46 protein-coding genes and 1 pseudogene are annotated in these 48,831 nt (G+C 69.2%); 22 read left to right on the forward strand and 25 right to left on the reverse strand.

Annotated features, from left to right (window positions below):
• Window positions 1-205 (forward strand): annotated as a pseudogene (locus tag VN378_RS15875) (hypothetical protein); the annotation flags it as partial.
• A gap of 254 nt (window positions 206-459) precedes the next feature.
• On the opposite strand, the gene VN378_RS15880 reads toward VN378_RS15875, so the two are convergent.
• Window positions 460-888, reverse strand: a complete 429-nt coding sequence (locus VN378_RS15880; protein WP_325744530.1) for a hypothetical protein — start codon at window positions 886-888, stop codon at window positions 460-462.
• An 86-nt stretch (window positions 889-974) separates the two neighbouring features.
• Window positions 975-1,703 (reverse strand): glycosyltransferase family 2 protein, encoded by a 729-nt coding sequence (locus VN378_RS15885; protein WP_325744531.1) that lies wholly within the window; start codon window positions 1,701-1,703, stop codon window positions 975-977.
• 109 nt (window positions 1,704-1,812) lie between these two features.
• Here VN378_RS15885 and VN378_RS15890 point away from each other — a divergent pair, with 109 nt between their 5' ends.
• Both VN378_RS15890 and VN378_RS15895 read left to right on the forward strand, forming a co-directional pair.
• The gene (locus VN378_RS15890) at window positions 1,813-3,489 is read left to right on the forward strand and encodes a glycosyltransferase family 39 protein (protein WP_325744532.1); all 1,677 of its coding nucleotides are present in this window, start codon (window positions 1,813-1,815) and stop codon (window positions 3,487-3,489) included.
• On the forward strand, window positions 3,486-4,403 hold the full coding sequence (locus tag VN378_RS15895; protein WP_325744533.1) for a hydroxymethylglutaryl-CoA lyase: 918 nt from the start codon (window positions 3,486-3,488) through the stop codon (window positions 4,401-4,403). The genes VN378_RS15890 and VN378_RS15895 overlap by 4 nt, the downstream gene beginning before the upstream one ends.
• Before the next feature lie 8 nt (window positions 4,404-4,411).
• On the opposite strand, the gene VN378_RS15900 is transcribed toward VN378_RS15895, so the two are convergent.
• Window positions 4,412-5,029: a group 1 truncated hemoglobin gene (locus tag VN378_RS15900; protein WP_325744534.1), complete on the reverse strand. Its 618-nt coding sequence runs from the start codon at window positions 5,027-5,029 to the stop codon at window positions 4,412-4,414.
• Window positions 5,030-5,175: 146 nt separating this feature from the next.
• On the opposite strand from VN378_RS15900, the gene VN378_RS15905 reads away from it, so the two are divergent.
• The 3 genes from VN378_RS15905 (at window position 5,176) to VN378_RS15915 (ending at window position 7,674) form a co-directional block, all read left to right on the forward strand.
• Window positions 5,176-5,940 (forward strand): Crp/Fnr family transcriptional regulator, encoded by a 765-nt coding sequence (locus tag VN378_RS15905; RefSeq protein WP_325744535.1) that lies wholly within the window; start codon window positions 5,176-5,178, stop codon window positions 5,938-5,940.
• Window positions 5,941-6,039: 99 nt separating this feature from the next.
• Complete coding sequence (locus VN378_RS15910; protein WP_325744536.1) at window positions 6,040-6,330, forward strand: hypothetical protein; 291 nt, start codon at window positions 6,040-6,042, stop codon at window positions 6,328-6,330.
• Between the two features lie 72 nt (window positions 6,331-6,402).
• Window positions 6,403-7,674 (forward strand): hypothetical protein, encoded by a 1,272-nt coding sequence (locus tag VN378_RS15915; protein WP_325744537.1) that lies wholly within the window; start codon window positions 6,403-6,405, stop codon window positions 7,672-7,674.
• On the opposite strand, the gene putA is transcribed toward VN378_RS15915, so the two are convergent.
• The gene (gene putA, locus VN378_RS15920) at window positions 7,671-10,799 is read right to left on the reverse strand and encodes a bifunctional proline dehydrogenase/L-glutamate gamma-semialdehyde dehydrogenase PutA (RefSeq protein ID WP_325744538.1); all 3,129 of its coding nucleotides are present in this window, start codon (window positions 10,797-10,799) and stop codon (window positions 7,671-7,673) included. The genes VN378_RS15915 and putA overlap by 4 nt on opposite strands.
• 81 nt (window positions 10,800-10,880) lie before the next feature.
• On the opposite strand from putA, the gene VN378_RS15925 reads away from it, so the two are divergent.
• On the forward strand, window positions 10,881-11,165 hold the full coding sequence (locus VN378_RS15925) for a hypothetical protein (RefSeq protein ID WP_325744539.1): 285 nt from the start codon (window positions 10,881-10,883) through the stop codon (window positions 11,163-11,165).
• 76 nt (window positions 11,166-11,241) lie between these two features.
• Complete coding sequence (locus VN378_RS15930; protein ID WP_325744540.1) at window positions 11,242-12,327, forward strand: glycosyltransferase family 1 protein; 1,086 nt, start codon at window positions 11,242-11,244, stop codon at window positions 12,325-12,327.
• A 168-nt stretch (window positions 12,328-12,495) separates the two neighbouring features.
• On the opposite strand, the gene VN378_RS15935 is transcribed toward VN378_RS15930, so the two are convergent.
• The 7 genes from VN378_RS15935 to VN378_RS15965 form a co-directional block, all read right to left on the reverse strand.
• Entirely contained in the window at window positions 12,496-13,563 is a 1,068-nt protein-coding gene (locus VN378_RS15935; RefSeq protein ID WP_325744541.1) for a substrate-binding domain-containing protein, read from the reverse strand.
• A 68-nt stretch (window positions 13,564-13,631) separates the two neighbouring features.
• Complete coding sequence (locus VN378_RS15940) at window positions 13,632-14,144, reverse strand: hypothetical protein (protein WP_325744542.1); 513 nt, start codon at window positions 14,142-14,144, stop codon at window positions 13,632-13,634.
• Window positions 14,145-14,200: 56 nt separating this feature from the next.
• Window positions 14,201-15,598, reverse strand: a complete 1,398-nt coding sequence (gene lpdA, locus VN378_RS15945) for a dihydrolipoyl dehydrogenase (protein ID WP_325744543.1) — start codon at window positions 15,596-15,598, stop codon at window positions 14,201-14,203.
• Window positions 15,595-15,945 carry a hypothetical protein gene (locus VN378_RS15950; protein WP_325744544.1) on the reverse strand — a complete coding sequence of 117 codons (351 nt, stop codon included), beginning with the start codon at window positions 15,943-15,945 and terminating at the stop codon, window positions 15,595-15,597. Before VN378_RS15950 ends, lpdA begins: the two co-directional genes overlap by 4 nt.
• A gap of 131 nt (window positions 15,946-16,076) precedes the next feature.
• The gene (locus VN378_RS15955; protein WP_325744545.1) at window positions 16,077-17,768 is read right to left on the reverse strand and encodes a 2-oxo acid dehydrogenase subunit E2; all 1,692 of its coding nucleotides are present in this window, start codon (window positions 17,766-17,768) and stop codon (window positions 16,077-16,079) included.
• Window position 17,769: 1 nt separating this feature from the next.
• Window positions 17,770-18,837, reverse strand: coding sequence for an alpha-ketoacid dehydrogenase subunit beta (locus tag VN378_RS15960; RefSeq protein ID WP_349255510.1), 1,068 nt, complete (start codon window positions 18,835-18,837; stop codon window positions 17,770-17,772).
• Window positions 18,838-19,048: 211 nt separating this feature from the next.
• A complete protein-coding gene (locus VN378_RS15965) occupies window positions 19,049-20,284 on the reverse strand; it encodes a thiamine pyrophosphate-dependent enzyme (protein ID WP_325744547.1) in 1,236 nt (411 codons plus the stop codon).
• A 144-nt stretch (window positions 20,285-20,428) separates the two neighbouring features.
• Here VN378_RS15965 and VN378_RS15970 point away from each other — a divergent pair, with 144 nt between their 5' ends.
• Genes VN378_RS15970 through VN378_RS15980 form a run of 3 tightly spaced genes read left to right on the forward strand, consistent with a single transcriptional unit; the run spans window position 20,429 to window position 22,856 of the window.
• Window positions 20,429-20,917, forward strand: a complete 489-nt coding sequence (locus VN378_RS15970; protein WP_325744548.1) for an Lrp/AsnC family transcriptional regulator — start codon at window positions 20,429-20,431, stop codon at window positions 20,915-20,917.
• Between the two features lie 23 nt (window positions 20,918-20,940).
• On the forward strand, window positions 20,941-21,921 hold the full coding sequence (locus VN378_RS15975; RefSeq protein ID WP_325744549.1) for a hypothetical protein: 981 nt from the start codon (window positions 20,941-20,943) through the stop codon (window positions 21,919-21,921).
• On the forward strand, window positions 21,918-22,856 hold the full coding sequence (locus tag VN378_RS15980) for a pirin family protein (RefSeq protein WP_325744550.1): 939 nt from the start codon (window positions 21,918-21,920) through the stop codon (window positions 22,854-22,856). The genes VN378_RS15975 and VN378_RS15980 overlap by 4 nt, the downstream gene beginning before the upstream one ends.
• Before the next feature lie 2 nt (window positions 22,857-22,858).
• Here the strand turns inward: VN378_RS15980 and VN378_RS15985 are convergent, their stop codons facing one another.
• Entirely contained in the window at window positions 22,859-24,220 is a 1,362-nt protein-coding gene (locus VN378_RS15985) for an alpha/beta hydrolase family protein (protein ID WP_325744551.1), read from the reverse strand.
• A 98-nt stretch (window positions 24,221-24,318) separates the two neighbouring features.
• Between VN378_RS15985 and VN378_RS15990 the strand changes: the two genes are divergently transcribed.
• Window positions 24,319-25,305, forward strand: coding sequence for an LLM class flavin-dependent oxidoreductase (locus tag VN378_RS15990; protein WP_325744552.1), 987 nt, complete (start codon window positions 24,319-24,321; stop codon window positions 25,303-25,305).
• A gap of 166 nt (window positions 25,306-25,471) precedes the next feature.
• On the opposite strand, the gene VN378_RS15995 is transcribed toward VN378_RS15990, so the two are convergent.
• The 5 genes from VN378_RS15995 to rpmH form a co-directional block, all read right to left on the reverse strand.
• Window positions 25,472-26,431: an alpha/beta hydrolase gene (locus VN378_RS15995; RefSeq protein ID WP_325744553.1), complete on the reverse strand. Its 960-nt coding sequence runs from the start codon at window positions 26,429-26,431 to the stop codon at window positions 25,472-25,474.
• Between the two features lie 83 nt (window positions 26,432-26,514).
• Entirely contained in the window at window positions 26,515-27,156 is a 642-nt protein-coding gene (gene yihA, locus VN378_RS16000; RefSeq protein WP_325744554.1) for a ribosome biogenesis GTP-binding protein YihA/YsxC, read from the reverse strand.
• A gap of 1 nt (window position 27,157) precedes the next feature.
• Window positions 27,158-28,954, reverse strand: coding sequence for a membrane protein insertase YidC (gene yidC, locus VN378_RS16005; RefSeq protein WP_325744555.1), 1,797 nt, complete (start codon window positions 28,952-28,954; stop codon window positions 27,158-27,160).
• 5 nt (window positions 28,955-28,959) lie between these two features.
• Window positions 28,960-29,361, reverse strand: a complete 402-nt coding sequence (rnpA, locus tag VN378_RS16010) for a ribonuclease P protein component (RefSeq protein ID WP_325744556.1) — start codon at window positions 29,359-29,361, stop codon at window positions 28,960-28,962.
• A 26-nt stretch (window positions 29,362-29,387) separates the two neighbouring features.
• Complete coding sequence (rpmH, locus tag VN378_RS16015; protein WP_003164000.1) at window positions 29,388-29,522, reverse strand: 50S ribosomal protein L34; 135 nt, start codon at window positions 29,520-29,522, stop codon at window positions 29,388-29,390.
• 119 nt (window positions 29,523-29,641) lie between these two features.
• Between rpmH and VN378_RS16020 the strand changes: the two genes are divergently transcribed.
• The 5 genes from VN378_RS16020 (at window position 29,642) to VN378_RS16040 (ending at window position 34,104) form a co-directional block, all read left to right on the forward strand.
• Window positions 29,642-30,364 (forward strand): TVP38/TMEM64 family protein, encoded by a 723-nt coding sequence (locus tag VN378_RS16020; RefSeq protein WP_325744557.1) that lies wholly within the window; start codon window positions 29,642-29,644, stop codon window positions 30,362-30,364.
• Window positions 30,365-30,404: 40 nt separating this feature from the next.
• The gene (locus VN378_RS16025) at window positions 30,405-31,868 is read left to right on the forward strand and encodes a HAMP domain-containing sensor histidine kinase (protein ID WP_325744558.1); all 1,464 of its coding nucleotides are present in this window, start codon (window positions 30,405-30,407) and stop codon (window positions 31,866-31,868) included.
• 104 nt (window positions 31,869-31,972) lie between these two features.
• Window positions 31,973-32,452, forward strand: coding sequence for a hypothetical protein (locus tag VN378_RS16030; RefSeq protein WP_325744559.1), 480 nt, complete (start codon window positions 31,973-31,975; stop codon window positions 32,450-32,452).
• 72 nt (window positions 32,453-32,524) lie between these two features.
• Window positions 32,525-33,349, forward strand: a complete 825-nt coding sequence (locus VN378_RS16035; protein ID WP_325744560.1) for a cytochrome b/b6 domain-containing protein — start codon at window positions 32,525-32,527, stop codon at window positions 33,347-33,349.
• Window positions 33,346-34,104, forward strand: a complete 759-nt coding sequence (locus VN378_RS16040; RefSeq protein WP_325744561.1) for a molybdopterin-dependent oxidoreductase — start codon at window positions 33,346-33,348, stop codon at window positions 34,102-34,104. Before VN378_RS16035 ends, VN378_RS16040 begins: the two co-directional genes overlap by 4 nt.
• Here the strand turns inward: VN378_RS16040 and VN378_RS16045 are convergent.
• From VN378_RS16045 to VN378_RS16055, 3 genes are all read right to left on the reverse strand, one after another.
• Window positions 34,101-35,180 (reverse strand): oxidoreductase, encoded by a 1,080-nt coding sequence (locus VN378_RS16045; RefSeq protein WP_349255511.1) that lies wholly within the window; start codon window positions 35,178-35,180, stop codon window positions 34,101-34,103. The genes VN378_RS16040 and VN378_RS16045 overlap by 4 nt on opposite strands.
• The gene (locus VN378_RS16050) at window positions 35,126-36,169 is read right to left on the reverse strand and encodes a ribonucleotide-diphosphate reductase subunit beta (RefSeq protein WP_325744562.1); all 1,044 of its coding nucleotides are present in this window, start codon (window positions 36,167-36,169) and stop codon (window positions 35,126-35,128) included. Before VN378_RS16050 ends, VN378_RS16045 begins: the two co-directional genes overlap by 55 nt.
• 224 nt (window positions 36,170-36,393) lie before the next feature.
• Window positions 36,394-36,624, reverse strand: a complete 231-nt coding sequence (locus VN378_RS16055) for a hypothetical protein (protein WP_325744563.1) — start codon at window positions 36,622-36,624, stop codon at window positions 36,394-36,396.
• 484 nt (window positions 36,625-37,108) lie between these two features.
• On the opposite strand from VN378_RS16055, the gene VN378_RS16060 reads away from it, so the two are divergent.
• Window positions 37,109-37,759 carry a glutathione S-transferase family protein gene (locus VN378_RS16060; RefSeq protein ID WP_414642266.1) on the forward strand — a complete coding sequence of 217 codons (651 nt, stop codon included), beginning with the start codon at window positions 37,109-37,111 and terminating at the stop codon, window positions 37,757-37,759.
• Here VN378_RS16060 and VN378_RS16065 read toward each other — a convergent pair.
• Window positions 37,756-39,879 carry a hybrid sensor histidine kinase/response regulator gene (locus VN378_RS16065; RefSeq protein ID WP_325744564.1) on the reverse strand — a complete coding sequence of 708 codons (2,124 nt, stop codon included), beginning with the start codon at window positions 39,877-39,879 and terminating at the stop codon, window positions 37,756-37,758. The genes VN378_RS16060 and VN378_RS16065 overlap by 4 nt on opposite strands.
• A gap of 199 nt (window positions 39,880-40,078) precedes the next feature.
• Here VN378_RS16065 and VN378_RS16070 point away from each other — a divergent pair, with 199 nt between their 5' ends.
• Both VN378_RS16070 and VN378_RS16075 read left to right on the forward strand, forming a co-directional pair.
• Window positions 40,079-40,858, forward strand: a complete 780-nt coding sequence (locus VN378_RS16070; RefSeq protein ID WP_325744565.1) for a hypothetical protein — start codon at window positions 40,079-40,081, stop codon at window positions 40,856-40,858.
• Window positions 40,859-40,918: 60 nt separating this feature from the next.
• Window positions 40,919-41,686 (forward strand): metallophosphoesterase family protein, encoded by a 768-nt coding sequence (locus VN378_RS16075; protein WP_325744566.1) that lies wholly within the window; start codon window positions 40,919-40,921, stop codon window positions 41,684-41,686.
• Here VN378_RS16075 and VN378_RS16080 read toward each other — a convergent pair.
• The 3 genes from VN378_RS16080 to VN378_RS16090 form a co-directional block, all read right to left on the reverse strand.
• Window positions 41,665-42,030, reverse strand: a complete 366-nt coding sequence (locus tag VN378_RS16080; RefSeq protein WP_325744567.1) for a VanZ family protein — start codon at window positions 42,028-42,030, stop codon at window positions 41,665-41,667. The two genes, VN378_RS16075 and VN378_RS16080, sit on opposite strands and share 22 nt — an antisense overlap.
• A gap of 39 nt (window positions 42,031-42,069) precedes the next feature.
• The gene (locus VN378_RS16085) at window positions 42,070-42,636 is read right to left on the reverse strand and encodes a TMEM165/GDT1 family protein (RefSeq protein ID WP_325744568.1); all 567 of its coding nucleotides are present in this window, start codon (window positions 42,634-42,636) and stop codon (window positions 42,070-42,072) included.
• A 262-nt stretch (window positions 42,637-42,898) separates the two neighbouring features.
• The gene (locus VN378_RS16090; protein WP_325744569.1) at window positions 42,899-43,678 is read right to left on the reverse strand and encodes a phosphatase PAP2 family protein; all 780 of its coding nucleotides are present in this window, start codon (window positions 43,676-43,678) and stop codon (window positions 42,899-42,901) included.
• A 267-nt stretch (window positions 43,679-43,945) separates the two neighbouring features.
• On the opposite strand from VN378_RS16090, the gene VN378_RS16095 reads away from it, so the two are divergent.
• Both VN378_RS16095 and VN378_RS16100 read left to right on the forward strand, forming a co-directional pair.
• Window positions 43,946-45,829 (forward strand): ribonucleoside-diphosphate reductase subunit alpha, encoded by a 1,884-nt coding sequence (locus VN378_RS16095; protein WP_325744570.1) that lies wholly within the window; start codon window positions 43,946-43,948, stop codon window positions 45,827-45,829.
• Between the two features lie 139 nt (window positions 45,830-45,968).
• Window positions 45,969-46,835 carry a lipid A-modifier LpxR family protein gene (locus VN378_RS16100; protein ID WP_325744571.1) on the forward strand — a complete coding sequence of 289 codons (867 nt, stop codon included), beginning with the start codon at window positions 45,969-45,971 and terminating at the stop codon, window positions 46,833-46,835.
• 21 nt (window positions 46,836-46,856) lie between these two features.
• Here VN378_RS16100 and VN378_RS16105 read toward each other — a convergent pair whose 3' ends face one another.
• Window positions 46,857-48,620, reverse strand: a complete 1,764-nt coding sequence (locus tag VN378_RS16105) for a gamma-glutamyltransferase family protein (protein ID WP_325744572.1) — start codon at window positions 48,618-48,620, stop codon at window positions 46,857-46,859.
• Between the last annotated feature and the right edge of the window lie 211 nt (window positions 48,621-48,831).

The raw sequence follows: 48,831 nt of genomic DNA on the forward strand, positions 1-48,831 counted from the left end.
GGCAAGACCTGCCCCCGCGCCGGCGCCGGACGCCTCGGCGGCGGCCTTCGCCGCCCAGATGCTGGGCCAGACCGGCCAGAGGCGTGGTCTCAAGGGCGGCCCGCCGGTGCTGGACGCGGCCCGTTCCGCCTATCTCGGAACCGAACATTCCGGGGCCGCCGAGCGGCGGCCGCAGCCGGGCAAGGCGAAAGACACCGACGTCTGATCCCGCGGCACGGTCCTTGCTGAACGACAGGTCTTCAAGCCTCGTTCGGGACCGCCGCCATGCTGACCTTCATCGCCCGCACCGTCGACGTCGCCGTCGTCGCGCTGATTTTCGTGGCGTTTTCCTGAGCGCCCGCCCCGGGCCTGGCGCGTTTCTGACTGTCAAAGACCGGACGGGCTGAAGCCACTTTCGGCGTTTCCGCGGGAAAGTTCGGGGAGGGCGCGGGGATTCACGGAAAGGGGGCGCCTCGCCCCTCAGCCGCCGCCGCCGAAGTCCAGATCCTTGCGGGCCGAGATGATGGTGACGATGAACCCGGCCAGCACGTCCAGCATGACCATGGTCAGGATCAGGAAGAAGGTCGAGGTCGCAAAGCCCTTGAACAGCAGGAAGGCGACCAGGCAGAAGACGAACAGGATCATCGACAGGGCGTGGTTGACGATCGCCACCTTCTGGCTCGAGGTCGACTTCAGCAGCTCGAAGAACAGCAGGATCAGCGACAGGAACAGGATGATGTCGCCGGCGCCGACGTTCCAGCCGCTGCCCGACACCATCGGGATCGAGAACAGCGGGTCGCGGAGCGCCTGCTCGGCCGCGGCGACCCCGCCGGTCCCCACCACGCCCGACAGGATGACGATGGCGTAGAGAACCACCGGGACGAACAGCAGCGGGATGGCGATCAGCATGGCGGGCTCCATCGTCGGTCGGCGCGCTTAACGGCCGCGCTTGTTAACGATACATACCCCGGTTCGATCCGTTCAGCTACGCTTGCTCAGAACTCGGTGATCGCGCCCGGCCGCCGCGAACGCGTCTTCAGCCACATCACGCCCAGCAGGTCCGACAGGGAGGCCATCAGCCGTCCCCAGTTGGTGTATTTCGACTGTCCCGTCTCGCGGTGGCGGTGATCGACGTCGAGATAGCGGTTCTGGTAGCCCTCGCGGATCATCAGCGCCGGCAGATAGCGGTGGATGTGATCGAAATAGGGCAGGCGCAGGAAGACGTCGCGGCGAAAGGCTTTCAGCCCGCACCCCGTGTCATCGGCGTCGTCGCCCAGCAGCTTCCTGCGGATGCGGTTGGCCCACAGCGAGGCCTGGCGCTTGGCCTCGGAATCCTGACGTTTGGCCCGGCGGCCGCCGACCAGGGCCACCGAAGACGGCGACGAGGCCAGCAGATCGGCCAGTTTGGGCGCGTCCGCCGGCGGATTCTGGCCGTCGCCGTCCAGGGTCACCACGATCGGCGCCCGCGCGGCCAGCACGCCGGTGCGCACCGCCCGGCTCTGGCCGGCGTTCGACCCATGGCTGAGCACGCGCAGGGCCGGCAGTTCGGCCATCAGCCCCCGCAGCTCGGCCAGGGTGTTGTCCCGCGAGGCGTCGTCCACGAACACCATCTCGTAGGACCGTCCGGCGAAGGCCTCGGCGATCTCGCGCGCGAGGGGACCGGCGGCGCCCTCCTCGTTGTGGACCGGGACGACGACGGAGATGTCGGGGATGGCTTCGTTCATCCCCGCTCTCTAGCCGGTTTCGCGGACGGGCGGGAGACAGGTCCGCCTTCACCGACAGGGAGCGCTCAAACAATGTGACGGGCGGAAAGGCCGTGATAGGAAGTCGAACATGACGGGCAGTGACTTCGACCGATACATCGCCGGCTGGCGCGGGCCCCTGCTTGCGGCCCTGATCGCCCTGTTCGCGGGTCTGCCGGTGCTGATGCTGCTGCCGCCGCTGGACCGCGACGAGAGCCGTTACGCCCAGGCCACCTCGCAGATGCTCGAGAGCGGGGACTATATCGACATCCGCTATCAGGACGAGCCGCGCTGGAAGAAGCCGGTCGGCATCTACTGGATGCAGGCGGTCGCCGTGGCCGTGACCTCGAAGGTCGAGAACCGCGACATCGCCCCCTACCGCATCCCGTCGTTGCTGGGCGCCATGCTGGCCGCCGCCGCCTGCGCCTGGGCGGGCGCGGCCATGTTCGGCCAGAGGGCGGGGTTCCTGGCCGGGGCCATCCTCGGGGCCAGCTTCCTGCTGTCGACCGAGGCGGGGATCGCCAAGACCGACGCCATGCTGTGTGGAGCGGTGACCCTGGCCATGGCCGGGCTGGCGCGAATCTATCTGGCGGCGCGGGCCGGGGAGACGCCGCGAAGACCGTGGAAACTGGCCTTCTGGCTGGGCCTGGGTCTGTCCATCCTGATCAAGGGTCCGATCGGCCTGCTGGTCGTGGTTCCGGCCATGCTGGCCCTGTCGGTCTGGGATCGCGACGTCTCATGGCTGAAGCGACTCGGCTGGGGCTGGGGCCTGCCGCTGGTGGCCCTGATCGTCGGGCCGTGGGCCATCGCCATCACCATCGCCACCGACGGCGGCTTCTGGCGCGAGGCCATCGGGGGCGATCTGGCGCCCAAGGTGGCGGGCGGGGACGAGGGGCACGGCGTCCTGCCCGGCTTCTACCTGTTGATCGCGCCCCTGCTGTTCTTCCCCGCGACCCTGCTGCTGCCGGCCGCGCTCTCGACCGGCTGGAGCCGGCGGGCCGAGCCGGCGATCCGCTTCCTCGTCTGCTGGGTGGTTCCGGCCTGGCTGATCTTCGAACTGACGCCGACCAAACTGCCCCACTACACCCTGCCCACCTTCGCCGGCCTGGCCCTGCTGGCGGCGGCCGCCGTGACGCGGCCGGTGGGGCGGATATCGCGTTACGCCGGGGTCGGACTGACCCTGTTCGTGGGCGGCCTGCTGGCCGTGCTTTCGGTCTGGCTGCTGACCGAATACGGTCGGTCGACCGCCCAGACCTGGGCGACCCTGACCATCGTCTTCGCCATCCTGGCCAGCCTGATCGGCGCCTTCCTGATGCTGCACCGGGCGGCGGTGACGGCGGTGCTCGTCTCGCTGACCCTCGGCGTCGTCGCCCACGCCGCCCTGGCCGGGACATTGCGCCAGCTGCGTCCCCTGTCGGTGGCCCCGCAACTGGAGAAGGTGCTGGAGCGGGCCGACCTGCATCCGCGGCAGGGTCGCGCCGGTCCCGTGGCCATCACCAGCTTCCACGAACCCAGCTTCGTCTTCCTGACCGGCAAGGACACCGAACTGACCGACGCCGAAGGGGCCGCCCGCGCCCTGGCCGAGGGCCGTCCCGCCATCGTCGAGGAACACGACGCCGACGCCTTCCGCGACGCCGCCGCGCGCCTGGGGATCACAGGCCGCGCGGTGGGCGTGGTCAACGGGCACAACTATTCCAAGGGCGACGACGTCAGCCTGACGGTCTACGCCCCCCCCGGCATCACGCCTGTCGCCCGATCCGCCCGATGAGCCGGCCGATCACCATCGTCGAGGTCGGCCCGCGGGATGGACTGCAGAACGAGGCCGCGATCCTCGAGCCGGCCGTCCGCGCCGATCTGGTCCGGCGGCTGGAAGCGGCGGGGGCGCGGCGCATCGAGGCGGTCAGCTTCGTCCATCCCGAATATGTGCCGCAGATGGCCGGGGCCGAAGAGGTCATGGCCGCCCTGCCGCGCGAGGCGGGGCGCAGCCGGATCGGTCTGGTCCTGAACGGCAAGGGCTACGACCGGGCGCTGGGCACGGCGGTGGACGAGGTCAATGTCGCCATGTCCGTCACCGACGGCTTCGGCCTGAAGAACCAGGGCCTGACCGTCGACCGACAGGTTCAGATGCTGGCCGATATCGTGGCCGGGCGGGCCAACGCCGAGGGTCACCCGGGCGCGACGCCGTCGCTGTCGGCGACCCTGTCCTGCGTCTGGGGCTGTCCCTTCGACGGCGAGGTCGGGGTGGACCAGGTCGCCGATCTGGTGGGGCGGATCGCCGAACTGGGCGTCGGCGAGATCGCCCTGGCCGACACCATCGGCGTCGGCGATCCGTGGAGCGTCACCAGGAAGGTCGAGGCCGCCCGCAAGGCCGCGCCCGGGGCGACCCTGCGGCTGCATTTCCACGACACCCGCAACACCGGGCTGGCCAATGCCTATGCGGGCGTCGAGGCCGGCGTGGACGTGCTGGACGCCTCCGTCGGGGGCATCGGCGGCTGCCCGTTCGCGCCCGGCGCCACGGGCAACATCGCCACCGAGGACCTGGTCTATATGCTGGAACGGGCCGGCTATTCGACCGGCTACGATCTCGACGGCCTGATCGAAACCGCCCGCTGGATCGGCGAGAAGATCGGCCGCCCGGCGCCGAGCGCGCTGAGCCGCGCGGGCGGATGGCCGAGGGGCTGAGGCCGCTCCTAGCGCGCGGCCCGCGACCCTTGCGTGACCTCGGTCTTGTGCGCGGCGAAGGCCGCCAGCACTTCGGACTTCTCCCGTTCAGGCACGTCGAAATGATCGAGGGACCGGGACAGCACCCCGGCGACGGCGTCGAACTCCTCCGACGAGATCCTCAGGTTCCTGTGGGCCTCCTCAAGTCCGAGGTTGGTGCTTCCGGGCTTGGTGGGGGTGTATTCGTACGGACCGCCCGAGACGGCGGCGACCCAGAGGGTGCGCATGAATTTCAGGCCCGGCAGCCGGCCGAGCTGGGCCGTATGCCACTGGCGAAGCGCGGGGTTGCGCGATCGGGCCCCGGCGACGGGATCCTTGATGATCTCGTCGCTGAAATAGTCCACGACCCCGGCAATGGCGAAGATGCCGCCGAGGCGTTCGTAGAGCGAGGGGCCGGACGGGGCGGCGTCCTGCTTTTCCGGCATGGGCGCGGGGTCGTCGGCGCGGGCGCATCCCGCCGGAAGGGTCGCCGCGATCGCCGCCGCCGACAGGGTGAGCGCCCCCCGCGCGACCAGATCGCGCCTGTTCGCCGTCGGTTCGCCGGCGGTGGCGGGCTCCGTCCCGGGCTGGTCTTCCTGCGTGCTCATGGGATGCTCCTTCTTGCGGGGGGTTCGCCGGGGCGAACATTCCGCGATTTAGGCCGTGCAATCCCCCGCCTCGAATATCATTTGTTACGCGCAGACCGTTCTGCCGGAGCTTCACCAGGGGGCATCCGCGGGGCCGGAGAAGACCCATGGGCGCCTTTGCGGAGCGGGTAACGCGACGATTCAGAATTGACCGGTCGGAACTGGCCTTCATCAAACGGCTGGAGGAGACTCCGGTGGCGGTGAAGCGCGGCCAGACCATCGTCCAGGACGGGGACCCCGCCGATCGCGCCTTCGTGCTCCTGGCGGGCTGGGTGATGAGCAGCAGCCGCTTTCCGGACGGGTCGCAGCAGGTGAGGCGTCTGCACTTCCCCGGCGATCTGCTGGCGATGCCCAGCGTCCCGCTGCGCCATCACGCGGAATGGCTGGAGGCTCTGTCCGACGCGGTGATCGCGCCCTTCAGCAAGCTTCTGCTGGCGGAGCTGTTCACCATGCCGCGGCTGGCGGGGATCATGTACATGTTCGCACAGGCCGAGCGGGTCACCATCGGCGACCGGCTGGCGAGCCTGGGCCACGATTCCGCGAGGGGCCGTATCGCCTTTCTGCTGGTGGACATCCTGCACCGGCTTCGATCCGCCGACGCTTCGGTGGCGACCTCGTTCTTCCTGCATCTGACGCGGGAACAGGTCGCGCACGCCGTCGGGATCACGCCGGTCCACGCCAGCCGCATGTGGAGCGGCCTCATCGCCGACGGCCTGATCCGTTGCGAGGGACGGACGGTGACGATCGTCAACGAACAGGCGCTCGCCCACGTCGGCCACTATGCGGATCATGACAGCGATCTGGATTTCCGGTGGCTGCGCGCCGTCGAGGCGGCGACGGTCGCGGCGGCCGGCGACCGGGCGCGATCCTGAGGCCGCTTTTCAGCAACTGCTCACAATTCGCTCATGCCGCCCGGGGTTTGGCCGCCGCATTGTCCGGTCGTCGATGACGACGGGAGAGACGCGATGAATGTGACGAACGAAGACCTGGACCAGCTGTGGAAGGCCCTGCGCATGCTGGGCTGGGCGGCGGTGGCGCTGGTGATGACGGCCCCGGCGGTCGCCATGCAGTTCACCCGCGAGGTCAACTGGACCGCCAGCGACTTCATCTTCGCCGGGGTGCTGCTGATCGGCGGCGGGGCCGTGATCGAACTGGTGGCGTGGCGCGTGCGCAATCCGGTCATCCGGATCGGCTTCGGCCTGTTCGTCGTCGCCGTCGTCGGCCTGATCTGGGTCGAGGCGGCGGTGGGTATCTTCCATTAGGGCTCAACCTCCGGCGCCATCGTCCGGCCCGATTCAACGCATGATCTGCGATGGATCGGGGAGGATTCGAACATGTGGACGCGTCGGGGTTTCGGGCTGGCGGCCGGCTCGCTGGGGCTGGCGGTCGCGGCGCCGATCCGGGCGCAGTCGCGGGTAAACCTGGTCGAGCGGCTGCGGCTGGAAGGCCGCTATCTGCCCCAATACCTCGACCTGCAGGCGAAGACGGCGGCGGGCGAGGAGGCGGCGCGGTGGCAGCTGAGCCAGTACGCGGCCCTATTGGGCGACGAGGCGACGGCGCTGGGCGTCGTGGCCCAGGCCCGCCGACCAAACGCCCGTTCCCCGGACCTCGCCGGCGCGACCATGGTCAAGGCGTTGGATGCGATCGCCGAGGCCGCAGCCGATCGCCAGATCGTGATCCTGAATGAAGCGCACAATCATTCGCGGCATCGCGCCTTCGCGGCGCAGGTGCTGCGCCGGTTGCGGCCTCTCGGCTTCGAATGGTTCGCGGCCGAGGCCTTCATGTCGCGCCAGCCAGAGCCAGCGCCCATGATCGCCGAATACAAGGTCGGCGAGCCCTTCCTGCACGCCTACGGCTACTACACCCAGGATCCGGTCTTCGCCGAGACGGTGCGAGAGTCGGCCCGTCTCGGCTACAGGCTGATCGACTACGAATTCCGTCCGGACCAGCGCGCGCCCGAGGGTTCCGACATGGACCGGCAGATGGCCGACCGCGAAGAGGCGCAGGCGGAGAACCTGATCGCCAATGTCCTGGCCCGGAATCCGGACGCCCGAATCTTCGTCTATTGCGGCTACAGCCACGCCATGGAGTCGCCGACCGATCACGGGGAGTGGTTCGCGTCGCGGCTCAAGCGCAAGACCGGCATCGACCCGCTGACCATCGAACAGGCCTCGAACACGCCGGACCTGCGGCCGGAGGACGACGAGGCCCACGTCGCCGCCGTTCTGGCGGCGTTCGCGCCGACCGAGCCGGTGATCGTGCGACGCCCCGACGGAACGGTCGTGGGCATGCCGATGTACGAAGGTCAGATGGACCTGTCGGTCTTCCATCCCCGCCTCGACCCGGTGCGTGGCCGGCCGGGATGGCTGGCGGCTGACGCCGACCGTCGGTTGGTCGACATCGACGTCCCCGGGACGGAGGGCCCCGCCCTGTTGCAGGCGCTGTGGTCCAACGAAGGCGTCGCGGGCGTTCCCGCCGATCAGCTCCTGCTGGCCGAGGGTCAGCGGCGCGCGACCCTGACGCTGCGCCCGGGGCGCTATACGCTTCGGCTCGAAAAGCCGGATGGCTTCGATCCCGCCTATGGCCAGATCGCGGTTCCTGCCTAGAGGTTCAGCAGCGCCGGGTCGCCGCCCTGGGCGGAGATGTTGTTGCTGATGGCCTTCTCGGAGGCGTAGCGGATCAGGCTGTACGGACCGCCGGCCTTCGGGCCGGTGCCGCTGAGGCCCTCGCCGCCGAAGGGCTGGACGCCGACCACCGCGCCGATGATCGAACGGTTGATGTAGACGTTGCCGGCCGGGACCAGGCGGGTGACCTCCTCGGCGAAGGCCTCGATGCGGCTGTGGACGCCGAGGGTCAGGCCGTAGCCGCGCTGCGCCAGTTTCGACGCCGTCTCCTTCAGCTTCGACGGCTCGTAGCGGCAGACGTGCAGGATGGGGCCGAAGACCTCGCGCTCGAGATAGTCGGGGGTGGGGATCTCGGCGATGGTCGGGGCGAACAGCCAGCCCTTGTCGGCGCCGGCAGGCAGTTGGGCGCGGGCGACGATCTTCGCGTCTCCGCCGAGGCGTTCGAGGTGGGCGTCGAGCGCCGCCCTGGCGTCGGCGTCGATCACCGGACCGATGTCGGTGGCGGGGTCGGAGGGGTCGCCCACGACCTGGGCGGCGAGCGCGCCCTTGAGGCCCTCGATCAGGGCGTCGGCGGCGTCGTGCGGGACGTAGAGGAGGCGCAGGGCCGAGCAGCGCTGGCCCGAGGAGCCGAAGGCCGACAGGATGACGTCGTCGATGACCTGTTCCTTCAGCGCCGTGGTGTCGACGAACATGCCGTTCAGGCCGCCGGTCTCGGCGATGAAGGGGATGATGGCGCCCGGGCGGGCGGCCAGCGCCTTGTTGATCAGGGTCGCCGTGTCGGTGCCGCCGGTGAAGGCGACGCCGTCGATGCCCGGATGACTGACGAGGGCCGCGCCGACGGTCTCGCCGCGTCCGGGGACGAGGGCCAGCAGGTTCGGATCCAGGCCGGCCTTGTAGTAGAGGCGCACGGCCTCGGCGGCGATCAGCGGCGTCTGTTCGGCGGGCTTGGCCAGCACGGCGTTGCCGGCGGCCAGGGCCGCCACGATCTGGCCGGTGAAGATGGCGAGCGGGAAGTTCCACGGGCTGATGCAGGCGAAGACGCCGCGGCCGTGCAGGACCAGCTGGTTGATTTCGCCGACCGGGCCCTTGAGTTCGGTCGGGCCGCCGAAGTCGCGTTCGGCCAGCATGGCGTAGTAGCGGCAGAAGTCGGCGGCCTCGCGGATCTCGGCGACGGCGTCGTTGAGGGTCTTGCCGGCCTCGCGCGACAGCAGGGCGACCAGACGGTCCATGTCCGCTTCCAGCGCGTCGGCCATGGCGCGCAGGACGGGGGCGCGGCCCGCGCCGCCCTTGCGGTCCCAGGCGACCTGGGCCCTGGCGGCGGCGTCGGCGGCGGCGTCGATGTCGGCGGTGCTCGCTTCCGAGACGTGGCCGAGGACCTGGGTCGTGTCGAAGGGATTGGTCACGGGCTGGGGGTTGGTCCCCGCCTTCAGCTTGCCGCCGATGATCGGGCCCGAAGTCAGTTTTTCGGCGTCGACCTTTTCGAGGGCGGCGAGGTGCCGGTCGCGGTCGGCGGCTTGCGAATAGTCGCGGCCCAGCGAGTTCTGGCGGTCCATGTACATGTCCTTCGGGGTCGGGATCTTGGCGTGGCGGTCGGGGTGAGCCTCGACGGCGGAGATGGGGTCGGCGGCGACGGCTGAGGCGGGCACCCGCTCGTCCAGCAGGGCGTGGACGAACGACGAGTTGGCCCCGTTCTCGAGCAGTCGGCGCACCAGATAGGGCAGCAGGTCCTCGTGCCCGCCGACGGGGGCATAGGCGCGCACCGTCACCGGGCCGAAGGCGTCGCGGGCGGCGTCATACAGGGCCTCGCCCATGCCGTGCAGGCGCTGGAATTCGATCTTCACCTTCCGCTCGGAGGCCATCTGGTGGACGGCGGCGAGGGAGTGGGCGTTGTGGGTGGCGAACTGACTGTAGATGTGCGGCGCGGCCTCGATCATCAGGCGGGCGCAGGCGAGATAGTTGAGGTCGGTCGCGGCCTTGGTGGTGAAGACCGGATAGTCGGTGCGGCCGAACTGCTGGGCCCGTTTGATCTCGGTGTCCCAGTAGGCGCCCTTGACCAGACGGACCATCAGGCGGCGGCCCGAGGTCTTCGCCAGTTCGGCGACGCGGCGGATAACCTCGGGACAGCGTTTCTGATAGGCCTGAACGGCGAGGCCGAGACCGGTCCAGCCGCCGAGGTCGGGCTCGCGCGCCAGCCGGTCGAGCAGCTTGAGCGACAGGGCCAACCGGTCGGCTTCTTCCGCGTCCATGGTGAAGTTGATGTCGTGTTTCGCCGCGATGCGGGCGAGGCGGAGGATGCGGGGATAGAGCTCGTCCCAGACGCGGGCCTCGTGCGTGGCCTCATAGCGCGGCGACAGGGCCGACAGCTTGACCGAGACGCCGTGGCCGGCCTCGGGCCCCTGCCCTTTCGCCGTCCTGCCGACGGCCTCGATGGCGTCGGCGTAGATCTTCTCGTAGCGCTCGGCGTCGGCGGCGGTGCGGGCGCCCTCGCCCAGCATGTCGAAGGAGCAGAGCCAGCCTTCCCTGTTGGCGCGCTTCAGGGCGCCCCCGATGGTGCGGCCGACCACGAACTGTTCGCCCATGATGCGCACGGCGGCGGCGACGGCCTCGCGGATGACCGGTTCGCCCAGACGGCCGACGATGCGCTTGAGGAAGCCGGGCAGGTCGGTGCGGGCCTCTTCGTCGACATCGACCAGCTTGCCGGTCAGCATCAGGCCCCAGGTCGAGGCGTTGACGAACAGGCTGTCGGACTGGCCGAGGTGGGACGACCAGTCGGCCGAGCCGATCTTCTCGGCGATCAGACGGTCGCGGGTGTCCTCGTCGGGGGTGCGCAGCAGGGCCTCGGCGAGGCACATCAGGGCCAGGCCCTCGCGAGTGCCGAGCGAGAATTCCTGCAGGAAGCTTTCGACCACCCCCTGCTTCTTGACGCTGCGGCGAGCGTGTTCGACCAGGCCGACGGCGCCGGCCAGGACGGCGGCGCGCTCGGCGACGTCCAGCGGCATGTTGGCCAGCAGCGCCCGCACTGCGGCGGTCTCATCGGCGAACTTGCCCTGATCCAGCGTATCCCAGTCCTGGGAGAGGGCGACCGGCGGCGAGACGTGTGCGTTCATGGCGCGCGTCCTAGACGCTTTTGCGCCGGAACGGGAGGGGGCTGCGCTTGTGCGTCACGGCACTCGATGATCCATTGGCGTATGGATGCTCTGAAAGCCTTGAAGCGGTTCGGAAAGCCGGCGCGGCTCCAGATCAGGTTCCGTTCGGCTCCCGAGGCCCGCCTGATCTGGACATTCAGCGTGGGCAAACCGACGTGGGAGCTTCTGCTGGAGGGAAACGACGGGGAGGTGCTCAGCCTCCTGTCGCGCGACAGGAACTTCGAGGAGGCTCGGCGTCGGCTGGTGCTTGACGGCTGGGCCATCGAGGCCGCGGAAGACGCTGCGGTGACCATCCCCTGGGTCAGGCAGGAAGTGTCGACTGCTTGAAGGTGGTCAGTCTCGCCAACGCCCGTCGGAACCGCTAGACCGTTTCCCCGATCAACGGCGGAGCCACCCGGCCCACATGCGCATCGTTCTGGCCACCGACGCCTGGGAGCCCCAGGTCAACGGCGTCGTCCGCACCCTGACCCGCACCGTGGCGGAATGCCGGGGCATGGGGCATGAGGTCGACGTCATTGAGCCCAGCCAGTTCAAGACCATCCCCTGCCCCACCTATCCGGAGATCCGGCTGGCGCTGGGGGCCGAGGAAGAGATCCGCGAACGGCTGCGCGCCTTCGAGCCCGAGGCGGTCCACATCGCCACCGAAGGCCCGATCGGCATCGCCACGCGGCGCATCTGCGTGGAATGGAAGCTGCCGTTCACGACCAGCTATCACACCAAATTCCCGGAATACGTCTCGGCCCGGTTCCCGATCCCGGTCCAGGTCGGCTACGCCTATATGAAGTGGTTCCACAAGCCGTCCGGCCGGCTGATGGTGGCCACGCCGACGCTGCGCGACGAGCTGGTGGCGCACGGATTCAAGAACGTCTCGCCGTGGACGCGGGGCGTCGACACCGAGCAGTTCAACCCCGACCTCCCGCGCATCTATGACGAGCTGGGCGGCAAGGACTGGCCGCGGCCGTTCTGGCTCAACGTCGGCCGGGTGGCGGTCGAGAAGAACATCGAGGCCTTCCTCGAGACCGACCTGCCGGGCACGAAGATCGTCGTCGGCGACGGGCCGGCTCGGGCCGAGCTGGAAGAGAAATATCCGGAGGCGAAATTCCTCGGCGCCCGCTTCGGCGAAGAGCTGGCGCGGTGTTTCCGCGACGCCGACGTCTTCGTCTTCCCCAGCTGGACCGACACCTTCGGCCTGGTGATCCTGGAGGCCATGGCCACGGGCACGCCGGTGGCGGCCTATCCGGCGCACGGCCCCATCGACATCATCCCGGGCTCGAACGCCGGAGCCATCGACGCGGACCTGCGCACGGCCTGTCTGAAGGCGCTGGAATGCGACCGCGCCGCCGTGCGGGCCTATGCCGAGAAATTCAGCTGGCGCGCCTCGGCGGAGGAATTCGTCGAGAACCTGCAGCCCTATCCCGAGCCGGAACGCGGCCGCTTCTGGCGCCGTCTGCGCCGGATCGCGCGGTTGAGGCGGAAGGTGGCGGCGTAGGGAACCCACGTCTCCCTCCCCTTCGGGGGAGGGTGGTCGCGCAGCGACCGGGTGGGGACGGCTCGCCCACACGAACATCCGGCGTCCGCCTTTTCCGAAGCGCCCCCACCCCGTCGTCGCTTCGCGCCGACGCCCCTCCCCCGGAGGGGGAGGGAGAAGACCCGCGCCTTACTTCGCCGGGGCGGTCATCGGGGTCATGGCCGCGGCCACGGCGCGCTGGGCCGCCAGCTGGTCAGCCGGCAGCGGCACCAGGCCGCGGTCCTGCAGATAGCCGCCGCGGCCGGCCGAGGCCTCGGACATGAATTCCGCGACGAACTGCTCCAGCCCCGGCGTCACGCCGACGTGCTGCTTCTTCACATAGATGTAGAGGCTGCGGGCCAGCGGATAGGTGCCGTCGGCGATGGTGGCGGCGGTGGGGGCGACGCCGTCGATGGTCTCGGGTTTCACGGTGTCGAGGTTCTGCTCCAGGAAGGAGAAGCCGAACACGCCCAGCGAACCGGGGGTGCGGCTCAGGGTCTGGACGATGGCGTTGTCGTTCTCGCCCGAGTCCACCCAGGCGTTGTCCTCGCGCAGGGTGTGGGCCAGGGTCTCGAAGCGATCCTTGTCGGCGTCCTTGATCGCCTTCAGGGCCGGGATCAGGGCGGCGCCGGGGGCCATGCCCAGTTCGAGGAAGGCGTCGCGGGTGCCCGAGGTGGGCGGCGGGCCATAGACCTGGATGCGCTGGTTCGGCAGGGCGGGATTGACCTGGTTCCACGTCGTCGCCGGGTTGGCGACGAAGGCGCCGTTCGCGCCGGGAACCTCCTTGGCCAGGCCGGTGTAGAGGTCCTGGAGGCGGAAGTTGAAGCCGGCGCCCGTGCGGGCCGTGGCGATGACGATGCCGTCGAAGCCGATCTTGAGCTCGACGATGTCGGTCACGCCATTGGTGCGGCACAGCTCGAACTCGGAGGCCTTCATCGGCCGCGAGGCGTTGGCGATGTCAGGGGTGTTGGGGCCGACGCCCTGGCAGAAGGCCTGGATGCCGCCGCCGGTGCCCAGCGATTCGACGCGCGGCGCGGCGCCGCCCGAGGTGCGGGCGAAATTCTCGGCCACGCGGGTGGCGAAGGGGAAGACGGTCGACGAGCCGGCGGCCCAGATGCCCGCGCGGGCGGTCTGGTTGCCGGCCGGCTGGTTGTCGCCGCAGGCGCCGACGGCGAGAAGGGCGATCGCGGATGCGGCGGCGAGAAGGGTGCGGGTCATCGTCAGTCTCCGGACAAACGGGTGAGGTCGAGCGCTTGGACCACAGGTTTGTGACGCTCGGGTCGATGCTAACGTGACGGTTCGGCGACGGCGGAGGCGCGTGTCGGGGAGGCCGGACCGCTCGCGCCACGGTCGGGAATGCGCCAGTCGTCGACGACATAGCCCTCTTCCGCCAGACAGGCGGTCATGGCGGCCTTGATCTCGCGTTCCTTGTTGGCGCGCTGGATGTGGGACACGCCGACGATCGCCAGCGGGGCGAAGACCACCAGGCCGATGGCCAGGCCGGCTCCGGCCGCGCTGGCGGCCAGCATGCCGCCGCCGGACGCCGCCGAGGCTCCGGTGGCCAGGGCCGCCGCGCCGCCGATCGCCATGCCGCCCGCCGCCGAGCCGCCGCGGCCCGAGCGGAAACTGTCCCGGCGTCCCGCCGCCACCTCGGCGCTGCAGACGTTGAAGGCGGCCTCGAAGTCCGCCTGATCCGCCGGGGCGAGCGTCATCACGGGCGCGAAGCCGCGCGGGTGGGAGGCGCATCCGGCGAGGGACGCGGCCGCGATCAGTGCGACGGCGCGTGTGAAGGTCTTCATGGTTCGCCCCCCTGGTGTCGGGAGCCTACCCCGTTTCTCGGGGAAATCGAACCCGGTTATATGTGGATCGCGTGCCCCAGGGCCCGCAGCGAGGCTTCGTGGAAGGCTTCGCCCATCGTCGGGTGGACGTGGATGGTCCCGGCCACATCCTCCAGCACCGCCCCCATCTCCAGCATCTGGGCGAAGCTGTTGGACAGTTCGGAGACATGCTGGCCGACGGCCTGGAGCCCCAGCAGCCGGTGATCGGTCTTCGACGCCAGCACGCGGACGAAGCCGCCGTCGTCGCCGGCCTCCAGCGCCAGGGCGCGGCCGATGGCCATCAGCGGGAAGACGGCGGTGATGACGTCGTCGCGGCCCTCGACATCCAGCGGACCGAGGCCGGCGGAGACGATCTCGGGCTCGGTGAAGCAGACGGCGGCGATGGCGACAGGATCAAACCGGCGGTCGCGGCCGGCGATGATCTCGGCGACGATCTCGCCCTGGGCCGAGCCCTTGTGGGCCAGCATGGGTTCGCCGGTCAGGTCGCCGACGGCCCAGACGTTCTTCATCGAGGTGGCGCAGCGGTCGTCGGTCTTCACGAACGGCCCGGCCATGGCGACGCCCATGTTCTCCAGGCCCCAGCCCTGGGTGCGCGGGCGGCGGCCGACGGTGACGAGGACCTTGTCGGCCTTCAGCTTCAGAGCCTGACCGTCCCTCGTGGTGATGTTGAGCTGGCCCTTTTCGAACGACCCCGCCTTGGCGCCGAGATGCAGTTCGACGCCGTGCTTCTCCAGCCATTTGGCGACCGGATCGGTCAGGGCCTTGTCGTAGAGCGGCAGCAGGCGGTCGGCCATTTCGACGATGGCGACCTCGGCCCCCAGCTTGCGGAAGGCGATGCCGAGTTCGAGGCCGATATAGCCGCCGCCGACCACGACAAGCTTGCCGGGGACCTTGTCCAGCGACAGGGCCTCGGTCGAGGAGATGACGTCACCGCCGAACGGCAGGAAAGGCAGCTCGACCGGCTCGGAGCCGGTGGCGAGGATGACGTGTTCGGCGCTGACGACGATGTCGCCGTCGGCGGTCGTCACGGTGCAGGTCTTGGCGTCGGTGAAGTTCGCCCAGCCCTTGATGACCTTGACCTTGGACTTCTTCAGCAGGGCGGCGACGCCGGCGTTCAGTTTTTTGACGACGCCGTCCTTCCACGCCACCGTCTGCGACAGGTCGATGGCGGGCTGGGCGGCGGTAATGCCGAGGGTGCCGCCGGCGGCGGCTTTCGACACCGTCTCGAATTTCGAAGCCGCGTGAATGATGGCCTTGGAGGGGATGCAGCCGACGTTCAGGCAGGTGCCGCCCAGGCCGTCGCCGCCGTCGACCAGCACGGCATCCAGCCCCAGCTGGCCGCAGCGGATGCCGGCGACATAGCCGCCGGTGCCGGCGCCGATGATGAGGACTTTGGTGGTGAGGGTCTGGGTCATGGATGTCTCGTTAGAGGCTGGCCGGCTCTTACCGCGCGCCAGTCGCGCATGAAGATATCGGCGTCGCTGCCGCCGGCTCTCACGAGGAAGAGCCATCTATTGTCGGCAAGGCCTTTGGGATTCACCATCACAATGAGCCTCAACCCGTCACGGGGCGGTTCACCGGACTGGTCATCCATGAGGAAGAACCAATTGGTGCAAGCTCCCGCCTCAAAGGACAGGCGGTAGGTGGTGGGGGACACCGGACCCCAGATCGCAGCAGTGGGTCTAACTGTGAAATCGACCTTGTCGGCATAGGGGCCATATACGGCGACGTTTTCGATCTGCGCCTCATAGACGCTCGTCACCGCTCGCAGATCTCGTGTCCGCTCCGCCACCTGATCTGTGCCCGGAGCCGGACTACAGGCCAGTGCGGATGACACTGACAACGCCAAAACGGCCAATGTAGAGAGAACGACCGCGACCGACCTCATCACTCCTACCCCATCCACAGCGTCGCGGGGTGTTCCAGCAGGCCCTTGATGCGCTGGACGAACACGGCCGCGTCATGGCCGTCGACGATGCGGTGATCGAAGCTGGAGGACAGGTTCATCATCTTGCGCACGACCATCTGGCCGTCCTTGACCACCACGCGTTCGGCGATCTTGTTGGGGCCGACGATGGCGACCTCGGGGTGGTTGATGATCGGGGTGTGGATGACCCCGCCCAGCGTGCCCAGCGAGGTGATGGTGATGGTGGAGCCGGTCAGTTCGTCGCGTTTGGCCGAGCCGTCCTTGGCCGCGCCCGAGACGCGGGCGATCTCCAGCGCCGTGTCCCAGGGGTCGCGCGCCTCGGCGTGGCGGACCACCGGCACCATCAGGCCGTTCGGAGTCTGGGCGGCGATGCCGATGTGGACGGCGGCGTGGGTGGTCAGGACGCCGGCCTCGTCATCGTAGTGCGAGTTGATGGTCGGCTGGTCGCGCAGGGCCACGACCATGGCGCGGGCGATGAAGGGCAGGACGTTGAGTTTGGGCTGGTCCTTGGTCTTCCGCGCATTGAGATGGGCGCGGAGTTCCTCGAGGGCGGTGACGTCGATCTCCTCCACATAGGTGATGTGGGGGATGCGGCGGACGCTCTCGGCCATCTTCTCCGCGATCTTGCGGCGGACGCCGATGATGCGGGTTTCGGTGGTTCCCTCGTGGCGCTCGTAGGCGGAGGCGGTCGATGATCCGGACGCGGATGATCCGCGGCCGCCGGAAGCGACGTATGCGTCGAGGTCGCCGTGTTCGATGCGGCCGGCGGGGCCGGAGCCGGGGACGAACTGGAGCTCGATCCCGAGGTCGCGGGCGCGGTTGCGGACCGCGGGCGAGGCCAGCGGACGCTGACCGGCGGCGCGGGTGGTGAAGGCTTCGGCGAGGGGTTTTGTCGGGGCCGTCGTCGAAGTCTTCGAAGCCGTCTTCGGAATCTCTGGTTTCACAGCCGGAGGCGTATCCGAATTCTCCGCCGGTTTTGCGGGCGCCGCAGAGGCAGCGACGTTGCCCTTGCCCTCGACCTGGAAGCTGACCAGCGGGCCGCCGACGGCGATCTGCCGACCCGCGTCGCCGTGCAGGGCGACGACGGTTCCGGCGACGGGAGAGGTCAGTTCGACGGTGGCCTTGTCGGTCATCACGTCGGCGATGATCTGGTCCTCGGCGACCGTGTCGCCGACCTTGACGTGCCAGCCGACCAGCTCGGCCTCGGCCGTGCCCTCGCCCACGTCGGGGAGTTTGAAGACGTAGTTGCCGGCGGTCTGTGCGGGCGGCGACCCCTCCACCGCTTCGCGGTCCCCCTCCCCACTGCGTGGGGAGGAGACGGGGCCCGCGGCCGTCGTCGTCTGTCCCCCTGTCAGGGGGACCGAAGCCTGCGGAGCAGGGTTCGAGGGGGGTGGCGCCTCAGACGCGTTCCCCGCGCCCTCGACCTCGAACTCGACCAGCGGCGAACCCACCGCCAGTTGCTGACCAGGTTCGCCGTGAGCGGCGGTGACGCGACCGGCCACCGGCGAGGTCAGTTCGACCGTGGCCTTGTCGGTCATGATGTCGGCGATGATCTGGTCCTCGGCCACCAAGTCGCCGACCTTGACGTGCCAGCCGACCAGTTCGGCCTCGGCCGTGCCCTCGCCCACGTCGGGCAGTTTGAAGACGTAGCGGCCCATCTCAGCGCCCTCCGGCCATGACGGCCTTGAGGGCCGTGGCGACCCGTTCGGGTCCCGGGAAATATTCCCACTCGAAGGCGTGCGGATAGGGGGTGTCCCAGCCGGTCACGCGGGCGATCGGCGCCTCGAGGTGGTAGAAGCAGCGCTCCTGGACCAGGGCCGAGAGCTCGCCGCCGAAGCCCGAGGTTTTCGGCGCCTCGTGGACGATGACGCAGCGGCCGGTCTTCTTCACGCTGGCCTCGATGGTCTCGATGTCCAGCGGCACGAGCGTGCGCAGGTCGATGACCTCGGCATCGACGCCGGCGTGCTCGGCGCCCGCGAGGCTGACCCAGACCATGGTGCCGTAGCAGAGGATGGTGACGTCGGCGCCCTCGCGCATGATCCGCGCCTTGCCGATCGGTTCGACGTATTTGCCGGTCGGGACCTGGGCCAGTTCCTGGGCTTTCCAGGGCGAGACCGGCTTCTGGTGCCAGCCGTCGAAGGGGCCGTTGTAGAGGCGTTTGGGCTCGAAGAAGATGACCGGATCGTCGTCCTCGATGGCTGCGGTCAGCAGGCCCTTGGCGTCATAGGGGTTGGAGGGGATGACGACCTTGAGGCCGGCGATGTGGGTGAACAGGCTCTCGGGGCTCTGCGAGTGCGTCTGGCCGCCGAAGATGCCGCCGCCGTAGGGGCTGCGCACCACGATGGGCGAGGTGAACTGGCCGGCCGAGCGGTAGCGCAGCTTGGCGGCCTCGGAGACGATCTGGTCGTAGGCCGGATAGATGTAGTCGGCGAACTGGATCTCGACGACCGGACGCAGACCATAGGCGCCCATGCCGATGGCGGCGGCGACGATGCCGCATTCGCTGATCGGGGCGTCGAAGCTGCGGGTCAGGCCGTGCTTCTGCTGCAGCTGGTCGGTGACGCGGAAGACGCCGCCGAAATAGCCCGCGTCCTCGCCGAAGCTGAGGACGTTCGGATCCTCGGCCATCTTGACGTGCAGGGCCGAGTTCAGCGCCTGGATCATGTTCATCGGGGCGACGCCGTTGGACGGCGCCTCCGACTTCGGGGCGTGGTTCTGGTCGACCATGTCGGGCTCGACGCCGTCGGTGCGGTCGGATTCAGTGAAGGTGGTTTGCTCGGTCATCAAAATTCACCGCTCATCCCGGTGAAAGCCGGGACCCAGTTCTTTGGGTGATCAGTCTGGCGGAGGTCGCACACACGCCCATCCGACACGCCGTGCCTCACGAAAGCACTGGGTCCCGGCTTTCGCCGGGATGCACGGATGAGAGAAAACGCGCTCATACCCCCACCTCGCGGCGCTGTTCGACGAGGCGCCAGTCCTCTGTGGCGTAGACCTCCTCGAACATGGTCTTCACCGAGGGGCGCGACTGGCCGAGCGTGCCGATGGCCTCGGACTCCTTGCCGGCGGCGCGGACCTGTTCCACGGCCTCGGCCTCGGCGGCCGTCTGCTGCTCGTCGGACCATTCGCCGAGGGCGATCAGGTGCTGCTTCAGCCGGGCGACCGGGTCGCCGAGCGGCCATTTGTCGTGCTCGTCGGCCGGGCGGTAGCGGCTGGGGTCGTCCGAGGTCGAGTGCGGGGCGCCGCGGTAGGTGAACAGCTCGATCACCGTCGCGCCCTGGTTGGTGCGGGCCCGTTCCTCGGCCCATTGGGTCGCGGCCCAGACGGCGAGGAAGTCGTTGCCGTCGACGCGCAGGGCCGGCAGGCCGTAGCCGATGGCCTTGGAGGCGAAGGTGGTCTCCAGCCCGCCGGCGATGCCCTGGAAGGAGCTGATGGCCCACTGGTTGTTGACGATGTTGAGGATCACCGGGGCGCGGTAGACGGCCGCGAAGGTCAGGGCGTTGTGGAAGTCGCCCTCGGCGGTGGCGCCGTCGCCGATCCAGGTGATGGCGATCTTGTCGTCGCCCTTGTAGGCGCTGGCCATGGCCCAGCCGACGGCCTGCGGCACCTGGGTGCCGAGATTGCCGCTGATGGTGAAGAAGCCGTAGTCCCTGGCCGAATACATGATCGGCAGCTGGCGGCCTTTGATCGGGTCCGAGGCGTTGGAATAGATCTGGTTCATCATGGTCGCGAGCGGATAGCCGCGCGCGATCAGCAGGCCCTGCTGGCGGTAGGTGGGGAAGCCCATGTCCTCGCGGGACAGGATCATGCCCTGGGCCACGGCGATGGCCTCCTCCCCGGTGCATTTCATATAGAAGCTGGTCTTGCCCTGGCGGTGGGCGCGATGCATCCGGTCGTCGAAGGCGCGGGTCAGGATCATCGCCTTCAGACCGCGCCGCAGGGTGTCGGCGTCCAGCTTCGGATTCCACGGCCCGACAGCATGGCCGGCGTCGTCCAGCACGCGGATCAGCCGGAAGGCGTGGTCGCGCATCTCGAACGGGGCGGTCGAAACCCCAGGGCGATCCACGGCGCCGGCCGGGTCCAGCTTCAGATGGCTGAAGTCGGCGGGGTCGCCCGGCCGCCCCGAGGGCTCCGGCACGCGCAAAGACAAGGCTTGGCTATTGGGCTTCTTCATTCCGTCCTGCCGTCCGGTTGATCCGACCGCGTTTCCTGCAGCGCAATTAGCACGAGGCGTTTGGCAAGGCTCGCTCGATTTTGACCTTGCCTTAGCCGGTTTAGCGGTATTTTATTGCGCCATAACAAGATCAGGAGAAACGCCTTGGCTGACGATCTGGATCCCGTCGACGCCCGAATTCTGGACATCCTGCAGCAGGACGCCGGATTGTCGGTGGCCGAGGTGGCGGACCGCGTCGGCCTGTCCGCTTCGCCGTGCTGGCGTCGCATCAAGAGACTGGAGGATACGGGCTTCATCCGCAAGCGGGTGACCCTGCTGGACGCGACCAAGCTGGGCCTGGATTTCGAGGTCTACGCCATCGTCAAGCTGAGCCTGCCCTCGACCGAAAACCTCGACGTGTTCGAGGCCGCCGTGGCCGGCTGGCCCGAGGTGGTCCAGTGCGCCACCATCACCGGCCGGGAGGACTATGTGCTGCGCATCATCACCTCCGACATGCACGCCTTCGACCAGTTCCTGCGCAACAAGCTGCTGAGCCTGGGCATCGTCTCGGACTGCGAGAGCCATATCGTCACGCGCGGGGTGAAGAATGTGACCGCCCTGCCCCTTGGCATTGTGACCCCGCACGTCGGATAGTCGAGCCCGCAAGGAGGAACGGCATGGGGGGATGGGCGGCCGCTGCGGCAGGACTGGTTCTGGCGTTCGGCGCCGGGTCTGCCTGCGCGCAAACGCCGGAGATCGTTGTCACGACCCCGTCCGAGCCGTTGCTGATCGAGAGCGTGGCGCGAGGCGCGGACGGTCTGATCCTGTCCTCCATCCACAAGGCCCGGCTGGTGCGCGTCGGCGCTGACGGGGCCCTGACCCCGTTCGGCCCCGAGGGCCGACAGGCGATGTTCGGTCTCGCGGCCGATCCGGCCCGGGGCGTCCTGTGGGTCGCGTCATCGCCGTCGCCGGTCGACGAACGGGCCGACGGGCCGGCCGAACTGATCCAGATCGACGCGGCCACCGGCGCCGTGCGGGCCGCCTATGCCGCGGACGGGCTCGAACACGCCTATGGCGACGTCGCCGTCGGGCCCGACGGGACGGTCTTCGTCGCCGACTCGAAGGGGCGGCGGATTCTGGCGTTGCGGCCCGGCGCGGCGAATCCCGAGCCGCTCGCAGTCCTGTCCGGCCAGGGGTCTCCGCAAGGGATGGCGGTGTCGGCGGACGGCCGCTGGCTGGTGTTCGCCAACTATCGCAGCGGCCTGCATCGCATCGACCTGTCCGAGGGCTATGCGGCCCGCGACTTCGTCTCCGCGCCGCCGCCCGCCTTGCCGGGCCCCGAAGGCGCCGAGCTGCGCGGGATCGACGGACTGGCCCGGCACGGCGACCACATCATCGCCATCCAGAACGGCACCCGCACCCATCGCGTCCTGCGCCTGACGCTGAACGCCGACTGGTCCGCCGTGACGGCGCGGGACCCCCTGATCGAAGGCCCGCCGCTGGAAGAGCCGACCACCGGCTTCGTCGAGGGCGACGCCCTCGTGTTCGTCTCGCGCAGCCAGTGGACCGATTTCGGCCCCGACGGCCGCCCGACATCAGCCGCGCCGTCGCCGGCCGTCATCAGCCGCCTGTCCCTCACTCCGGAGACCCGACCATGATCGAGATGGTGATCGACGCCCGCCGCAAGGACCTGGGCGGGTTCGAGGTGGGGCGCGTCCTGCCGTTCCACGCCCGGCGCATGGTGGGGCCCTTCATCTTCCTGGACCAGATGGGGCCGGCCGAGTTCGCGCCGGGGGCCGAGGCGATCAATGTGCGACCGCATCCGCATATCGGCCTGTCGACCCTGACCTATCTGTTCGAGGGCGAGATCATGCACCGGGACAACACCGGCGCGACCCAGGCCATCCGCCCGGGGGAGGTCAACTGGATGACCGCCGGCAAGGGCATCGTCCATTCCGAGCGCACCGATCCGCTGAAGAAGAGCCAGGGCGGACCGATGCACGGCATGCAGGCCTGGATCGCCCTGCCGGAAGAGGCGGAGGAGACCGACCCGCGGTTCCATCACCATGGCGAAGCGGACCAGCCCGCCTATGAGAACGGCGGCCTGTTCGCGCGGCTGGTGGCGGGCGAGGCCTATGGCGCGAAGGCCGCCGTGCCGGTGTCGTCGCCGCTGTTCTACGTCCACTGGGAACTGGCCGAGGGGGTGCGCACGGCGCCGCCGCCGGGCAGGGGCGCGGGCGGCTATTCCGAGCGGGCGCTGTATGTGGCGAAGGGCGAGATCGAGGTCGGCGACCGCGTCTTCCACGAAGGCCAGATGATCGTGCTGGAGCCCACGGCCGAGCCGACCATCAAGGCGCTGAAGCCCTCGACGGTCATGGTGCTGGGCGGCGAGCCGGTCGGGCCGCGCATCATCTGGTGGAATTTCGTCCATTCGAAACAGGAGCGGATCGATCAGGCCAAGGCCGACTGGAAGGCCGGACGCATGGCCCTGCCCGGCGAGGACGACGTCGAGTTCATCCCCCTGCCCGATGTGCCCTCCACGCCGGAGCCGGCGCCGGCCGCAGTCAGGCCGGAGCCGACGCACCCGGTCTGAGGTCAGAGACCCGACCGGGCCGCAACCCAGTCGACGACCGTCCTGATCACCGACGGATCGAGCGTGGTTTCGATCTGCCCGTATTCCGCCATCAGACCGGTTTCGGCCGGCTGGAACAGGTGGTTCAGACCCGGCAGCACCACGACCTCGGCGTCCGGCTTGAGTCGCGTGATCGCCGGCCCGTTCTGGTCGGCCGGCACCTGCACATCCTTGCCGCCATAGACGGCCAGCAGGGGGACGCGGATCGTCCGGATCGATTCCGCCGGATCATGCACGATCATCCCCCGGTACCAGTCGCTGGCCATCACCGCCGCGGTCCGGGCGGCGTCCTGCGGCGGTCGGCCATTGGCGAGGAGCAGGGCCTCGACCTCGCGGCGGACGGCCTGCGGGTCCGCGGCGTTGTCGGCGACGGCGGCGACCGCGCGGCGCTGGAGGGCGTTGGTGCGCTCGACCTCCTGGGGAGGCATGCCCGCCGCCACGGCGATGCGCCGCTGCTGTTCCTGGATGATCTCGCCGCCTGAGACCGCGGGCCCGGCCAGCATGACCAGCCACGCCGCCTGTGCGCCGTCCTGCATGGCCAGGGGGGCGAAGGTGGCGCCCTCGCTGTGGCCGATCAGGCCGATGCGCGTCCGGTCCATGTCCGGCCGCGCCGCCAGCCAGTCGAAGGCGGCCTTCACGTCCGATGCGAAATCGTGCTGGGTGGCGGCGGCGAAGTTTCCGGTCGAGCCGGCGACTCCCCGGTCGTCATATCGCAGCACCGCCACCCCGCGACGGGTCAGGGCGTCCGCCCAGATGGCGAAGGACTTGTGCCCCTCGATGGTCTCGTCGCGGTCCTGCGGGCCGGTCCCGGTGACCAGGACGGCTGCGGGAAAGGGTCCGTCGCCCTCCGGCAGGGTCAAGGTTCCGGCCAGCCGCACGCCGGGCGCCGACGCATTGTCGATCACGACGTCCTCGCTGCGGTAGGGGAACGGCGGAGCGGGCGTCTGGGGACGGGAGACGAGGGGCGCCGTCGCCGCCGTGCGGGTCAGGACCAGCGGCAGGGTCGCGCCGCCCTGCGACAGGACGCCGGTCAAGGTCTGGCCGTCATCGGACCGCGTCCCCTCGAACTGGCCACGGATGACGGGGACGACGAAGCGAACGACGCCGCCCTCGATGGTCGGACGGTCCACGGCGATGTTCCGGGCGCCCTGGTCCGGGCTGTCCATGACCGCGTTCCCGCCGGCGTCGATGCGGAAGACGATGCGGATGGACTGGCCGCCGGCGCTGATCCGCCCCTCCCACACGCCCCCCAGATCGGGGGCCGCAGCGGCCTGTACGGGCGCAACGGCCATGACGGAGGCGGCCGCGAAAGTGAGAATGGTCATGTCGGTCCCCTGTTTGAGCGCCGACACTAGGGGGCGGGTGCGGGCTCGCCAACCGGGCGGGTCTTGAATCGCAACCCGCGAACCCGATCTAGCGGGACATGACCGCCTTCTCCGTTCTCGACCTGTCGCCCATCGTCGAGGGCGGCGACGCCCGCCGCGCCCTGCTGGAAACCACCGCCTTCGCCCAGGCCGCCGACAGGCTGGGATTCAAGCGGTTCTGGGTGGCCGAGCATCACAACATGCCGGGCATCGCCAGCGCTGCGACCGCCGTGGTGATCGGCCAGATCGCCGGGGCGACCGAACGCATCCGCGTCGGCTCGGGCGGGGTCATGCTGCCCAACCATCCGCCGCTGGTGATCGCCGAACAGTTCGGGACGCTGGAAGCGCTGTACCCCGGTCGCATCGACCTGGGCCTCGGCCGCGCGCCCGGAACCGACGGCGAGACGGCCCGGGCCCTGCGCCGCTATTTCGAGGCCGCCGACCAGTTTCCGCGCGACGTGATGGAGCTCCAGGCCTTCCTCGACGACCCGGTCGAGGGCCAGCGCGTGACGGCCTGGCCCGGCGCGGGCGCGAAGGTTCCGATCTGGTTGCTGGGCTCCAGCCTTTTCAGCGCCGAGCTGGCGGCGCATCTGGGCCTGCCCTTCGCCTTCGCCAGCCATTTCGCGCCCGAGCTGCTGATGCAGGCGCTGCAGATCTATCGCGCCGGCTTCCGGCCATCGAAGGCGCTGGACCAGCCCTATGCGATGGCCGCGATCAATGTGTTTGCGGCGGAGGACGACGCGGCGGCGGAGCGGCTGTCGACGTCGATGCAGCAGGCCTTCGCCGCGGTGGTTTCGGGCAAGCCCGGCAAGGTGAAGCCGCCGGTGGACGACATCACCGCCGTGCTGGACGCGCGTCAGATCGCGGCGGTGCAGAGCCGTCTGACATACGCCGCGATCGGAAGCCGCGAGACGGTGCGCACGAAGCTGGCCGCCTTCGTCAGCCAGACCGGCGTCGACGAGGTCATGGTCACGGGCATGGTGTTCGACATCGACGACCGCATCCGGAGCCTCGAGATCATGGCGGAAGCGGTGAAGGGCCTCTAGGCGACGCATCACATCGTGTCGTCATTCCGGGGCGCGCAGCGACCCCGGAACCCGGCGGCGCGCGAGAGCGCGAACCTGTCGGGAGCACGACTGCGTCGAGCATCGCCTTCGCTGCGCTTCGGCGCCGCTGGACGGCCTTCGCCGGGATGACGACAGAGAGAAGCGCCTAGAGCCCTTTCAGAAATTCCAGCAGCAGCCTGTTAACCTCGTCGGGCCGCTCCTGCTGGATCCAGTGGCCCGCGCCCGGGATCACCACCTGCATCCGCAGATCGGTCGCCCACTCCTTGAGACCCGCCTCGTGCGGACCGGCGTAGTGACGCACCGGATCGCGCTCTCCGACCACGAAGGCCGCGGGCGTGCGGATGCGGGCGTCCTGCAGATGCGCAGTCAGCGACCAGTTGCGATCGAGGTTGCGGTACCAATCGACCGGCCCCTTGAAGCCGCCGGCCGAGAAGGCGGCCACGTACTCCTTGAAATGCGCCTCGCTCATCCATGGCGGCAGGGTCGCGTCGTCGGGGACGGTCGAGATGAGGCTCTGGCCCTCGGGGATGAAACCGGTGGACTGGCGGCCGTCGGGCGTCGCGCCGTCGTAGGCGTAGAACATCTTGCGCAGGGCCGCGGCCGGGTCGGCGTCGAAGAGGGCGTGGGCGTCGGCGGCCTGGAAGCGGCTGATGTAGAGATCGCCCAGGCCGAGGCGTTTCGAGATCGCCGCCATGGCCGCCGTCGGCGGGCCTTTGGGCCGGCGGGGCTGGAAGGGCACCGACAGGCCGAAGACGGCGCGGAACAGGTCGGGCCGGGTCAGGGCGCAGTGCCAGGCGACGGGCGCGCCCCAGTCGTGGCCGACGACGACGCACGATGTCTGGCCCAGCGCCCGGACCAGATCGACCATGTCGCCGACCAGGTGGAGGATGGAATAGTCCGCGGCGTCGCCCGGCTTGTCAGTCCCGCCATAGCCGCGCATGTCCGGGGCGACGGCGTGGAAGCCGGCGTCGGCGAGCGCCTGCACCTGCGCGCGCCAGCTGACGCCGAGCTCCGGGAAGCCGTGGAGCAGCAGGACGAGGGGACCGGAGCCGGCCTCGAGAATCTGCTGGGTCAGGCCGTCGGTCTGGATGTGGCGGGTTTGCATCCGGCCACCCGACCACCCGGAGACCGATCGGGCAAGCGTCTCCTCCCTGTTGCGAAGCAATGGGGAGGAGGGAGGAGACGGAGCTAGAGCGTCACGCCGGTCGTGCGCATGATCTCGGCGCGGAGCTCGGGCATGCCGTCGCCCTTTTCCGCCGAGGTGACGATGACCGCCGGGTAGGCGGCGCCGCGCTTGGACACGGCCTTCAGGGTCGCGGCCTGGACCTTCTCGGCCTCGCCCTTCTTGAGCTTGTCGGCCTTGGTCAGGATGATCTGGTAGCTGACCGCGGCCAGATCGAGGGCGTCGAGGGCCTCGTCGTCGACCTTCTTGAGGCCGTGGCGGGCGTCGATCAGCAGATAGACCCGCTTCAGCGTCACCCGGCCGCGCAGATAGTCCCGGCCCAGATCCTGGAATTTCTTCACCGTCGATTTCGAGGCCTTGGCCCAGCCGTAGCCGGGCAGGTCGACCAGCCGCATCCTGCCGTCGAGGTCGAAGAAATTGACCTCGCGCGTCCGGCCCGGCTCGTTCGAGGCCCGGGCCAGCTTGTGCATGCCGACCAGGCCGTTGATCAGGCTGGACTTGCCGACGTTCGACCGGCCCGCGAAGGCGACCTCGGGCAGGTCGGGATCGGGCAGCTGTTCGATCTTGGCGCACCCCATGACGAAGGTCGCGGGGCGCGCGAACAGGATGCGCCCCTGCTCCAGTTCTTCCGGGGTGAACTCGTCCAACTCAGGCCTTCGCCTTCTTCAGCCGGTCGATGAAGGTGTCGATCGGATTCTCGGACTTCAGCCGGTGCATGATCACATACTGCTGGATGATGGTCAGGATGTTGGACCACGCCCAGTAGATCAGCAGGCCGGCCGGGAAGGTGGCCATGATGAAGGTGAAGACGATCGGCATGAACTGGAAGATGCGGCGCTGCATCGGGTCCGGCGCCGGCGGGCTCATCGCCATCTGCAGCCACATGGTCAGGCCGTAGAAGATGGCCAGGATGCTGAGGGCGAAGGTGCCGGTCAGATAGCCGCCGATCAGCGGGGCCGACGACGGATCCCACGGGAGCAGGCCGAACAGGTTCCAGATCGTCGAGGGGTCGGGCGCGGAGAGGTCGCGGATCCAGCCGAAGAAGGGCGCGTGCCGCATCTCGATGGTCACGAACAGCATCTTGTAGACGGCGTAGAAGACCGGAATTTGCAGCAGCAGGGGCAGACAGCCCGCCAGCGGATTGATCTTCTCCTTCTGATACAGCGCCATCAGCTCCTTCTGCTGGGCGGCCGGATCGTCGGGGTGCTTCTTCTTCAGCTCCTCCATCTTGGGCTGGAGCGTCCGCATCCTCGACATGCTCTCGTAGCTCTTGTTGGCCAGCGGGAACATGATGAGACGCACGGTCAGGGTCAGGCCGAGGATGGCCAGGCCGAAGTTTCCGAACCAGCCGTAGAACAGCTCGACCAGCAGGAAGATCGGCCGCGTCAGGAAGAACAGGAAGCCCCAGTCGATCGCATAGATGAAGCGCGGAAGGTTCAGGTCCTTCTCATAGGCGGCCAGGATCTCGTTGCGCTTGGCGCCGGCGAACAGGCGCTGGGTTTCGCTGACCTGGCGGCCCGGGGCGATGGTGCGGGCCTCGCCCAGCATGGTGGCGGAGTGGATGTCGGCGTGGGCGGCGTCGGTGACGCGGAAGGCGGCCTGGATGTGTTCGTCCTGCTGCGGGATCAGGGCGGCGAGCCAGTATTTGTCGGTGATGCCGATCCAGCCCCCGGTGGAGGCGTGCTCCTGCACCGGCTTCTTGGCCCAGGCTTTGTATTTGAGCTGTTCGGTCGTGTACTTTCCGTCGGCGCCGAAGGTGCCGATGCCGCCTTCGTGCAGGATCTGCGTCTTGCCCAGGGCGTCAGGCACGCCTTGCCGCTCGACCCGCCCCCAGGGCGCGATGGTGATCGGCTGGGCGCTGAAATTGGCGACGGTGTCCGTGACGGTGAACAGATACTGGTCGTCGATGGCGATGCGGCGGGTGAAACGCAGGCCCGCGCCGTTGTCCCACGTCAGGGTGACGGGCGTGGCCGGCGTCAGGGTCGCGCCTTCGGTCAGACGCCACGGCGTCTGCGGGCCGGGCACGCCGCCGGGGACATTGGGGCCGTTCCAGCCGAACTGGGCCTGATAGGCGTGGCGCATGCCTTCGGGACGGAACAGTTCGACGGCGGGCGAGCCCTTCTCGATCGTCTCCTGGTACCGGGTCAGGAACAGGTCGTCGATCCGCGCGCCGCGCAGCGACAGCGAACCCGTGACCGTCCCGGTCTGGATGGGCACGCGGGCCCCGCCGCGCCCGAGAGCGACGGTGCGATCGTCGGTGAAGACGGCGGCGTTGGGCGACGGAGACGTGATCGGCGCGTCGGTCGTCTGCTCGGCGGCGGCCTGTTGGGCGGCCTTCCGGCGCTCGGCCTGCGGCTGCATCACGAAATAGCTGTAGGCCATCAGCATGATGGCCGCGATCACGACGAAGATGATCGTGTTTCGGCTGTTGTCTTGAGGAGGCATGGAGATCAGGAATCCTGGCCGGCGGTTGCGGGCGTCGTGGGCGCAGTCTTGGGCGCCGGCCGCGGGGTCGCGAGCCTTGTAAGCGCCGATTTCACATCGTCAAGCAAACGGTCCCAGGGACGGTCGGCCGTGCCCGCGCGGGCGATGAAGACATAGTCGCTGCCGGGGAGCGCCAACAGGGGGGCCATGGCCCGGGCCGCCTCCCTGAGGCGGCGCTTGGCGCGGTTGCGGATGACGGCGTTGCCGACCTTGCGCGTGGCGGTGAAGCCCAGCCGCACCACGGCCTCGCCGTCGCCGCGCTCCAGCCGCTGCACGACCACGGCGCCGCGAGCCTCTGAAACGCCCTTCGCGGCCGCCAGGAACTGGGGCCGCGAAGTCAGGCGTTCGATTTTGAACAGTTCGGCCATGCGCCCGAGCACAGGCGCCGGACGACTTAGGCCGTCAGGCGCTTGCGGCCCTTGGCGCGACGCCGCGCAACGATCTTCTGTCCGTTCTTGGTGGCCATCCGCGAACGGAAGCCGTGACGGCGCTTGCGCACGAGTCGCGACGGCTGATAGGTCCGCTTCACGTTCGGCTCCTGGGACTGAATACAGAGGGGCGACGGAAAGACGTCCGTCGCGGGAAGGGCGGGCGTATAAGCGGCAGGGCCTGAACTGTCAACGCCAACGGCCCTCCGGCGGAGAGAGAATGAACCGGTTCAAACGCTTCGCGCCTCTGATCGTACTGGCCGGCGTCATCGTCCTGATCTTCGCCATGGGCTGGAACCGCTATCTGTCGCTCGACACGATAAGGACCCACGGGGCCGGGTTCCACGCCTTCAAGGACGCCAACTATATCCTGTGCCTGCTGATCCTGATGGCGGTGTTCGCCGTGTTGACGGCCAGCGTGGTGCCGGGCGTCTTCTTCGTCACCATCACCGCCGGCTATCTGTTCGGCCCCTGGGTCGGGGGGATTTCGACCTCGATCGCCGCCACCGTCGGCGCCCTGATCGTCTATGCCGTCGCCCGGTCGGCGCTGGGCGAGGCGCTGCGAAGGAAGGCCGAACGCGACAGGGGCCTGATGCAGAAGGTCTGCGACGCCATCGACCGGGACACCTTCTGGTACGTCCTGGCCTCGCGCCTGGCGGTCGTGGTGCCGTTCCACATGATCAATATCGCCGCCGGGATCATGGCCGTGCGGCTGACGCCCTATACGATCGCCACGGTGATCGGCCTGCTGCCCGCCCACATCATCTATTGCTGGATCGGGGCGCGGCTGAACGAACTCCTGAGGACCAACCCGAACCCGGACTTCCAGGCCCTGTTCGGCCAGTTCTGGGCCCCGATGGCGGGCGTCTTCGTGCTGGCGGTGGTTCTGCCGTTCGGCCTGAAAGGACTGCAGAGGGCGCTCGGCCGCAAGGTTCCCGCATGAACGGCGCAGCTTTTGGCCCGAGCTTTGCGTTAAGCGGCGCATGAACCGCTTCCGGCCCCTGCTGAGCGACGTCCGGCGTGCCCTGCGCGTGCCCGCCGACTGGCGCGAGCGGCTCAACTTCCACGCCCCTGACGCCCTGGCCTGGCGGCTGCTGCTGCTGACCTTCCTCTTCACGGTGGTGGTCGAGATCCTGATCATCGCGCCCAGCGCCGCCAGCTTCCATGAGCGGTGGCTGCTGGACCGGCTGCAGTCGGCCGAACTGGCCTCTGTCGGGGTCGAGGCCCTGCCCTATTCGGCGGTCGAGGACGAGACGGCGGAACAGCTGCTGGCCATCGGGGGGGTTCAGGCCGTGGTCGTCGGCGACCAGGGCGTGCGCCGGCTGCTGCTGCAGGCCCCGAATCTGCCGCGCACGCCCGACCTGATCGATCTGCGGCAGCGGCGGCCGATCGCCCGCACCATCGACCCTTGGCGCACCCTGTTCGGCCACCCCGACCGGTCGATCCGGGTTCAGGCGCGGCCCCGCTACCGCTCGGGCGACTTCATCGAGATCCTGGCGCCCGCCCAGCCCCTGAAACAGGAACTGCGGGCCTTTCTGCTGAACAGCCTGCTGATGTCGCTGCTGATCTCGCTGGTCGCGGGGGGCCTGCTGTACGGCGGCCTGGCCTTCCTGGTGCTTCAACCCCTGCGGCGGGTCACCCGTTCGATCGAGCATTTCGCCCTCGACCCCGAGGCCGAGGGGGACCCGCCCAGCGATCGCCACGACGAGATCGGCCGCGTCGAGCGCGAACTGGCCCGGATGCAGGAGGAAGTCCGCGTCTCCCTGCGCTCCCGCGCCCGACTGGTGGCGCTGGGCGAGGCGGTGGCCAAGATCAACCACGACCTGCGCAACATGCTGACCTCTGCGCAGCTTGCATCTGAACGATTGGCGGATTCCCCCGATCCGGAGGTGGCGAAGGTCCTGCCCCGGCTGGAGCGCGCCCTGGGCCGCGCCGCGGCCCTGTCCCGCAATGTGCTGGAGTACGGCAAGAGCGAGGAGCCGCCGCCGCAACGGGTCCGTATCGCCCTGGCCCCCGCCATCGCCGCCGCCGCCGAAGATGCGGGCCTGACCTCCGAGGGCGTGCGTCTGGCGAGAACCGTGCCCGCCCGGTTCGGCGTCCACGCCGACCCCGACCAGCTGCATCGCATCCTCGTCAATCTGATGCGCAACGCCCGCCAGGCCATCGAGGGCGACGCCACCCGCCGCACCGGCCGCAAGGGCGTGGTTCGGGTCACCGCCTCGAGCGACGACGGCGACTGCGTCATCCGCATCGCAGACGATGGCCCGGGAATCCCGCCGCGCCTGTCCGAAAGCCTGTTCGAGCCCTTTGTCAGCGGCCGCGCGTCGGACGGGGCCGGTCTGGGTCTGGCCATTTCGCGTGAGCTGGCGGCCAGCCATGGCGGCGAACTGACGCTGGTGGAGACCGGACCGGACGGCACCACCTTCGAACTGCGCCTGCCGCACTGATCCGGCGACGCGGCGCCAAATAGCGCGACCGGCGTTATCTGTGGCGGACCGCCGCGAAACCGCCCAGCTTCACGGCAACGCTTCATCGCCTGAAGGAGGCTTACATGATCCGCTTCACACTCGCCGCCGGCGCCGCGCTTCTGCTGGCCGCCGCCCCCGTGCTGGCCCAGACCACCGCCCCGCAGGCGACCACCTCGGCCAAGGTGCAGTCCGCCAGCGTCACGCCCGGCTCCGAGGAATGGCTGCGGCAGCGGGGCGAAAGCTACCATCAGGCTTCGGATGCGGAACAGAACCCGGCCGAGGTCGCCGAGACGATCCGGCTGAACGCCGAGATCGCCGCCCGCAACGCCGCCGCCGAACGGGCCGAGGCCGAGGGCGCCGCGGCCTTCGAGCGGCAGAGCGCGCAGTGGCGCGAGGAGACCGCCCGGCTGGAGACCCGGCGCGCGCAGTATGAGGCGGACCTCGCGGCCGCCAACGCGGCCCGCGCGGCCTATGAGCGCGAGCGCGCCGCCTGGGAGGCCGAGGTCGCCGCCTGCGAGCGGGCGCGCCGCGTCTGCGTCACCACCCCGCCCGCAAAATACTGACGTCGGACGGTGACCTTTCGGCCCGCTTCGTCGTAGCTTGGGTCCGGGCGCGGCCCATGCGCCGGAGGGATCATGACCGACACCGCCGCGGACCCGTCTCCGGTCGATGCTGAGGCCCGCCCCGCGAGGCGTCCCGACCGTCCGCTGACAGGCGGCCGGACAGACACATGGCGCCACCCCCCGCTGGTGCGGATCAGCCACTGGCTGAACGCGGTCGCCGTGGTGGTGCTGATCATGAGCGGGCTGAACATCCTGCTGGCCCACCCGCATCTGTACTGGGGCGTGCGCTCGACCTTCGCCGACCCGTGGGTCAGCATCCCGCCGCTGCCGGACTGGGCGCTGGTCCCGCAGGGCCGCAACCTCGCCGAGGCGCGCAATTATCACTTCCTGTTCGCTTGGATCTTCGTGGCCAACGGTCTGGTCTATCTGGCGTACGGTTTTCTGACCGGGCGCTTCGGCCGCCGCATCTGGCCCACCGGGCGGGAGCTGAAAGGGCTGGGAGCCTCCGTGGCCGAGCACGCCCGCTTCCACTTCCCCGCCGACGATCAGGCCCGGGTCTACAATGTGATCCAGAAGCTGACCTATGCGGCGATGATCCTGATCGTCCTGCCCATGATGCTGATCACCGGCCTGTCGATGTCGCCCGGGTTCAATGCCGTGGGCGGGGTGCTGCTGGAGATCATGGGAGGGCGGCAGTCGGCGCGGACCCTCCACTTCATCTCGGCCGGCCTGATCGTCGGCTTCATCGTCGTCCACGTCGGTCTGGTGATCTGGACCGGACCGTTCAACAATATGCGGTCGATGATCACGGGCTGGTTCGTGATCCAGCCGCCGGGCTCGACCGCCGGGCCGAAGCTCGGGCGCAGACGATCGACCGACGAGGGGGACGTCCCATGAACCGCCGCCGCTGGCTGACCGGCGCCGTCGCCACCGCCGCGACCGCCCTGTTGTCCGCCTGCAATCAGGCCGGGACCAGCCTGGCCGAACAGGCCCGGCGCATGGGCGAGGGCCTGACCCGCCGCGCCCAGCGCCTGCTGATCCCGCGCGACGCCCTGGCCCCGACCTACAGCCGGGCGGAGATATCGCCGGACTTCCGGGCCAATGGCTCGATCGACCCGGCGGCGGCGGACTATGTGGCGCTGAAGGCCGGCGGGTTCGCCGACTATCGGCTGATCATCGACGGTCTGGTGGAGCGGCCGCTGTCGCTGGGCCTAGCCGATCTGCGCGCCCGCCCGGCGCAGTCCCAGATCACCAAGCACGACTGCGTCGAGGGCTGGACCTCGATCGCCGAATGGACCGGCGTGCGGCTGGAGACCCTGCTGGACGAGGCGGGGCTGAAGCCCGGGGTCCGCTACATCGTCTTCCACTGTTTCGACGCCCTGGATCAGCGCGAGGACGGCGAGCGGTACTATGAGAGCATCGATCTGGTCGACGCCCGGCACCCGCAGACCATCCTGGCCTGGGCCATGAACGGCGAGACCCTGCCCGTCCCGCATGGGGCGCCCCTGCGGCTGAGGGTCGAGCGGCAGATCGGCTACAAGCACGCCAAATACATCCGGCGCATCGAGGCGGTCGCCAGCTTCGCCCATATCGGAGACGGCAAGGGCGGCTACTGGGAAGACGGCGGCTATGAGTGGTTCGCGGGCATCTAGGCCAGACGGACCTCGACCCGAAGCCGGGCGCTCTCCAGACAGGCCTCCAGCACCTCCATGACCGCCAGACCTTCGGCGGCGGTGACCGGCGGCGGGCTGCCGGCGCGCAGGGCGCGGGCGACGCCGTCATAATAGGCCCGGTAGTCGCCCGGGGGGCCGGGCGCCGGCATGCGATCGCCGCCGGCGCCGTCGACCCGTACGGCGGGCCGGGGATCGACGCCCCAGCCCGGCCCCCCGACCGGCAGACCGGCTTTCAGCTGGTCCTCCTGGACGTCGAGGCCGGATTTCAGCCAGGCCGCCCTTTCGCCCTGGACGACGAAGCGGACGTCATGGGCGGGGCTGACCATGTCGGCGTGCAGGATCACGCGCAGGCCGTCGTAGCGCAGCACGGCGTGGGCGTAATCCACCGCCTGTCCGCCCGGACGCAGGACGGCGAGATCGCAGCTCACCCCGAGGGGACGGCCGAACAGGACCAGGGCCTGATCGATCAGATGGGGTCCGAGATCATACCAGAGGCCGCCGCCGGGCTCGTCGCGTTCCCGCCAGCGGTCCCGGACCTCGGGGCGATAGCGGTCGAACCGGCTTTCGAAGGAGACGATCCGGCCCAGCCGTCCCGCGGCGATGTCCGCCTGCAGGGCCAGGAAGTCGGCGTCCCAGCGGCGGTTGTGGAACACCGACAGCAGCAGGCCCCGGGCCTCCGCAAGGGCGATGAGCGCCCTCGCCTCGGCCGTGGTCAGGGTGAAGGGCTTGTCGACCACCACGGCCTTGCCGGCCTCGAGCGCGGCGCGGGCCTGGGGAGCGTGCAGGGCGTTGGGCGTGGCCAGGACGACGAGGTCGACCGCAGGGTCGGCCAGGGCCTCGTCCAGGGTCGCGACGGTGTTCAGGCCCGGCGCGTCCCCGGGCCGGCGGGTGACCACCGTCCGCAGGTCCAGTGCGGCGCAGGCGCCGATCAGCGGCGCGTGGAAGGTCCGCCCGGCGTAGCCGTGGCCGACGAGGGCGACCCCGACGGGGCCGGAGGGGTTCAGGCCTCCGCCCCTTCCTTCCGCTTCTTCATCATGGCGTCGAAACTGCCCCAGACGCCCTCGGCCCCGTGCCAGGCGCCGGTGGTGGCGGCCTTGGAGTATTCGGTGGCGCGGGCCTCGAAGAAGTTGGCGTGCTCGACGCCCGACAGCAGGGACTGCAGCCACGGCAGCGGGTTTTCCTTGACGCCATAGACTTCCGGCAGGTGCAGCTGGCGCAGGCGCCAGTCGGCGATGAAGCGGATGTACTGTTTGATGTCGTCCGGCGTCATGCCGTTCACCGGGCCCATCTCGAAGGCCAGGTCGATGAAGCGGTCCTCCATCTCGACCACCGTCTTGCAGCAGTCGACGATGTCGTTGGCGACCTGGGGCGTGACCGCCCCCGTCTCCTTGTTGAAGGCGTGGTACAGCTTGATGATGCCCTCGCAGTGCAGGCTCTCGTCGCGGACCGACCAGCTGACGATCTGGCCCATGCCCTTCATCTTGTTCTGGCGCGGGAAATTCATCAGCATGGCGAACGAGGCGAACAGCTGCAGCCCTTCGGAGAAGCCGCCGAACATGGCCAGGGTCCGGGCGATGTCGCCGTTGGTCTCGACCCCGAACTTGCCCATGAAGTCATGCTTGTCGCGCATGGCCTCGTATTCCATGAAGGCGCCGAACTCGCTCTCGGGCATGCCGATGGTCTCGAGCAGCAGGGCGTAGGCGGCGATGTGGATGGTCTCCATGTTGGCGAAGGACGCCAGCATCATCTTGACCTCGGTCGGTTTGAACACCCGACCGTATTTTTCCATGTAGTTGTCCTGGACCTCGATGTCCGCCTGGGTGAAGAAGCGGAAGATCTGGGTCAGCAGATTGCGCTCGCTGTCGGTCAGATTGACCGCCCAGTCCTTCATGTCCTCGCCCAGCGGCACCTCTTCGGGCATCCAGTGGACCTGCTGCTGCTTCTTCCACATGTCGAAGGCCCACGGATAGCGGAACGGCTTGTAGGCCGCCGACGGGGTCAGCAGGCCGGGGCCGGTGGGGGTGATCGAGACGTGCGCGTTCATCGGTACTGGGCTCTGTCGGCGAATCCGAGGGTGAACTCACCATGCGGTCGGAAGGGGCCGGCGCCAAGCCGAAATGCGGCTATATTGCGATCACTTTTTGCGCTACCGCTAGATGTGGTAGGCGAGCCGCAGTCTTCTGGGGAGAAGATGGGGACGAAACCCGGCTCGGTCGTGGCACGGTTTCGGGAATTCGGGGCGCCAACCCTGCCAAACCCTGCCACGCTTCAGTCCTTGTTCCGCGCCACGTCGGCGTCGATCCGACTGAGGTAGGAGGCGCGCAGATAGTCCTGCCGCCGGAAGGGCCGGGCTTCGCGGTCGATGGTCTCGCCGCTGCGCTCGAGCGAATGGAACAGACGCATCCAGACCACCGCCTCGGCCGGACGCGAGAGGGCCGCGGCCTCGGCGGCATGCCGGAAGGCGAAGCGCCGCAGATGCGCCGGGTCCGGATCGAACAACAGTTCGAACAGGTCATTGGTCCGCGCCTGGTCGACCTCGGCCAGTTCCGGAAACCGCTCGATGGCCGTCCGGTCAGTCCGCCGCCACCCCTCCGAGGCCGCGCGGCGGCGCAGCGTGCGTTCGGACAGGCCGTAGCGCTCGGCGACGACCGGCGCGGATATGCCGGACAGATAGTCTCCGCGGGCACGGGCCCACAGGTCTGGAGACGGCGGGGCGGGGGGTGGGGTTTTCAGGTTCCTGGGTCATCCCGCCATTGTGCGGGCGGGTTTTCCTGCGGCTCGCAAATGACGCTACCCGGTGGAGAAAGACGCGAAAATTCAGCAACGTAAGGTCAGCAACCTGTATGGCTGCCGGCGAATCTACAGCAGGGCCAACGCCGAATGCAGGGGTCCGTCCGGTGGCAAGGCCCGCTTATGGCTCCGCGTGAAAATCTCGCGGGCTCCTTCGCGCGTTCAGGCGCACACAGGCATGGAGGAGATCGACATGACCTACACCGTCTATGGCGCCGCCGGTTCGGGCTCGGTCCCGGTCGAGGCCGCCCTGACCCTGATCGGCGCGCCCTATCGCGTGATCGAGGCCGTCACCTGGGAGGGCGACGCCGAACGCGACAAGGTCGCCCCGGTCAATCCGATGCGGCAGATCCCGGCCCTGATCACGCCCGAAGGCGAGACCATCACCGAGAGCGCCGCCATCCTGATCTGGCTGGCGGAACAGCATCCCGAGGCGGCGCTGGGCCCTGAAACCTGCGATCCGCGCCGGGCGCAGTTCCTGCGCTGGATGACCTTCGTCCCGGCCTCGATCTATTCAATGTACTGGGTCCGCGACGAACCGTCCCGGCTGGGCGGCGACGATCCGGCCGCGCATCAAATCATACTCGACCGCACCGCCGACAGGATCGCGGACTGCTGGGCGAAGATGGAAAGCCAGATCGTCCCCGACCGCTTCCTGCTCGGGCCGGAGCCGACGGTGCTGGACCTCTACGTCGCCGTCGCCAGCCGCTGGACCCCGCACCGCAAGCGATTCCACGAGGTCGCGCCACGTATGGGGGCCGTCATGCGCCGCATCGACGCCCTGCCCGAGCTGGAGGCGTTCTGGGCCGACCGCTTCCCGCTGGTGGGAAGGTACGGGAGCTAGGCCGCCTCGGCGCCGGCCGCGACCCGGGCGTCCGGAAGGTCGCCGGCCAGGGCGCGGTTCACCACGACCAGCAGGCCGGCCTGGTTGATGGGCTTGGCCATATGGGCGTTCATGCCCGAGGCCAGGCACCGCGCCACGTCTTCGGGCATGGCGTCGGCGGTCATGGCCACGACGGCGAGACCGCCCTCGGGCCCCGGCAAGGCGCGGATGCGGCGCGTCGCCTCCAGCCCGTCCATCTGCGGCATGCGCACGTCCATCAGCACCAGGTCGAAGGGCTGGCCGGCGACGGCGTCCACCGCCTCCTGACCATCGCAGACCTCGACGACGTCGCAGCCGAAGGCTTCCAGCATGATGCGGGCGACCTCGCGGTTGACCGGATGATCGTCGACGACCAGCACGCGGGGCGTCACGGGCGTCACGGGCTCCACCACCGCCGTGTCGGAGACGTCGGGGGCGGGCCGTTCGACCTCATCCGCCGCGTCGGCGGCGCGCTGCAGAGGCAGGTGCAGGATGAAGGTCGATCCCTCGCCCAGCCGGCTGTCGACATCGATGCTGCCGTTCAGACGGCGGACGTGTCGGGCCGCCAGCGCCAGGCCCAGACCCGCGCCGCAGTGGCGGCGGCCGATCGAGGCGTCTCCCTGGGCGAAGGCTTCGAACAGTTCCGGCAGCAACGCCGGCTCGATGCCCGAACCCGTGTCCGAAACGCGGATGCAGACGCCGTCCTGCGACCGGTCGAGACGGACCACGACCTCGCCCCGCTCGGTGAATTTGACCGCATTGGCGACCATGGGGTGAAGCGCCTGACGCAGCGCGCGGCGATCGCAGATGAACCGTGCGTTTTCCGGCAGACGGTCGTCGATCGTCAGGCTGAGCCCCCGGGCGTCCGCCGCGGCCCGGCTGGGAGCGATGGCCTCGCGCGCCACGGCGGCCAGATCGAGGGTCTCCGGCGAGACGGCGTCGTCGCCCCGGGCGAAGTCCAGAATGTCCTCGACCAGCATCAACAGGCCGTCGCTGGATTCGCGGATCTGGCGCGCCTGACGCAGGGCCGTGGCGTCGAGGCCTGGCCGGCTGGCCAGCACGTCGGCGAATCCGGCGACGCCGTTCAGCGGCGTGCGCATCTCATGGCTCATCATGGCCAGGAAGCGGGAACGGGCGGCGGCGGCGTCCTCGGCCTTGCGGCGAGCCTCCTGGGCGGCGACCGTGCGGGCGCGCAGCCGCGCCTCAAGCCGGCGGCGCTCGGTCATGACGGTGGAGACCGGCAACACCGTGACCACAATGGCGAGGAGATACAGATTGTAGACGCCCAGCCGGCGCAGCATGGGGTTCACCCCTTCCAGCCCGGGGATGTCCAGCAGCCGGGTCAGGTGCACGGGGCCGTGGCCGGTCAGGGTCAGGACCCCGCTGACGGCCGCGAGGCCGATCAGGGCGATCGCCGCCGTCGTGGGCGACAGCCGCAGGGCGATCAGCAGCATGGGCAGGAAGCAGAGGAAGCCGAGCGGCGCGTCATTCTGCCAGAACACGCCCCCGGTTATGACCAGCGTCAGGGCGACCAGGGCGGTCGCCTCCGGCCAACGCGCCCGCGTTGTTCCGTGGAACCGGTGCGCGCGCGCCATCAGCAACAGAACGGGCGTGACCAGGAGGAGACCGAGCAGTTCGACGATGACGAAGGAATAGATGTTGAAAGCGCCGGCCACCGTGAGCGGCGTGTGGCGGAGCAGCATGGTCAGGCCGAAGCCCACAGTCGCCGTCGCAGCCACCGCGGGCGCTGCGGCGAGCAGGCCGAAGGCGAACAGCCGGCGCGGCCGGCGCATGTCCAGGGCCGCGCCGCAGAAGCGTCGGGCCAGCAAGGCCGCCAGGGCGGCTTCGCCAAGATTCATGACCGCGTTGAGCCACATCAGCATCCCGGCGTCGCCGCGGATGGCGTTGCTGGAAAGATTGATCAGGAAGCAGGCAAGCACCACCCCGATCGCCTTGCGACGGTGGAGCTGCAACAGGGCCGCAACCATGATGCCGTTGGAAAGCCAGATCAGCACGGCGCCGTAGGTGGCGACGCTCCAGTGGCCGATCAGTTGCGAGGCCGCGAACAGCAGCACATAGGCCCAGGGGGGCGGACCCGCCACACGGCCCGCTTCATGTCGGAACAGACGCCAACGACCCTTCAACCCGAGCCTCCCCCGGCTCCTACTGAACAGACCGAGCGTTAAGGTGAATGCGTAAACAAATCCGTCACATCGGCGGCCGGATCGCTTCATCAGGAACCGTGCCCGACCGCAGCCGTTTCCAGACCCGCCGTCACCGGCCGGAATGGAGTGCCGGATCATGTCAGACACCGTCGCAGACCCCAGCTTCCGTCCGCCCGAGGAGGCCATCGCCTTCTATGAGGAATCGCTGCGCCTGCTGAAGGAAAGCGGAATTCCCTTCCTGCTGTCCGGGACCTATGCGGTGACCGCCTATACCGGCATCAACCGGCCGACCAAGGATCTGGACGTCTTCTGCAAGCCGGGGGACTACCCCCGCATCCTCGCCTTCTTCCAGGCGCGCGGCTACCGCACCGACGTCGAGGACGAGCGCTGGATCGCCAAGGTGTGGAAGGACGACCACTATTTCTTCGACGTGATCTTCGCCATGTCGAACGGGACGATCGCGGTCAACGACGCCTGGTTCGGCAAGGACACGATCGAGGTCTATGGCCACAAGGTCTCGATCACCCCGCCCACGGCCCTGATCCTGTCCAAGGTCTTCATCCAGGATCGCTACCGCTACGACGGCGCGGACGTGAACCACATCATCCTCAAACAGTCCGAGGCCATCGACTGGAAGAGCCTGCTGGACCAGATGGATCTGTATTGGGAGGTGCTGATGTCGCATCTGCTGAACTTCCGGTTCGCCTATCCGACCGAACGGGGCAACATCCCGGCCTGGTTGATGCACGAACTGACCGAGCGGCTGCGCGCCCAGGTCGATCTGCCGGCGCCGCGCGTGAAGGTGTGCCGCGGCCGGCTGTTCAGCGCCCGCGACTATATCTCCGACATCTCGGAATGGGGCTTCGGCGACATCGTCGGCAAGGGTCTGGAGGAACGCCATGACCCCATCCACTGATGTCGGGCGTTACGCCCGGCTCGCGGAGCCTCGCGGCTTGAGCGCCAGGGGGAGCGCCTCATGAACGACGTGGACCCCCAGACGCCCCAGCCCGGCATGGAGGCGGGACCGAAGAGGAAGCTGCGCGTCGCCGCCGTCGGCGACCTGCATGTCGGCGAAACCCACGACCGGCCGCACCGCGAACTGTTCGACCGGGTGCACGAGGACGCCGATGTCCTGTGCCTGTGCGGCGACCTGACCAATTTCGGAAAGACGCGCGAGGTGGAAATCCTGCTGGAAGACCTGCGCGGCTGCAAGATCCCCATGGTCGGCGTGCTGGGCAACCACGAGCACGAATGCGGCCACCCCGAGGTGGTCACGCAGATGCTGTGCGACGCCGGGGTGAGGATGCTGACCGGCCAGGCCTACGAGATCGACGGCGTCGGCTTCGCCGGGGGCAAGGGATTCATCGGCGGCTTCGGCCGCTACATGCTGAGCCCGTTCGGCGAGGCCTCGATCAAGGCCTTCGTGCAGGAGGCGGTCGAGGACGCCAACCACATCGAGAATTCGATCCGCATGCTGCGCACCGAGCGCTCGGTCGTGCTGCTGCACTATTCCCCGATCGTCGACACCGTCATGGGCGAGCCGCCGGAAATCCACGCCTTCCTCGGCTCGTCGCGGCTTGGCGAGACCATCGATCGCTATGACAACATCAGCCTGGTGGTGCACGGCCACGCCCATCGCGGCGCGCCGGAGGGCCGGACGAACAAGGGGGTGCCGGTCTACAACGTCGCGCTGCCGGTGCTGCGGACCCTGGGCGAGACGCCCTACCGGGTGTTCGAGGTCTGAAACGCCGTTCGCGGCTGGAAGCGCCGCCAGACCGCCCACAACAGGAGGGCGATCAGGATGCCGAGGCCGTCGGCCAGCAGGTCGCCCCCGCTCGCGTCCCGGCCGACCATGCCCTGTACGATCTCCACGGCCCCGCCCAGCGCCAGCGCCGAGAGCGCCGCGAGTGTGCGCGGCAGGCGGCGGAACAACACGCCGATGCTCCACAGGATCAGGCCGAAGGCGACGAAATGGGCCGCCTTGTCCCAGACATTGCTGGCGGCCTCGACGTTCTGGAAGGGGCCGACCATCGCGCCGATCAGGACAACCAGCAGGACAACCGCCGTCAGGCGCATCAGGGACTTCATCGGCAGGGACACTCAGGTGGCGGGAGGCACGGGCTTCTATCAGCGCGCGAGCAGAACCCACACCCCGGTTGCGGCGAATCCTGCAGCGGCGGCGAGGCGGATCCAGGTCAGGGGCAGCTTGCGGGCCGCCGCCTCGCCCAGCAGCACCGCCGGCCCGTTGACCAGCAGCATGCCCAGCGTCGAGCCCGCGACGACCGGGAGCAGATCCTGAAACCGGGCCGCCAGCATGGCGGTGGCCACCTGGGTCTTGTCGCCCATCTCGATCAGGAAGAAGGCGGCCGTCGTGGTCCAGAACACCCCCGCGAAGGTCTTTTCGGTCATATCCGGCGCTTCGTCGAACCGGTCGGGGATCAGGGCCCAGCCGGCGAAACCGAGGAAGGCCAGGCCGACACCCCAGCGCAGCCAGTCGCCGTCCATGAACCGCGCCAGCAGGGAACCGGCGAGCGCGGCGAAGGCGTGATTGGCGACCGTGGCTGCGAGGATGCCGAGGATGATGGGCAGCGGACGCCGCCAGGTCGCCGCCAGCATGATCGCCAGCAGCATGGTCTTGTCCCCGATCTCCGCGATGGAGACGAGGCCGGTCGATATCAGGAAGGCTTCCAACACATCATCGTTCGCGGGGGTTCGGCGGACAGACCTGCGGCGTCGCAGCCGGCCCCCGCGTGGAAGCGCCCTGCGAAGCCAGCGGTCTTGCCATGTTGGTGGTCCTACGCTCGCCTCGCGGAGGCTCGCTGCTTGAGGACCGATACGGTCCGCCCTCAAGCAGCCTCGCGCCGTGCGCGAGGCGATAAGGCCACTTAAGAACGCGCCATCCTCTCCGGGCGAGAGGAAGTGTGTTGACGCGAACCCCGCTGATCGGCGCGGGCGGCTACTCCCCGATGACGGGGGCGTCTGTATCGGGGGCCGGCTCCGGGGGCAAGGCCTCGTCGTGCAGGCCCTTGTCCCGGACGGCCTGACGTCGGGCGACGGCATAGGCGACCAGCCAGAGCGCCATGGCCCAGGCGGCGCCGGCGCACCAGCCCGCGAACACATCCGAGGCCCAGTGGGCGCCCAGATAAACCCGGGTCAGTCCGATCAGCAGGGCGATCAGAATGGCCGCACCCAGCACGAAGGCCTTGAGGTGCGCGCGGGGGAACGCCCGGGTCAGCATCACGCCGAGCGTCAGGTAAAAGACGGTCGACAGCAGGGCGTGGCCCGAGGGGAAGCTGGCGTTCAGCGTATCCACGGCCTGAAAGTCCGAGGGGGGGCGCTGGCGACCGAACAGGTCCTTGAGACCTTCGCTCAGGGCGACGCCGCCCGCCAGACCCAGCACGAGCAGCAGAGCTGACAGCCGTTTGCGCTGGATCAACAGGAAGGCAATGGCGATGACGGCGAACAAGGTGAGCACGGATATGCCGCCCAGCGAGGTCAGGTCGGCGGCCGCCTCTTTCAGCCACCACGGCCCCCGAGGCTCGCCCGCGACCGGCTGCATCCAGGCCAGCACGGCCTGATCGAAGGCCTGGCCATCGGTCTCGGTCATGTCGTCGGCGACCTCGATGAAGGTCATGACCCCCAGAGCGACGATGAACAGGGCCGAAACCGCCGCGATTTCGGTTCGGGCGATACGCAGCATGCGGCGTAAAAAGGTGATCGTCTGCTGCGATGTCATCGGTCCCTAACGGTCCCGCTTGTGGGACCGTTCCCCTCACGCGTTCGTGATGTTCGAGGGGGCGACCTGTCACGCCCGCGTCGCGGCCTGTCCACAGGCTCATCCCCCGTCTTGAGGCCGATTCGGACAGAAAGTGATCGTCAACCCCGTTGACGGTTGGTTAGCCATCTGCGCCCCATATGTGGGCTTGGGGAGCGCTTCAGCCACTAGATGATGTGGTTTCGGCGCGGGGCTCCTAATCGATCCAGTTCAGGGCGGAAGACTATCATGGCCGGCGGCGAAGCGTTGAAGACAGTGGATTTCCAGCCGGCCGCGGGCGGTGATGCGACGCTGCGACCCCATCTGTCCGTGGTGAAATCCATTCAGCTCGACCGGACCCGCGACGATCTGCTGACCGACTTCGGCAAGAAGACGCTGGAGGATCGCTATCTGCTGCCCGGCGAGAGCTACCAGGACATGTTCGCCCGCGTCGCCACGGCCTATGCCGACGACGCCGACCACGCCCAGCGCGTCTACGATTACATGTCCAAACTCTGGTTCATGCCCTCGACGCCGGTGCTGTCGAACGGCGGCGCGGACCGCGGCCTGCCGATCAGCTGCTTCCTGAACGCCGTGGCCGACAGCCTGGACGGCATCCAGTCGGTCTGGAACGAGAACGTGGCCCTGGCCTCGAACGGCGGCGGCATCGGCACCTACTGGGGCGGCGTCCGCTCCATCGGCGAGAAGGTCAAGGGCGCGGGCCAGACCTCGGGCATCATCCCCTTCATCCGGGTGATGGACTCCCTGACTCTGGCGATTTCGCAGGGTTCGCTGCGCCGCGGTTCGGCCGCCGTCTATCTGGACGTCCACCATCCGGAGATCGAGGAGTTCCTCGAGATCCGCAAACCCTCGGGCGACTTCAACCGCAAGTCCCTGAACCTGCACCACGGCATCAATATCTCGGACGCCTTCATGGAGGCGGTCCGCGACGGCCGGACCTTCGACCTGCTGTCGCCCAAGGACAAGGCGGTGGTGAAGACCGTCGACGCCCGCGCCCTGTGGCAGAAGATCCTCGAGATCCGCCTGCAGACCGGCGAGCCCTATCTGATCTTCTCGGACACAGTGAACCGCCAGATGCCGCAGCATCAGCGCGACCTGGGCCTGTCGGTCAAACAGTCGAACCTGTGCAGCGAGATCACCCTGCACACCGGCCGCGACCACCTGGGCGTCGACCGCACGGCGGTCTGCTGCCTGTCCTCGGTCAATGCCGAGAGCTTCCTGGAATGGCGCGAGGAACCCAAGTTCATCGAGGACGTGATGCGCTTCCTCGACAATGTGCTGGAGGACTTCATCCGCCGCGCCCCGCCGGCCATGGCCGCGGCCGTCTATTCGGCCAGGCGCGAGCGTTCGGTGGGCCTGGGCCTGATGGGCTTCCACTCCTTCCTGCAGGCCCAGGGCGTGGCCTTTGAATCGGCCATGGCCAAGTCGTGGAACATGCGGCTGTTCAAACACCTGCGCCGCGAGGCCGACAAGGCCAGCTGCCTGCTGGCCGAGGAGAAGGGCGCCTGCGAGGACGCCGCCGAGCGCGGCGTGCTGGAGCGCTTCAGCCACAAGCTGGCCATCGCCCCGACCGCCTCGATCTCGATCATCTGCGGCGGCACCAGCGCCGGCATCGAGCCGATCCCGGCCAACATCTATACGCACAAGACCCTGTCGGGCTCGTTCGCGGTCAAGAACCCCTATCTGGAGAAGGTGCTGGGCGAGAAGGGCATCGACACCACCGAGGTCTGGTCGTCGATCCTCGAGCACGAGGGTTCGGTGCAGCACCTCGACGCGCTGACGGACGACGAAAAGGCCATCTTCAAGACCGCCTTCGAGCTGGACCAGCGCTGGATCGTGGAGCTGTCGGCCGACCGCTCGCCGGAAATCTGCCAGGCCCAGTCGATCAACCTGTTCATCCCCGGCGACGTGAACAAATGGGACCTGCACATGCTGCACTGGTCGGCCTGGGAGAAGGGCGTGAAGTCGCTCTACTACCTGCGCTCCAAGTCGGTTCAGCGGGCCGCCTTCGCGGGCGCCGAGGACAAGGTCGAGGCCGAGGTCGACCCGAACCAGCCCGATCTCTTCTCCGCCGCGCGCACTGACTACGACGAGTGCCTGGCCTGCCAGTAGGGCGGTAACCACGTCCGCCGCCGTCCCGTCGGAACTGCACCGCCAGGCCTACGTTTCCCCGAGGGAGCGAAAGCCTGTTGGCGAGACGGCCCGCATCGTGCAGGGTCGCATTCGTTAACGGATCGGGGAGGGACCGTTGATGCGTATGACGGCGATCCTTGCCGGAGTGTTGGCGACTGTGGCCCTTGCGGCCCCGGCGCTCGCCGCCGAGCCGCAGGCGGCCGAGGTCGCCCTGTCCGACCCCTGGAGGGTCGCCCGCGAACGCCCCACCACCGTGGCCGACCTGCTGACCCGTCTGGATCGCGACGCGCGCACGACCGGCGAACGCCCCTATGAGGCGACAGACAGCTGGATCGGTTACGCTCCGGACCGGACGTCGCAGTGGGCGGCCTCCAGCCGGGATGTCTGGTTCGAAACGCCGCGATACGATGATCGGCTGCGCCTGCGCACCGAGGGAATCTTGCGCCGCCTCGACGGCTCGCCCCTGCCGCCAGGACCGCTGGATCCCGCGACCTTCGACGCCGAACACTATGACCTGACCTACACCCGCGGCTGGACCGAAACCCTGGGCCAGACGGCCTCGGGGCTGGACGTCACCCTGACGCCGCATCTGGGGGTGGGAGTGGGCTCGCGCGGCGGCACGACCGAGGCGGGAGCCACCCTGCGCATCGGCCGGGGCCTGAACAAACTGGTCCCGGACGGCGGCGAAGCTTTCGGCGAGCGCCCCCGGTGGTATCTCTACGCGGCGGGCTCGGGCCGGGCGGTCGGCTATAATTTCGCCCGCAACCGGGACGGCGACTTCGCCCGGTCGGGCTACAGCCAGGACTCGGGAAACTTCCTCGGCGACGCTTCGCTCGGCGTGGCGATGCGCCGGGGCCCGGTGCACAGCTCCCTGAGCCTCGTCTATCGCGAGATCGAAACCGAGGGTCTGCGCGCCGGCCACGGCGTCGATACGGACGTGTCCGAGGGGCTGATCGCCTTCCAGCTGAGCATCAAGCCGGACTAGGGCGCCCGTGTCGCGTTGACTCTAGTGAGTGCGCGCCACGCCCTCGCGCCGGTCGTCGGCGCCGCCGTCCCAGCCCCAGCCGTCCGGTCCCTGACGCCAGATGGCGCCGTGCAGGCCCGAGTTCTCGCTGGAATTGGGACTGAGCGCCACGCCCCGCGCCGCCAGGCCGGCGCGCAGGTCTTCGGAGAAGCGGTCCGTGTCCGCGCCGAAGCCGTCGCCCCGGGCCACCAGATTGGGCAGGTCGAACGCCGCCTGCACCGGCAGGCCCCAGTCCAGGATGGCGATCAGGGCCCTGGCGTTATAGGCGAGGATCGAGGGTCCGCCCGGCGATCCCACCGCCCCGACCAGCCGGCCGCTGCGGTCCAGGATGATGACCGGCGACATCGACGAGCGGGGCCGCTTGCCCGCCGCCACCGCATTGGCCGCCGGCGCGCCGTCGGGCCGCACCGGCGTGAACGAGAAGTCGGTCAGCTGGTTGTTGAGAAAGAAGCCGGCCGCCATCCGGCCCGAGCCGAACACGCTTTCGACCGTGGTGGTCATGCTCACCGCATCGCCCCATGCGTCGACGACGACCAGATGCGACGTTCCCGCCGGCTCGCGCGTGGCGTCGGCCCCCGTGAACACCCCGCCGGGGGGCAGGCCGGGCTCGGCCGCGCCGGTCAGGGCGGGGGCCAGGGCCGCGCGGGCGGCGACATAGTCGGGGTCCAGAAGACCTTGCACCGGAACGCCGACGAAGCCGGGGTCGCCGACGTAGCGGTCGCGGTCGGCGTACATCAGCCGCTGCAGCTGGGCGAAAGCGGCCCAGGCGTCGGCGCTGTCGGGGCCCGCCTCGATATCCGGCGTCCGCTCGGCCATGGCCAGAAGCTGCAGCACGGCCACGCCGCTGGACGGCGGCGGCGGCACGCAGACGACATAGATCCGGTACGGCCGGCACAGGGCCCCGCGTTCGATCGGCCGGTAGCCGGCGATGTCCTCCGCCGTCAGGGCGCCCGGCCGCGGCTCCTGCGCCACCGTTGCGGCGATCTCGCGCGCGATCCGGCCGTTGTAGAAGACCTCGGCGCCGCCCGCCGCCAGCTCGGCCACGGTCTCGGCGTAGGCGGGGTTTTTCAGCACGTCCCCGGCGACGTAGCGGGTCCCGTCCGCCTTGGTGAACCAGGCGTCGGCCCAGCGCGTGCGCGCCTGGCCCCGCGTCGCGGCGATGAAGCCGGCCAGCCGCGGACTGATCGTGAAGCCGTCGCGCGCCAGCCGTTCCGCGTCCCCGAACAGGGCGTTCCACGGCAGCCGTCCATGCGCCCTGTGGGCCATCGCCAGCATGGCCACGGCCCCGGGCGCGCCCGTCGACCGCCCGCTCAGGATCGCCTCGCCGACGCCAAGCGGCCGTCCGTTTTCATAGAACAGTTCGGGCGTCGCCGCCGCCGGCGCCGTCTCGCGCCCGTCATAGCTGGTGATCTCGCCGGTGGCGGCGTCGAACATCATCATGAAGGCGCCGCCGCCCAGTCCCGACGACTGCGGCTCGACCAGGCCCAGCACCGCCTGGATGGCCACGGCGGCGTCCACCGCCGAGCCGCCCTCGCGCAGCACCTTCAGGCCCGCCTCGACCGCCAGCGGATTGGCGGCCGCCACGAAGGGTCCGCGCGCGGGCGGCGCCTGGACGGCGGCCGGCGCCGCGGCCGGGGTCGCACCGGCCGGTCTCTCCGCCCCGCCCGCACACCCTGCCAGCGCCAGCGCCGTCGCCGCCGCCACGGCCGTCAGCGATCGGAGCGACCGGGTCGAAAGAAGGTTCATGGCTGACTCGTGCGAGGGCGGAGGCGCGGGGGAGGCCTCTACTTGGCCCGGCTCCCGCCCGAGTGAAACCCCCTGCCGCTCCGCTTGCGTCAAGGGGCGTGGAAATCTGCACGGAAAACCGTTCCGGCAGCCCTTGCCCCCCGCCCGCCCGTCCGCTAGATACCCGCCCTCGCCGTTCGCGGCCAAGCGCGCCCGTAGCTCAGCTGGATAG

It is taken from the genome of Brevundimonas sp., from assembly GCF_035561115.1.
GTDB lineage: Bacteria > Pseudomonadota > Alphaproteobacteria > Caulobacterales > Caulobacteraceae > Brevundimonas.

Coding starts and splice junctions, on each gene's coding strand:
- VN378_RS15880 (WP_325744530.1), bottom strand. CDS start 888: ATGCTGATCGCCATCCCGCTGCTGTTCGTCCCGGTGGTTCTCTACGCC.
- VN378_RS15885 (WP_325744531.1), bottom strand. CDS start 1,703: ATGAACGAAGCCATCCCCGACATCTCCGTCGTCGTCCCGGTCCACAAC.
- VN378_RS15890 (WP_325744532.1), top strand. CDS start 1,813: ATGACGGGCAGTGACTTCGACCGATACATCGCCGGCTGGCGCGGGCCC.
- VN378_RS15895 (WP_325744533.1), top strand. CDS start 3,486: ATGAGCCGGCCGATCACCATCGTCGAGGTCGGCCCGCGGGATGGACTG.
- VN378_RS15900 (WP_325744534.1), bottom strand. CDS start 5,029: ATGAGCACGCAGGAAGACCAGCCCGGGACGGAGCCCGCCACCGCCGGC.
- VN378_RS15905 (WP_325744535.1), top strand. CDS start 5,176: ATGGGCGCCTTTGCGGAGCGGGTAACGCGACGATTCAGAATTGACCGG.
- VN378_RS15915 (WP_325744537.1), top strand. CDS start 6,403: ATGTGGACGCGTCGGGGTTTCGGGCTGGCGGCCGGCTCGCTGGGGCTG.
- putA (WP_325744538.1), bottom strand. CDS start 10,799: ATGAACGCACACGTCTCGCCGCCGGTCGCCCTCTCCCAGGACTGGGAT.
- VN378_RS15925 (WP_325744539.1), top strand. CDS start 10,881: ATGGATGCTCTGAAAGCCTTGAAGCGGTTCGGAAAGCCGGCGCGGCTC.
- VN378_RS15930 (WP_325744540.1), top strand. CDS start 11,242: ATGCGCATCGTTCTGGCCACCGACGCCTGGGAGCCCCAGGTCAACGGC.
- VN378_RS15935 (WP_325744541.1), bottom strand. CDS start 13,563: ATGACCCGCACCCTTCTCGCCGCCGCATCCGCGATCGCCCTTCTCGCC.
- VN378_RS15940 (WP_325744542.1), bottom strand. CDS start 14,144: ATGAAGACCTTCACACGCGCCGTCGCACTGATCGCGGCCGCGTCCCTC.
- lpdA (WP_325744543.1), bottom strand. CDS start 15,598: ATGACCCAGACCCTCACCACCAAAGTCCTCATCATCGGCGCCGGCACC.
- VN378_RS15955 (WP_325744545.1), bottom strand. CDS start 17,768: ATGGGCCGCTACGTCTTCAAACTGCCCGACGTGGGCGAGGGCACGGCC.
- VN378_RS15960 (WP_349255510.1), bottom strand. CDS start 18,837: ATGGTCGACCAGAACCACGCCCCGAAGTCGGAGGCGCCGTCCAACGGC.
- VN378_RS15965 (WP_325744547.1), bottom strand. CDS start 20,284: ATGAAGAAGCCCAATAGCCAAGCCTTGTCTTTGCGCGTGCCGGAGCCC.
- VN378_RS15975 (WP_325744549.1), top strand. CDS start 20,941: ATGGGGGGATGGGCGGCCGCTGCGGCAGGACTGGTTCTGGCGTTCGGC.
- VN378_RS15980 (WP_325744550.1), top strand. CDS start 21,918: ATGATCGAGATGGTGATCGACGCCCGCCGCAAGGACCTGGGCGGGTTC.
- VN378_RS15985 (WP_325744551.1), bottom strand. CDS start 24,220: ATGACCATTCTCACTTTCGCGGCCGCCTCCGTCATGGCCGTTGCGCCC.
- VN378_RS15990 (WP_325744552.1), top strand. CDS start 24,319: ATGACCGCCTTCTCCGTTCTCGACCTGTCGCCCATCGTCGAGGGCGGC.
- VN378_RS15995 (WP_325744553.1), bottom strand. CDS start 26,431: ATGCAAACCCGCCACATCCAGACCGACGGCCTGACCCAGCAGATTCTC.
- yidC (WP_325744555.1), bottom strand. CDS start 28,954: ATGCCTCCTCAAGACAACAGCCGAAACACGATCATCTTCGTCGTGATC.
- rnpA (WP_325744556.1), bottom strand. CDS start 29,361: ATGGCCGAACTGTTCAAAATCGAACGCCTGACTTCGCGGCCCCAGTTC.
- VN378_RS16020 (WP_325744557.1), top strand. CDS start 29,642: ATGAACCGGTTCAAACGCTTCGCGCCTCTGATCGTACTGGCCGGCGTC.
- VN378_RS16025 (WP_325744558.1), top strand. CDS start 30,405: ATGAACCGCTTCCGGCCCCTGCTGAGCGACGTCCGGCGTGCCCTGCGC.
- VN378_RS16030 (WP_325744559.1), top strand. CDS start 31,973: ATGATCCGCTTCACACTCGCCGCCGGCGCCGCGCTTCTGCTGGCCGCC.
- VN378_RS16035 (WP_325744560.1), top strand. CDS start 32,525: ATGACCGACACCGCCGCGGACCCGTCTCCGGTCGATGCTGAGGCCCGC.
- VN378_RS16040 (WP_325744561.1), top strand. CDS start 33,346: ATGAACCGCCGCCGCTGGCTGACCGGCGCCGTCGCCACCGCCGCGACC.
- VN378_RS16050 (WP_325744562.1), bottom strand. CDS start 36,169: ATGAACGCGCACGTCTCGATCACCCCCACCGGCCCCGGCCTGCTGACC.
- VN378_RS16060 (WP_414642266.1), top strand. CDS start 37,109: ATGACCTACACCGTCTATGGCGCCGCCGGTTCGGGCTCGGTCCCGGTC.
- VN378_RS16070 (WP_325744565.1), top strand. CDS start 40,079: ATGTCAGACACCGTCGCAGACCCCAGCTTCCGTCCGCCCGAGGAGGCC.
- VN378_RS16075 (WP_325744566.1), top strand. CDS start 40,919: ATGAACGACGTGGACCCCCAGACGCCCCAGCCCGGCATGGAGGCGGGA.
- VN378_RS16080 (WP_325744567.1), bottom strand. CDS start 42,030: ATGAAGTCCCTGATGCGCCTGACGGCGGTTGTCCTGCTGGTTGTCCTG.
- VN378_RS16090 (WP_325744569.1), bottom strand. CDS start 43,678: ATGACATCGCAGCAGACGATCACCTTTTTACGCCGCATGCTGCGTATC.
- VN378_RS16095 (WP_325744570.1), top strand. CDS start 43,946: ATGGCCGGCGGCGAAGCGTTGAAGACAGTGGATTTCCAGCCGGCCGCG.
- VN378_RS16100 (WP_325744571.1), top strand. CDS start 45,969: ATGCGTATGACGGCGATCCTTGCCGGAGTGTTGGCGACTGTGGCCCTT.
- VN378_RS16105 (WP_325744572.1), bottom strand. CDS start 48,620: ATGAACCTTCTTTCGACCCGGTCGCTCCGATCGCTGACGGCCGTGGCG.